This is a genomic window from Dyella sp. AtDHG13, assembly GCF_003201105.1.
Taxonomy (GTDB): domain Bacteria; phylum Pseudomonadota; class Gammaproteobacteria; order Xanthomonadales; family Rhodanobacteraceae; genus Dyella; species Dyella jiangningensis_B.
In genome coordinates this window covers 399,793-455,670 of sequence record NZ_QICJ01000002.1, presented here as the reverse complement: position 1 = coordinate 455,670, position 55,878 = coordinate 399,793, and the positions used below count along the sequence as shown (strand labels likewise).

The 55,878-nt window shown below is 64.5% G+C and carries 56 protein-coding genes, 1 other RNA gene and 1 riboswitch (2 of these 58 cut by a window edge); of the genes, 44 read left to right on the top strand and 13 right to left on the bottom strand.

What is annotated here, in order from left to right; translation table 11 throughout:
* The 21 genes from BDW41_RS04850 to BDW41_RS04750 form a co-directional block, all read left to right on the top strand.
* Positions 1-378, top strand: the 3' portion of a protein-coding gene (locus tag BDW41_RS04850) for a phage portal protein (protein WP_074546903.1). The gene continues 1,191 nt to the left of window position 1, outside the view; 378 of the gene's 1,569 nt are visible here — the last part of the coding sequence; its start codon lies beyond the left edge, outside the window; it ends in the stop codon at positions 376-378.
* Positions 375-1,253: a S49 family peptidase gene (locus tag BDW41_RS04845; protein ID WP_074546902.1), complete on the top strand. Its 879-nt coding sequence runs from the start codon at positions 375-377 to the stop codon at positions 1,251-1,253. Before BDW41_RS04850 ends, BDW41_RS04845 begins: the two co-directional genes overlap by 4 nt.
* A gap of 80 nt (positions 1,254-1,333) precedes the next feature.
* The gene (locus BDW41_RS04840; protein ID WP_199535275.1) at positions 1,334-2,671 is read left to right on the top strand and encodes a phage major capsid protein; all 1,338 of its coding nucleotides are present in this window, start codon (positions 1,334-1,336) and stop codon (positions 2,669-2,671) included.
* A gap of 86 nt (positions 2,672-2,757) precedes the next feature.
* Positions 2,758-3,195, top strand: a complete 438-nt coding sequence (locus BDW41_RS04835; protein ID WP_199535274.1) for a hypothetical protein — start codon at positions 2,758-2,760, stop codon at positions 3,193-3,195.
* Between the two features lie 46 nt (positions 3,196-3,241).
* On the top strand, positions 3,242-4,090 hold the full coding sequence (locus BDW41_RS04830; protein ID WP_074546899.1) for a head-tail connector protein: 849 nt from the start codon (positions 3,242-3,244) through the stop codon (positions 4,088-4,090).
* A 1-nt stretch (position 4,091) separates the two neighbouring features.
* Positions 4,092-4,454, top strand: a complete 363-nt coding sequence (locus BDW41_RS04825) for a phage head closure protein (RefSeq protein ID WP_158536978.1) — start codon at positions 4,092-4,094, stop codon at positions 4,452-4,454.
* Positions 4,447-4,848 (top strand): HK97-gp10 family putative phage morphogenesis protein, encoded by a 402-nt coding sequence (locus BDW41_RS04820; protein ID WP_074546898.1) that lies wholly within the window; start codon positions 4,447-4,449, stop codon positions 4,846-4,848. The genes BDW41_RS04825 and BDW41_RS04820 overlap by 8 nt, the downstream gene beginning before the upstream one ends.
* The gene (locus BDW41_RS04815; protein WP_074546897.1) at positions 4,845-5,180 is read left to right on the top strand and encodes a DUF3168 domain-containing protein; all 336 of its coding nucleotides are present in this window, start codon (positions 4,845-4,847) and stop codon (positions 5,178-5,180) included. Before BDW41_RS04820 ends, BDW41_RS04815 begins: the two co-directional genes overlap by 4 nt.
* A gap of 78 nt (positions 5,181-5,258) precedes the next feature.
* Positions 5,259-5,663, top strand: coding sequence for a phage tail tube protein (locus BDW41_RS04810; protein WP_074546896.1), 405 nt, complete (start codon positions 5,259-5,261; stop codon positions 5,661-5,663).
* The gene (locus BDW41_RS04805; protein WP_074546895.1) at positions 5,663-6,079 is read left to right on the top strand and encodes a hypothetical protein; all 417 of its coding nucleotides are present in this window, start codon (positions 5,663-5,665) and stop codon (positions 6,077-6,079) included. Before BDW41_RS04810 ends, BDW41_RS04805 begins: the two co-directional genes overlap by 1 nt.
* Before the next feature lie 35 nt (positions 6,080-6,114).
* Positions 6,115-6,258 carry a hypothetical protein gene (locus BDW41_RS23325; protein ID WP_158536977.1) on the top strand — a complete coding sequence of 48 codons (144 nt, stop codon included), beginning with the start codon at positions 6,115-6,117 and terminating at the stop codon, positions 6,256-6,258.
* 9 nt (positions 6,259-6,267) lie between these two features.
* Positions 6,268-6,606, top strand: a complete 339-nt coding sequence (locus BDW41_RS04795; protein WP_074546893.1) for a hypothetical protein — start codon at positions 6,268-6,270, stop codon at positions 6,604-6,606.
* Between the two features lie 3 nt (positions 6,607-6,609).
* The gene (locus BDW41_RS04790) at positions 6,610-10,146 is read left to right on the top strand and encodes a phage tail tape measure protein (protein ID WP_074546892.1); all 3,537 of its coding nucleotides are present in this window, start codon (positions 6,610-6,612) and stop codon (positions 10,144-10,146) included.
* The gene (locus BDW41_RS04785; RefSeq protein WP_074546891.1) at positions 10,146-10,478 is read left to right on the top strand and encodes a phage tail protein; all 333 of its coding nucleotides are present in this window, start codon (positions 10,146-10,148) and stop codon (positions 10,476-10,478) included. Before BDW41_RS04790 ends, BDW41_RS04785 begins: the two co-directional genes overlap by 1 nt.
* Positions 10,475-11,170: a phage minor tail protein L gene (locus BDW41_RS04780; RefSeq protein WP_074546890.1), complete on the top strand. Its 696-nt coding sequence runs from the start codon at positions 10,475-10,477 to the stop codon at positions 11,168-11,170. The genes BDW41_RS04785 and BDW41_RS04780 overlap by 4 nt, the downstream gene beginning before the upstream one ends.
* Positions 11,167-11,940, top strand: a complete 774-nt coding sequence (locus tag BDW41_RS04775; protein WP_074546889.1) for a C40 family peptidase — start codon at positions 11,167-11,169, stop codon at positions 11,938-11,940. Before BDW41_RS04780 ends, BDW41_RS04775 begins: the two co-directional genes overlap by 4 nt.
* The gene (locus BDW41_RS22935; protein ID WP_074546888.1) at positions 11,937-12,359 is read left to right on the top strand and encodes a hypothetical protein; all 423 of its coding nucleotides are present in this window, start codon (positions 11,937-11,939) and stop codon (positions 12,357-12,359) included. The genes BDW41_RS04775 and BDW41_RS22935 overlap by 4 nt, the downstream gene beginning before the upstream one ends.
* 63 nt (positions 12,360-12,422) lie before the next feature.
* Positions 12,423-13,103: a DUF308 domain-containing protein gene (locus BDW41_RS04765; protein ID WP_074546887.1), complete on the top strand. Its 681-nt coding sequence runs from the start codon at positions 12,423-12,425 to the stop codon at positions 13,101-13,103.
* Positions 13,100-17,806 (top strand): phage tail protein, encoded by a 4,707-nt coding sequence (locus tag BDW41_RS04760; RefSeq protein ID WP_074546886.1) that lies wholly within the window; start codon positions 13,100-13,102, stop codon positions 17,804-17,806. The genes BDW41_RS04765 and BDW41_RS04760 overlap by 4 nt, the downstream gene beginning before the upstream one ends.
* Positions 17,803-18,234 carry a hypothetical protein gene (locus BDW41_RS04755; RefSeq protein WP_074546885.1) on the top strand — a complete coding sequence of 144 codons (432 nt, stop codon included), beginning with the start codon at positions 17,803-17,805 and terminating at the stop codon, positions 18,232-18,234. The genes BDW41_RS04760 and BDW41_RS04755 overlap by 4 nt, the downstream gene beginning before the upstream one ends.
* 78 nt (positions 18,235-18,312) lie before the next feature.
* Positions 18,313-18,567, top strand: coding sequence for a hypothetical protein (locus tag BDW41_RS04750; RefSeq protein ID WP_074546884.1), 255 nt, complete (start codon positions 18,313-18,315; stop codon positions 18,565-18,567).
* 215 nt (positions 18,568-18,782) lie between these two features.
* Here BDW41_RS04750 and BDW41_RS04745 read toward each other — a convergent pair whose 3' ends face one another.
* The 4 genes from BDW41_RS04745 to ssrA all read right to left on the bottom strand — a co-directional run bounded on the left by BDW41_RS04745 (position 18,783) and on the right by ssrA (position 21,678).
* A complete protein-coding gene (locus tag BDW41_RS04745) occupies positions 18,783-19,847 on the bottom strand; it encodes an MBL fold metallo-hydrolase (protein ID WP_074546883.1) in 1,065 nt (354 codons plus the stop codon).
* The gene (locus BDW41_RS22930) at positions 19,844-20,404 is read right to left on the bottom strand and encodes a hypothetical protein (RefSeq protein WP_146217302.1); all 561 of its coding nucleotides are present in this window, start codon (positions 20,402-20,404) and stop codon (positions 19,844-19,846) included. Before BDW41_RS22930 ends, BDW41_RS04745 begins: the two co-directional genes overlap by 4 nt.
* 10 nt (positions 20,405-20,414) lie before the next feature.
* Positions 20,415-21,119 (bottom strand): hypothetical protein, encoded by a 705-nt coding sequence (locus tag BDW41_RS04735; RefSeq protein ID WP_074546881.1) that lies wholly within the window; start codon positions 21,117-21,119, stop codon positions 20,415-20,417.
* A gap of 207 nt (positions 21,120-21,326) precedes the next feature.
* Positions 21,327-21,678: a transfer-messenger RNA gene (gene ssrA / locus BDW41_RS04730) on the bottom strand.
* Between the two features lie 114 nt (positions 21,679-21,792).
* Between ssrA and BDW41_RS04725 the strand changes: the two genes are divergently transcribed.
* Positions 21,793-22,305, top strand: a complete 513-nt coding sequence (locus BDW41_RS04725) for a GNAT family N-acetyltransferase (protein WP_074546880.1) — start codon at positions 21,793-21,795, stop codon at positions 22,303-22,305.
* Between the two features lie 3 nt (positions 22,306-22,308).
* On the opposite strand, the gene smpB is transcribed toward BDW41_RS04725, so the two are convergent.
* Positions 22,309-22,800 (bottom strand): SsrA-binding protein SmpB, encoded by a 492-nt coding sequence (gene smpB / locus BDW41_RS04720; protein ID WP_074546879.1) that lies wholly within the window; start codon positions 22,798-22,800, stop codon positions 22,309-22,311.
* 81 nt (positions 22,801-22,881) lie between these two features.
* On the opposite strand from smpB, the gene BDW41_RS04715 reads away from it, so the two are divergent.
* Together BDW41_RS04715 and BDW41_RS04710 are read left to right on the top strand one after the other, a co-directional pair.
* Positions 22,882-23,313 (top strand): type II toxin-antitoxin system RatA family toxin, encoded by a 432-nt coding sequence (locus BDW41_RS04715; RefSeq protein ID WP_074546878.1) that lies wholly within the window; start codon positions 22,882-22,884, stop codon positions 23,311-23,313.
* On the top strand, positions 23,306-23,587 hold the full coding sequence (locus BDW41_RS04710; protein ID WP_074546877.1) for an RnfH family protein: 282 nt from the start codon (positions 23,306-23,308) through the stop codon (positions 23,585-23,587). Before BDW41_RS04715 ends, BDW41_RS04710 begins: the two co-directional genes overlap by 8 nt.
* A 16-nt stretch (positions 23,588-23,603) precedes the next feature.
* Here BDW41_RS04710 and bamE read toward each other — a convergent pair whose 3' ends face one another.
* Positions 23,604-24,065, bottom strand: coding sequence for an outer membrane protein assembly factor BamE (bamE, locus tag BDW41_RS04705; protein WP_074546876.1), 462 nt, complete (start codon positions 24,063-24,065; stop codon positions 23,604-23,606).
* 76 nt (positions 24,066-24,141) lie between these two features.
* Between bamE and fur the strand changes: the two genes are divergently transcribed.
* Complete coding sequence (fur, locus tag BDW41_RS04700; protein ID WP_074546875.1) at positions 24,142-24,558, top strand: ferric iron uptake transcriptional regulator; 417 nt, start codon at positions 24,142-24,144, stop codon at positions 24,556-24,558.
* 520 nt (positions 24,559-25,078) lie between these two features.
* Here the strand turns inward: fur and BDW41_RS04695 are convergent.
* Complete coding sequence (locus BDW41_RS04695; protein ID WP_074546874.1) at positions 25,079-26,674, bottom strand: MASE1 domain-containing protein; 1,596 nt, start codon at positions 26,672-26,674, stop codon at positions 25,079-25,081.
* 126 nt (positions 26,675-26,800) lie between these two features.
* Between BDW41_RS04695 and BDW41_RS04690 the strand changes: the two genes are divergently transcribed.
* Positions 26,801-27,436, top strand: a complete 636-nt coding sequence (locus BDW41_RS04690) for a response regulator transcription factor (protein ID WP_074546873.1) — start codon at positions 26,801-26,803, stop codon at positions 27,434-27,436.
* Between the two features lie 222 nt (positions 27,437-27,658).
* Here BDW41_RS04690 and recN read toward each other — a convergent pair whose 3' ends face one another.
* Positions 27,659-29,329 (bottom strand): DNA repair protein RecN, encoded by a 1,671-nt coding sequence (gene recN, locus BDW41_RS04685; RefSeq protein WP_074546872.1) that lies wholly within the window; start codon positions 29,327-29,329, stop codon positions 27,659-27,661.
* A 193-nt stretch (positions 29,330-29,522) separates the two neighbouring features.
* Here recN and hrcA point away from each other — a divergent pair, with 193 nt between their 5' ends.
* The 6 genes from hrcA (at position 29,523) to BDW41_RS04655 (ending at position 36,959) form a co-directional block, all read left to right on the top strand.
* Positions 29,523-30,575: a heat-inducible transcriptional repressor HrcA gene (hrcA, locus tag BDW41_RS04680; protein ID WP_074546871.1), complete on the top strand. Its 1,053-nt coding sequence runs from the start codon at positions 29,523-29,525 to the stop codon at positions 30,573-30,575.
* Between the two features lie 85 nt (positions 30,576-30,660).
* Positions 30,661-31,194 carry a nucleotide exchange factor GrpE gene (gene grpE / locus BDW41_RS04675; RefSeq protein ID WP_074546870.1) on the top strand — a complete coding sequence of 178 codons (534 nt, stop codon included), beginning with the start codon at positions 30,661-30,663 and terminating at the stop codon, positions 31,192-31,194.
* A 162-nt stretch (positions 31,195-31,356) separates the two neighbouring features.
* Positions 31,357-33,285, top strand: coding sequence for a molecular chaperone DnaK (gene dnaK, locus BDW41_RS04670; protein WP_074546869.1), 1,929 nt, complete (start codon positions 31,357-31,359; stop codon positions 33,283-33,285).
* 130 nt (positions 33,286-33,415) lie between these two features.
* Positions 33,416-34,540, top strand: coding sequence for a molecular chaperone DnaJ (gene dnaJ, locus BDW41_RS04665; protein WP_074546868.1), 1,125 nt, complete (start codon positions 33,416-33,418; stop codon positions 34,538-34,540).
* A gap of 153 nt (positions 34,541-34,693) precedes the next feature.
* Entirely contained in the window at positions 34,694-35,497 is an 804-nt protein-coding gene (gene dapB, locus BDW41_RS04660; protein ID WP_074546867.1) for a 4-hydroxy-tetrahydrodipicolinate reductase, read from the top strand.
* Positions 35,498-35,716: 219 nt separating this feature from the next.
* Positions 35,717-35,884: riboswitch (yybP-ykoY riboswitch) on the top strand.
* 67 nt (positions 35,885-35,951) lie between these two features.
* Entirely contained in the window at positions 35,952-36,959 is a 1,008-nt protein-coding gene (locus BDW41_RS04655; RefSeq protein ID WP_074546866.1) for a sodium:calcium antiporter, read from the top strand.
* A 34-nt stretch (positions 36,960-36,993) separates the two neighbouring features.
* Here the strand turns inward: BDW41_RS04655 and BDW41_RS04650 are convergent, their stop codons facing one another.
* Positions 36,994-37,689, bottom strand: coding sequence for a 2OG-Fe(II) oxygenase (locus BDW41_RS04650; RefSeq protein ID WP_074546865.1), 696 nt, complete (start codon positions 37,687-37,689; stop codon positions 36,994-36,996).
* Positions 37,690-37,904: 215 nt separating this feature from the next.
* On the opposite strand from BDW41_RS04650, the gene carA reads away from it, so the two are divergent.
* The 3 genes from carA to greA are packed head-to-tail and all read left to right on the top strand — an operon-like array spanning position 37,905 to position 42,735.
* Positions 37,905-39,032, top strand: a complete 1,128-nt coding sequence (gene carA, locus BDW41_RS04645) for a glutamine-hydrolyzing carbamoyl-phosphate synthase small subunit (protein WP_074546864.1) — start codon at positions 37,905-37,907, stop codon at positions 39,030-39,032.
* Complete coding sequence (gene carB, locus BDW41_RS04640) at positions 39,032-42,259, top strand: carbamoyl-phosphate synthase large subunit (RefSeq protein ID WP_074546863.1); 3,228 nt, start codon at positions 39,032-39,034, stop codon at positions 42,257-42,259. The genes carA and carB overlap by 1 nt, the downstream gene beginning before the upstream one ends.
* Positions 42,256-42,735 carry a transcription elongation factor GreA gene (gene greA, locus BDW41_RS04635; protein WP_074546862.1) on the top strand — a complete coding sequence of 160 codons (480 nt, stop codon included), beginning with the start codon at positions 42,256-42,258 and terminating at the stop codon, positions 42,733-42,735. The genes carB and greA overlap by 4 nt, the downstream gene beginning before the upstream one ends.
* Before the next feature lie 183 nt (positions 42,736-42,918).
* Here the strand turns inward: greA and ykgO are convergent, their stop codons facing one another.
* The 4 genes from ykgO to BDW41_RS04615 form a co-directional block, all read right to left on the bottom strand.
* Complete coding sequence (ykgO, locus tag BDW41_RS04630; protein ID WP_008215056.1) at positions 42,919-43,044, bottom strand: type B 50S ribosomal protein L36; 126 nt, start codon at positions 43,042-43,044, stop codon at positions 42,919-42,921.
* Positions 43,045-43,168: 124 nt separating this feature from the next.
* On the bottom strand, positions 43,169-44,065 hold the full coding sequence (locus BDW41_RS04625; RefSeq protein ID WP_074546861.1) for a LysR substrate-binding domain-containing protein: 897 nt from the start codon (positions 44,063-44,065) through the stop codon (positions 43,169-43,171).
* 308 nt (positions 44,066-44,373) lie between these two features.
* Positions 44,374-46,392: an NADPH-dependent 2,4-dienoyl-CoA reductase gene (locus tag BDW41_RS04620; RefSeq protein WP_074546860.1), complete on the bottom strand. Its 2,019-nt coding sequence runs from the start codon at positions 46,390-46,392 to the stop codon at positions 44,374-44,376.
* Between the two features lie 170 nt (positions 46,393-46,562).
* Positions 46,563-46,820, bottom strand: coding sequence for an acyl-CoA-binding protein (locus tag BDW41_RS04615; RefSeq protein ID WP_074546859.1), 258 nt, complete (start codon positions 46,818-46,820; stop codon positions 46,563-46,565).
* A 115-nt stretch (positions 46,821-46,935) separates the two neighbouring features.
* Here BDW41_RS04615 and cmk point away from each other — a divergent pair, with 115 nt between their 5' ends.
* From cmk to BDW41_RS04570, 9 genes are all read left to right on the top strand, one after another.
* Positions 46,936-47,616 (top strand): (d)CMP kinase, encoded by a 681-nt coding sequence (gene cmk, locus BDW41_RS04610; RefSeq protein WP_074546858.1) that lies wholly within the window; start codon positions 46,936-46,938, stop codon positions 47,614-47,616.
* A gap of 182 nt (positions 47,617-47,798) precedes the next feature.
* Positions 47,799-49,472: a 30S ribosomal protein S1 gene (gene rpsA / locus BDW41_RS04605; RefSeq protein WP_074546857.1), complete on the top strand. Its 1,674-nt coding sequence runs from the start codon at positions 47,799-47,801 to the stop codon at positions 49,470-49,472.
* Positions 49,473-49,541: 69 nt separating this feature from the next.
* Positions 49,542-49,829 (top strand): integration host factor subunit beta, encoded by a 288-nt coding sequence (locus BDW41_RS04600; protein ID WP_074546856.1) that lies wholly within the window; start codon positions 49,542-49,544, stop codon positions 49,827-49,829.
* Between the two features lie 198 nt (positions 49,830-50,027).
* On the top strand, positions 50,028-50,297 hold the full coding sequence (locus BDW41_RS04595; RefSeq protein WP_074546855.1) for a LapA family protein: 270 nt from the start codon (positions 50,028-50,030) through the stop codon (positions 50,295-50,297).
* Positions 50,294-51,469, top strand: a complete 1,176-nt coding sequence (lapB, locus tag BDW41_RS04590; protein ID WP_074546854.1) for a lipopolysaccharide assembly protein LapB — start codon at positions 50,294-50,296, stop codon at positions 51,467-51,469. Before BDW41_RS04595 ends, lapB begins: the two co-directional genes overlap by 4 nt.
* A 34-nt stretch (positions 51,470-51,503) precedes the next feature.
* On the top strand, positions 51,504-52,508 hold the full coding sequence (locus BDW41_RS04585) for a glycosyltransferase family 4 protein (RefSeq protein ID WP_233496774.1): 1,005 nt from the start codon (positions 51,504-51,506) through the stop codon (positions 52,506-52,508).
* Positions 52,495-54,390 (top strand): nucleoside-diphosphate sugar epimerase/dehydratase, encoded by a 1,896-nt coding sequence (locus BDW41_RS04580; RefSeq protein WP_074546852.1) that lies wholly within the window; start codon positions 52,495-52,497, stop codon positions 54,388-54,390. The genes BDW41_RS04585 and BDW41_RS04580 overlap by 14 nt, the downstream gene beginning before the upstream one ends.
* Complete coding sequence (galU, locus tag BDW41_RS04575) at positions 54,391-55,263, top strand: UTP--glucose-1-phosphate uridylyltransferase GalU (RefSeq protein ID WP_074546851.1); 873 nt, start codon at positions 54,391-54,393, stop codon at positions 55,261-55,263. It abuts the gene before it with no gap.
* A gap of 275 nt (positions 55,264-55,538) precedes the next feature.
* Positions 55,539-55,878: the beginning of an alpha-2-macroglobulin gene (locus BDW41_RS04570; protein ID WP_074546850.1), read on the top strand. The gene runs 5,696 nt beyond the window's last position; only the first 340 of its 6,036 coding nucleotides appear in the window; the start codon lies at positions 55,539-55,541; its stop codon lies off the right edge, out of view.

The following is a 55,878-nucleotide window of genomic DNA, read 5'->3' as shown; positions in this document are numbered from 1 at the left end:
GCGGAGCAGCAGGGCGCGGGAAGTGCGCCTGCCAAGCCGAATCAGCTGCCCGGCAGCGACGACACCAACCCGGATGCGCCGGACGATCAGGGTAATGACGCGCGAATGATCGCGCTTGCCCAGGCGGCGGCAGCGCGCGTCGCACGGAAGGAAGTGCAGATGGCGAAGCTTGCCTGGCGAGACGGCCAAGAGGCCGTTGTTGCCGCGTATGCAAAGCACGCTGTGTTCGTTGCCGGTGCGCTCGGTGTAGGCCGGGAGGTGGCTGTCGCCTACTGCGCGCAGCAGCAGGCCGACCTCGCGGCGGATACCGCCCTCGATGACTTCGAGAATTTGGCGCTTTGCCGCCTGGAACGACTTGCCCTGAAGGGGACGCTATGAAGCACGAACGATTTATCTCCTGGTGCCTGTCCACCCCGTGGGCACTGATGCCCGAGCGCATGGCCGCGTATGCCGTGGTGCTGGCCAACGCCGCCGCCGGCAACGCCGCGGAACCGCAGGCGGCGCGCCCGGCGCGCACTGGTGGCGCGCGCAGTGGCGCCATCGCTGTCATTCCGGTCTACGGACCCATCTTCGAGCGCTCCAGCCAGATCGGCATGTGCGAGGAAGGGACGAGCGCCCAGGCCATCCACAACGCCTTGGCCGATGCCAATGCTGACGACAGCGTGTCGCAGATCCTCATGGATTTCTCGACGCCCGGCGGCTCGGTCTACGGCGTGCAGGAGGTGAGTGCGGAGATTGCGCGCTCCAAGAAGCCCGTCATCGGCATCGCCAACAGCTTGGCGGCCTCGGCCGGCTACTGGATGTTGTCTCAGTGCTCGGAGGCCTATATCACGCCCGGCGGCGAGGTCGGCTCCATCGGTGTGTGGACCGCGCACCAGGACGTCAGCAAGGCGCTGGAAGATGCTGGCATCAAGATCACCCTGATCTCCGCTGGCGAGTTCAAGGTAGAGGGCAACCCCTATGCGCCACTTGGCGAGCAGGCCCAGGCCTTCATGCAGTCCCGCATCGACGACTACTACGGTGCCTTCACCCGCGCCGTGGCGCGCGGCCGCAAGGTCTCCGTGGACCAGGTGCGCAGCGATATGGGCAAGGGCCGCGTCTTCGGCGCCGACCAGGCCAAGGCCTCGGGCATGGTGGATGGCATCGCCACGTTCGACCAGGTCGTGGCCAACATGCAGAAGAGCATCAAAGCGTCGACGCCGCGCGCGAGCCGTCTGGCCAGCGCGCAGCGCGACATCGCAATCATGGGCTGAGTGACAGCCCAACCCCGGCGCGTCCATCGACGCGACGGATGCAACCCATAGGTTGCGCCGGCACAACCAACCAGCCGCCCATGAGGCGGCTTTTTCATACCCAGTCTTTGGAGCTACCCATGAGTAAGAAACTCCGCGAGCTGCAGGCTCGCAAGGCCAAGCACGTCGCGGCCATGCGTGCGATTACCGACAAGGCTGCCACCGAGGCACGTGACCTGACCGACGACGAGGCCTCTGCGTTCGACACCGAGAAGGCCGCTCTGGCCAGCGTCAATCGCGCGATTGAGCGCGAAGAGGAACTGATCGAGGCCGAGCGCTCGGCCGGTGTTAGCTTCGAAAGCAACGCGCCGATGTCGGCGCTTACCGACCGCCGTGAGGCGGATCCACGCCGTGGCTTTGCCAGCTTCGGCGAGTTTGCCCAGTCGGTGCGGGCGGGCAGCCTGCGCAACGGCGCCCTGGATGAGCGCCTGACCATCAGCGCAGCCGCGCCCGGGGCAGGCAGCTATGCCAACGAGGCCAGCGGTCAGGACGGCGGTTTCCTCATTCCGCCGGAGTTCGCGGCCGAGATCTTTTCGCTGTCGCTGGAGGAAGACGCGCTCCTGCCGATGACGGATGGCATCGACGTCAGCCGCAACGGCATGACTTTCCCCAAAGATGAAACCACGCCGTGGGGCACCGACGGTGTGCGCGCGTTCTGGCAGTCGGAGGCCTCTACCGCCAACGCAACCAAGCCGAAGCTCGGCGCGGCTCAGCTGCGTCTGCACAAGCTGATGGCGCTGACGCCGGTGACGGATGAACTGCTCGAGGATGGCGTTGCGCTGGCTTCGTATCTGCCCGGCCTCGTTGGCCGCTCGATCCGCTGGAAGACGGACGAAGCCATCCTCTTTGGCGACGGCGCTGGCAAGCCGCTGGGTGCGTTCCAGGGCGGTGCGGCGGTCGTGGTGGCGAAGGACAACGGTCAGGCTACGAAGACCATTTCCCTCGGCAACATCAGCAACATGGTGGCGCGCCTGCCCCCCGGCAGCTTCCCGCGTGCACGCTGGCTGATCACGCCCGACGCACTCCCGTCGCTGTTCGGCCTGACCCTTGGCAACTATCCGATTTACCTGCCGATCTCGGAAGGCGCGAAGGGATCGCCGTACGGCACGCTGATGGGCCGTCCGATCTTCGTCTCCCAGCACGCATCGGCTTTCAGCTCGCAGGGTGACCTGTCGCTGATCGACCTGCAGTACTACCGCTCGATCACGAAGTCCGGGGGCATCCAGACGGCGACGTCGATGCATCTGTACTTCGATGCGGATGCGACCGCTTTCCGTGCGACGTTCCGCGTCGACGGCCAGCCGAAGATCGTTCAGCCGATCCAGCAGGCGAAGGGCGCCAACACCCTGTCACCGTTCATCCAGCTCGGCGCGCGCTGATTTCGGTAGCCGGCCTCATGGCGAGGCCGGCTCCCTGACCAGTTCCTCCTTACCCCTTTCCTACGAAGGTAACCACCATGTACGGAATGAACATCAAGGCCTCCGAACAAACGGGCGTCCTTGGCGCAATCAACCCCTCCAGCCAGGCGGTTGGCACGCTGACCACGGGATGGATCAGCGCCGCCAACTATCAGAAATTCCTCGCCATCGTCCAGACGGGCGTGCTCGGCGCAGCGGCCACCGTCGACTGCAACATCCAGCAGGCGCTCGACGGCGCCGGCACGGGTGCCAAGGCGATCGCTGGCGCGGCGATCGCTCAGCTGTCCGGCGCCGGCGGCGCGAACGTGCAGGCTGAAATCAATCTCGACGCCCAGCAGTTGGACGTCGAAGGCGGTTTCGGCTTCATCAACGTCAGCGTCATCGTCGGCGCCGCGGCCAGCCAGACGTCCGCGCTTCTGCTCGGCTTCGCACCGCGCTTTGCACCGGTGACCAACGCGGCCACGGTTGCCCAGGTCGTCGGCTGATCCACTGACTGAAAAGGAGAGGGGCCCATGACGGGCCCCTTTTTCTATGGCCCTCCAGCTCATCACGCCACCGACCGCTGAACCCATCGACCTTGCCGAGGCGAAGGCGCACTCGCGCGTCGATATCCCTGACGATGACATGCTCATCGGTGCGCTGATTTCGGCTGCGCGCGACTTCGCGGAGAACCTGACCGGCAAGCAGCTGGTAACCGCGCGCTGGAAGCTCGTGCTGGATTGCTTCCCGGGTGGAGAGCGACCGGAGGCGCCGTACCGGCAGGCCTTTTCGCTGCCCGGTAATGCCATCCTCCTGAGCAAGTTCCCGGTCATCCAGGTGGTGTCGATCCAGTACCTGGATCTGCAGGGCACCATCCAGACCGTCGACCCCACGACCTACGTCGTCGATTATTCCACCGAGCCCGTGCGCATCACGCCCGTGTTCGGCCAGATCTGGCCCATTCCCGTGCCGCAGATCGGCTCGGTGTGGGTGACCTTCGATGCCGGCTACGCCGCGCCGTTGAGCGCGAACGGCAACGACATCACCGTGCAGGGCTGGGCGCCGCTCGCCGTCGGCAGTGTTGTCCGGCTGTCGAACAGCGGCGGTGCGCTGCCCAAGCCGCTGCAGCCGAAGACCGACTATTTCGTGCAGAGTGTGGTGTCGCCCGGCATCTATACGCTGGCGGCGACCCCGGGTGGCGCGGCCATCGCGCTGCAGGACGCCGGCAGCGGTACCAGCTACCTCGGAGCTGTACCTGACGGCATCAAGGCGTGGCTCAAGATCCGCCTGTCCACCATCTACGAGAACCGCGAAGAGGTGGCGATCATGACGCGCGGCAAGATCGACGTGCTGCCGTATGTGGATCGCCTGCTCGACGGTTTCCGGAACCCGGAGTTCTGATGTGGGCATCAACAGCTACGTCATCCGCAGTGGCGACCTGCGTGATCGGGTCACGCTCCAGAACAAGGTGATCGGCCAGAGCCCCACGGGCCAGCCCACCGAGACCTGGGTGGACGCGTTCAGCGCCTGGGCCGATATGGATCCGCTGACCGGCCGCGAGTTGATCGCCGCACAGCAGGTGCAGTCCTCGGTCACACACAACTGCACCATGCGGTATCGAAAGGAGTTCGCGAACCCGAAGGCCGTGACCAACATGCGCCTGGTGTACGAAGGGCGGTTCTTCAACATCCATGCCTGCATGGACCAGGACTCGCGCAAGCGAGCGGTGGTGCTGCAGATCGAGGAAGGCCTCAACAATGGATGATTTCGAGTTCAAGGTCGACGGGCTGGACAAGCTCAACGCCGCGCTGCTCGAGCTCGGCACGAACGGCGCGCGCCGCGTGGGTAAACGCGCCCTTCGTCAGGGCACCAATGTGGTGCTGTTCGCCACCCGTGACGCCGCGCCGGAGAAGTCCGGCAACCTGAAGAACAAGGGCCTGTACACGCACGACCGGGGCATCCAGGGCGACGTGATCAGCTTCTCCGTCGACCTGAAGCAGAACGCCTTCTACGGCAAGTTCGATGAATACGGAACCTCGCACCAGCGCGCGCATCCGTTCATGCGGCCGGCGGCCGAGAACAGCGCCGCCGAGGCCGTCTCCGTGACTGCTTTGAACCTCGGCGCTGGCATCGAGGCCGAGTGGGCCAAGCTGGTATGAGCGTGGAGGCTCAGGTCTTTGCTGCGCTACAGGGCGTGGCGCCCACATACCCCCTGATCGCGCCACAGGGCGCCGGTACGCCGCGAATCACCTACCTGCGCGTGTCCGGTCGGCAGTTCGAGACGTTGGCCAACGGCGGCGGGGCGCCGCGCGTGCGCATGCAGGTCGATGTGTGGTCGGACAGCTACGACCAGGCCGAGGCGCTGGCCATGCAGGCCAAGGACGCCCTGCGCGCGCAGCTGAAGGTGGGCGAGATCACAGACAACCCTGACGAGTTTGAATCCGACACGCGCCTGTACCGCGCGAGTTTCGACGCTGCCATCTGGCCGTAGCGTCAACCGACATACCCGCCATGCGGGACCACTGACAACCGCCCCCTGGGCGGTTTTTTTACGCCCGGAGAAAAGACCATGAACAACGCGATTAGCGCCCAGGGCTCGACCCTTGGCGTCAGCACCACGCCCAACAACTACATCCTCATCAACCAGCTGGCGGACTTCACCGCTGGCGCGGGCAAGGCCTCGAAGCTGGATGCCTCGAACCTTTCCAGCACCCAGAAGGAATGGATCGCCGGCCTGATCGACCGCGGTGAGCTGACCATCAAGGGACAGCGCGTGCACACCGACGCCGGCCAGAACCTGCTGAAGTCCAACCAGGGCAACGGCGTGAACCTGTACTTCCAGGCCACGCTGCCCAGCGGTGACCAGTGCACGTTCATCGCGCAGGTCGCCGAGTTCTCCGTCGCGGCCAGCACCGACAAGGTGCTCGAGTTCACCGCGGTGGTGTGGCCCACGAACCTGGTGTGGGTGGCGTAATGGGGCTGCTGACCAAGGACGCCATCCTCGCGGCGGAAGACAAGAAGTTCGAGGACGTCGACGTGCCCGAGTGGGGCGGGAGCGTGCGCGTGCGCATGATGTCCGCCTCCGAGCGCGACCAGTGGGAGAACGAGACCTACGGCACCGGCCAGGTGAACACGGTCGACTTCCGCGCCCGCTTCGTGGCGCTCTGCGCGATCGATGAAGCGGGCAACCTGCTGTTCACGCCCGACGACATCGACGCGCTCGGCTCCAAGTCGGCCGCCGCCGTGCAGCGCGTGTTCAACGCGGCGCAGAAGCTCAACGCGCTGAGCGCCAAGGATATCCAGGAACTGGAAAAAAACTCCGGCGCCGCCCCGAGCGGCGGCTCCAGTTCGAACTCGCCTGGCGACTCGGCTTCCCCCACCCCGACCTGATGCTCCGCCAGCTGGACTCGCGCCAGCTGGCGGAAATGTACGCCTTCTACCGCATCGAGCAGGTCCCGGTGACCGAAGAGGACAAGGCAAAGCAGCGATCCGCGCAGCTGCGCGCCATGTTCGACGAGGCCGCCGCAGCCAACGAGCGGCGTCAGAAACATCGCCATACCAAACGCTGAGGTATTCCCATGCAAACCCTCTTGGCAGTCCAGAAACCGGGGCAGGTTGCTGCCGCGGTCAACTATCAGGCCGTGGATGCCGTGAACGGCAACACGTTCCCCAACAACGGCAACACGCTGGCCCTCGTGAAGAACGGCAGCGCGGCGGCCATCACCGCGACGTTCAGCAGCGTCCCGGACCCGTATGGCCGCATCGGCGACCTGATCGTCAACGTGCCCGCCGGCGGCGAGGTGGTGGTGGGGCCGTTCCCGCCGCCGCTCTTCAACCAGTCGACCGGCAACGTGGGCAACATCAACTGCACGTTCTCGGCGGGCGCCACCGTCAGCATGGCGCTGGTGGGCTTCTAAGCCATGGCAACTGTCGCCGTTCTGCAGACGGACCTGCTCCTGAACTCGGCTGCGTTCCGCACCGGCATGGTGCAGGCCGCGCAGACGGCGACGGAACAGCTTGGCGCCATCCAGGCCGAGGCGCAGCGCACCGCCGCCTCTATCGACATGATGCGCAAGGCGGTGGAGGGCTTCGTCGGGTTCGAGGTGCTGAAGAACAGCCTTGGCGCGCTGGTCGACACCCAGGTGCAGATGCAGCAGATCCACTACACGCTGGTGTCCGCCACTGGATCGGCCGCCGCCGCCGGCGAGCAGTTCGACTTCCTGAAGCAGAAGGCCGAAGAGCTCGGCCTGAACCTGCCGGTGGCCGCCCAGGCCTTCGGTCAGCTCGCCGCGGCGGCCAGCGCCTCGAACATCCCGATGGACCAGACGCAGAAGCTCTTCACTGCGTTCGGCGAGGCATCCACGACCTTGCACCTGTCCAGCGAGCAGTCCCAGCACGCGTTGCTGGCGCTCACGGAAATGATGTCGCGCGGCACTATCCAGGCGCGGCAGCTCAACCAGCAGCTGGGTTTCGCCATCCCCGGCTCGGCGGCGCGCTTCAAGAACGCCGTCATGGACGCCATCCAGGGCACGGACCTGGCCGGCAAATCGTTCGAAGAGCTGGAGAAGGCCGGCGACCTGGTGACCTCGCGGTTCATGCCGCAGCTCATCCAGGCGCTGGAGCAGTCGGGCCGCGGCTGGGAAGAGGCGGCCGGTGGCCTCAACGCCCAGATCAACCGCCTGCACACTGCCTGGTTCGACCTCAAGAACGACATTTCCAGCGGCTTGTTCAACGATGCGGCCACCTCGGGCATCAAGTTTGTGGCCGACAACCTCGACCACATCGCGGCGACGGTCGAAATCCTGGGCGGCTTGGCGGCGGCCCGGCTGATCAGCATCCCGATCACCAGCGTCTACACGGGCGTCACCTCGTCGCTCGCACAGCGGCAGGCGGCGGCCGATCAGGCCGCCGCCGATCTTGCTGTCGCTGACGCCCAGGTCCAGCAGACGGCGGCGCAGATCAAGGCGAACGAGGCGGCCCTCACCGGCATCGGCATCGCGCGCGACCAGGCCCTGGCAGCCCGCACCCAGGCCGAGGCCACCTACCAGGCAGCCCTGGCCGAGAACGAGGCCGCGCAGGCTACGCTGGCGCACCAGGCCAGCGCCGCCACGCTGTCGGCCAACATCCGCGCCCAGGCAGCCGCCACCGCGCAGGCCGAAGCCGCCCAGCTTGCGCTCAACAAGGCCGAGCAGCAGTACGACGCTGCCATCGTCGCCTCGAACACCTTCAAAGAGCAGCAGATCGCCATTGAAGCGCGGCTGCTCGAACTGCGCGCCGCGAACACCACCGCGATCGAGGCGCAGACCGCCGCCACCGCCGCGCAGGAGGCCGCCTCGGTCGCCGGCTACGGCGCGAGCATGCTGTCCAAGGTGGGCACGTCGCTGGTAGGCCTTGTCGGCGGTCCCATTGGCCTCGCCATCATCGCGCTGGGCACCATCGCCTACGCCTTCGCCGAGGCGGCGGAGAAGGGCTCGCAGGCCGAACAGGAATACCAGGCGCAGTCCAAAGCGCTCGTTGACCTGAAGCAGCATCTGGACGACGTCAACGAGGCCTACAAGAACATCGCCAGCCGGCCCACGCCGACGGCGATGGCGGACGAGTTCAAGGCGGCCAGCAAGCAGGTGTCGGCCACCCAGCAGGAGATCGACAGCCTCAAGGCCAAGATCGCCGACCTGCAGGCACCCAACCCCTTCGGCGAGACCGCCGGATCGATCAACAACCACAAGCAGCTCATCGACGAGCTGCAGGCGCGCATCGATCAGCTGCAAAAGTCGGTGGATGGCGAACAGGGGGCCATGCACACCCTGTCGGACAACATCGTCAATGAGGCCGACCCGGCGCATCGCGCACTGATTGAGACCGTGCGCGAGCTGCACGCCACGTTTGGCGATGCCAGCTGGTTGAAGTCGGCGGACGATGCGATCGACCAGTACCTCAGCAAGGTTTCGGCGGCGGACGCCGGGCTGCAGACCGAGACGGCCAAGCTTGGCGAGGAAAAGAAGAAGCTCGACCAGAAGATTGCCGAGTTCGGCATGACGGCCAGCCAGAAAACGCTCTACGAGCATTCGCAGAGCATGGGGCAGAACAGCATGGCCGGGGCCGACCAGAAGGCCGCGGCGGATGCTGCCGCGCAGGCGGTCGCCGCCGACCAGGACCGCCTGGACGCCATGAAGGCGGCGCAGGAAGCCGCCAAGAAAGCCGCCACGCAGGCCGCGGAAGAGGCGCGCAAGGAGCAGAACGCCTACGAGTCGCTGGTGCGCTCGATGAAGGAGAAGATCGAGGCGGACCAGCAGCAGCTCAGCGGTGGACAGAAGCTGACCGACGCCGACAAGAACCTCATCAAGGTCCGCGAGGACCTGCTCACCAATCTGAAGAACCTGTCGCCGGAGCGGAAGCAGGAGTTGCTCGACCAAGCTCAGCTGCTGGTGAACCTCACCAACGAGGTGGACGCGCGCCAGCGGGCCAACGCGGAGCGCGAGCGCCAGGCCGTGCTGCAGGACAAGCTGGATCGCCAGCGCGAGCTGCAGGATCAGACCAACGCCCGCCAGCTGGAAGGCGTCGGCCACGGCTCGCAGTGGAACACCCAGCAGAAAGAGTTCGAGAAGCTGCAGGACCAGTACAACAAGGATATGGATGCCCAGGGCAAGCTGTTTGACCAGGGTAAGATCGGCGCCGACGAATACACCCGGTCCATCGGCCAGATCCAGTCGGCGTACACCACCGCCGTCGTGGCGCAGCGCAAGTTCTACGACGACCAGCAGGCCGAGCTTGCCGATTGGAAGAACGGCGGGCAGGCGGCCATGGAGAACTTCGTCACGTCGGCGTCGAATGTCGCCGGCCAAACCGAATCCCTGTTCACGACCGCATTCAACGGCATGGCCGATGCCATGGCCACCTTCGCCACCACCGGCAAGACGAACTTCTCGTCTCTGGTCTCGTCCATCCTCACCGACCTCGCCAAGATGGAGCTGCGCGTGCTGGAGTCGCAGATCCTGCAAAGCATCCTCGGCGCCTTCCTGCCCAGCGGCAGTACCGGCGCGGGAGACGCTCTCAACGGCGGATCGAACTACACCGGCGCAGGCTCGTTCTCGACGACCTGGGCTGGCGCGCCTGGTCGCGCCAGCGGCGGCCCGGTGAATGCGGGGTCGCTCTACCAGGTCAACGAGGACGGCCCCGAGCTGCTCACCACCGGCGGCAACACCTACCTGATGATGGGCGGCCAGGGCGGCTCGGTGACGCCTTACGGCGGTTCGGGTAGCAGCGCGGGAGCCGGCGGCGTGAATGCCACCATCAGCGTGGTGGTGCAGCAGGGCGGCCAGTCCTCGTCGAGCGTCGATAGCACCGGCGAAAACGCTGCGCTCGGCCGGCAGGTCGGTGAGCAGTTCAAAGCCATGGTCCACGAGATGGTCTACCGGATGACGCAGCCCGGCGGCATCCTCTACGCGGGCGCTCACTGATGACCGACACGTTTAACTGGGTTCCCCTCATCGAGCCCCAGGGAAAAGCCACGCTGCGCACGCGCCGCGCTCAGTTCGGCGATGGCTATGCCCAGAAGACGCAAGACGGGCTGAATGCCGTGGTGCAGTCGTGGCCGCTTTCGTTTATCGGCCACGGTGCTGCCATCGCACCCATCCGCGACTTTCTCAAGGCACACATCGGCGTTTCGTTCTTCTGGACGCCGCCGCTCGACGTGCAGGGCTACTACTCCTGCATCGAATACGACCTCATCCCGCACGGGGGCGATGTGTACACGCTGACCGCAACGTTCCAACAGGAATACAAACCGTGAGTCTGTTCGCTGATGTCCAGCAACTTGAACCTGGCGCGGAGATTTGGCTCGTCGAGTGCGACTCCACCGCCATTGGCGGCGACCTGCTGCGGTTTCACGGCTACTGCCAGGTTGGCACCATCACATGGCAGGGCAACCAATACTCGCCTTGGCCGCTCGACATGGAAGGATTCGAGCGCACCAGCGCTCAGCAGCCCACGCCGAAACTGACCGTCGGCAACATCGACGCGACAATCTCCGCGCTGTGCCTGCTGTGCCAGGACATGGTTGGCGCCAAGATCACCGTGCACTTGACGACGGGCAAGTACCTGGACGCGGTGAACTTCCCGGGCGGCAACCCGACTGCCGATCCGACGCAGGAGGCGGTCGACGTCTGGCTCATTGAGCGCAAGGCGTCGGAAGACAATGAGAAGGTGCAGTTCGAGCTTTCGAGCCCGCTCAACTTCCAGGGCATGCAGCTGCCTGCGCGCGATATCGTGGCCGACGTGTGCCCTTGGGTCGCCATCGGCGGCTACCGCGGGGTGTATTGCGGCTACACCGGTGGACCGGTGGCCGACATCAACGATCAGCCCACCAGCGACCCGACGAAGGATGCCTGCAGCGGTACGCTGGCAGCCTGCAAGATGCGCTTCGGCGCGAGCAACCCGCTCCCGTTCGGTGGTTTTCCGGCTGCAGGCCTGCTGCGCACATGACACCAGAAACCCTAGACGCCATCCGTGCGCACGCCGTCGCGGATTATCCACGCGAGGCATGTGGACTCGTTTGCATCGTGAAGGGCAGGGAGCGGTACATCCCTTGCCGGAACCTTGCCTCGTCCGCTGATGAGCAGTTCGTTCTTCCGAAAGAGGACTATGCCGATGCTGAAGATCAGGGCGAGATTATCGCGCTCGTCCATTCGCATCCTGACATGTCGGCTCGCCCTAGCGAGGCTGACCTCGTGGTTTGCGAGGAATCGGGCCTCGTCTGGCTGATCGTCAGCGTGTGCCGCGACCTGGATGGCCCCCCGGTGGCTGGCGAGATCCACCAAATCCGCCCGTGCGGGTATCAGGCGCCCTTGGTGGGCCGCTCGTTCCACCACGGCGTGCTGGACTGCTACACGCTGGTGCGGGACTTCTACGCGCGCGAGCTGGGGATCGAACTGCCCGATTTCGCCAGGCCGGACGGCTGGTGGGATGACGGCCACTCCCGCCTGTACATGGACAATTTCCGGGCCGCCGGCTTCGAACCGGTGCCGGAGGGGGCGCTGCTCGAGCGCGGCGACATCATCCTGATGGCCATCAGGAGCGGGAACGACACCCCAAACCACGCCGGGGTGTACCTGGGCGACAGCCAGATGCTTCACCACATGTACGGGCGGCTTTCCAGCCGTGACGTCTACGGTGGCTGGTACCGCGAATGCACACGCCTGGTCGTGCGCCGGGTGGTAGGCTTGGCCCCTCACGAACACGGGGAAAAGCCATGAAGCACATACTCGCGGCGCTATCCTGCTGTCTGGTTGCCGCATGCGCTACGAAGCCTGTGGCTGTGTCGGCAGCGCACGATGTTCCAGCGGACCGAGCCATCGCATTCACGTCACCGGCTGATGGGTCGGGTACGGTAACGGTGGTGCGCGATGAAGGCATGACCCTTAGTGGCTGTTATCTGGGGGTCTTCATCAACCACCAGCTGGCCGCAAAGGTTGGCACCGGGGAGAAGGTAACGATGTACGTTCCGGCCGGTCGCTGGGTGATGTCGGCCAAGAGCGTAGGAGCCGGGCTGTGTGGCACAGGGCTGGCTGATCGCGCGGAGCGCTCGGTGGCGCTGGTTGTTGAACGTGGCGACGCGCAGACGTATCGCCTGGGTGCAGACGGTCAGGGAACCATAAACCTCGGCCCAAACTGAGAATCGAAATTCGCTCACCACAAAACCCCGCTCCGGCGGGGTTTTTTTATGCCCGGAGAAACCATGGAGACCACCCTTCGCACTGTTCGGCTGTATGGCAAGTTGGGTCAGCGCTTTGGCCGAGTGCATCGTTTCGCGCTCGATACGAACTCGGTAAGCGAGGCCATCCAGGCGCTGTCGAGCCAATGCAGAGGCTTTCAGGAATGGCTCGTCGGGGCTAAGGACCGAGGCATCGCATTCGTCGTATTCGCCGGCAAACGAAGCGTCACTGAGGAAGAGCTTCCCAATCCGGTGGGCGCAACCGATATCCGTATCGCACCCGTTCTAATCGGTTCGAAGAGCGGTGGCATCGGCAGCATCATTCTGGGTGCGGTGCTCGTCGTGGCTGGCGCGGTCCTCAGCTTCACACCGGCCGCGGCTCTGTCGCCATACCTGTACAGCGCCGGCATTTCCATGATCGCCGGCGGCGTAGTGCAGATGCTGTCGCCCCAGGCGAAGGGGCTCCATTCGAAGGACAGCAGCGCGAACCAGCCCAGCTATGCCTTCAACGGCCCCGTGAACACCGAGGCCCAGGGCAACCCGGTGCCGCTCTTCTACGGTGGCCCGCTCAAGATCGGCAGCGCTGTGATCAGCGCAGGTATCACGACGCAGGACATGGCCGCCGCCTATCAGGCGCCCGCGCAGGTGAGCGGCTGGATGGGACATGGCGGTGACCTGTTCGCCTCGAGGATCGCCCAGCCGTGACCGTGATCAAGGGGTACAAGGGCGGCAGCGGCAGCTCGCACACGCCCGTTGAAACACCGGATAGCCTGCACTCGATCGCCTACGCCCAGATCCTCGACCTGGTGAGTGAAGGGCAGATTCAGGGCTTCACGCACGGCGCGGCCAACTGCCTTCAGGACATCTACCTGGACGAGACGCCGGTGGCGAACAGCGACGGATCGCTGAACTTCCAGAACGTCAAGATCGACAGCCGCAACGGCACGCAGGACCAACTCGTAATGTCCGGCTTCCAGGACGTCGAGAACGAGACCGCGGTCAACCTGGAGCTGAAGAGCACCACTCCGTGGACCCAGTCGCTGACCAACCTGGCGCTGTCGGCTGTGCGCATCACGCTGTCGGTGCCGGCGCTCCAGAAGAGCAACACTTCCAACGGCGATATCCAGGGCTATTCGATCGCCTACGCGATCGACATCCAGACCGACAGTGGTAGCTTCTACCAGGTGATCTCTTCGGCCTTCACGGGCAAGACCACCAGCAAGTACCAGCGCAACCACCGCATCGACCTCCCGCCGGCCGCCCACGGCTGGACCATTCGCGTCCGCCGACTGACACCCAACCAGAACCTCGCCACGATCCAGGACGTGGTGATGGTCGATTCGTACACGCAGATCGTCGACGCACTGCTGCGCTACCCCAACAGCGCATATGTCGGTGTGATCGTCGACGCCTCCCAGTTCAGCGCCATCCCGGCACGCGCGTACGATCTGATGGGCCGCATCATCCAGGTGCCCTCGAACTACGACCCGGTGGCGCGGACCTATACCGGGGCATGGGATGGCACGTTCAAACAGGCCTGGACCAACAACCCGGCCTGGATCTTCTACGACCTCGCCACGCACCCGCGTTATGGCCTCGGCCAGTACGTCACGCCGGCGCAGATCAACAAATGGACCTTGTACGGCATCGCCCAGTATTGCGATGGCATGGTGCCCAACGGCTTCGGCGGTACTGAGCCGCGCTTCACGTGCACGGTGTTCCTGCAGAAGAAGGGAGACGCCTACAAGGTGCTCCAGGATCTGGCGAGCGTCTTCCGCGGCATTTCCTACTGGGGCGCCGGAGCCATCCAGGCCTCGGCCGACATGCCCGCGGACCCGACCTACACCTACACCGCCGCCAACGTCATCGATGGCAAGTTCACGTACCAGGGATCGAGCAAGTCCACGCGCTACACCGTCGCGCTGGTCTCTTGGAATGACCCGAATGACTTTGGCCGCGCCAAGGTCAAGTATGTGCCTGATCCCGCCGGTATCGCGCGCTACGGCGTGCGCGTCACCCAGGTCACGGGCGTGGGCTGTACCTCGGAAGGGCAGGCCCAGCGCGTCGGTCTATGGACGCTGCTGACGTCGCGCCTCGAAACGGAAACGGTGACGTTCAAGGTCGGCCTCGATGCCACGCTTACCGCGCCCGGCCAGGTCATCCGCGTCGCCGACCCCGCGCGCGCCGGCAGGCGCCAAGCTGGCCGAGTCCATGCGGTCACGGCCACCAGCATCACCGTCGACAGCATGCCCACCGTGGCCGTCGGCGACAACCTGACCGTCACCCTGCCGAGCGGTGTCACGGAGACCCACGCGGTGACCGGTATCGCCGGCAACACCATCAGCGTGGCGGCTCCCGGGTTCTCCGCGCTTCCCGTGGCCGAATCGGTATGGGTGTGCGAAAGCGCATCGCTCCAGGCCGCGCAGTACCGGGTCATTTCGGTGCTGAAGGGGAACACTGCCGGTGCGATCGAGTACACGATCACGGCTCTGCTGCACAACGCCAGCAAGTTCGCCGCCATCGATACCGGCGCGCCGATCACCGTGCCGCCGATTTCGGTGGTTCCTCCGAGCGCGCAGGCGACGCCCACCAACGTCATCCTCGAGGCGTTCCCTACCGCCGGCGCCGTCCTGGCCTCCACGCTGCTGATTATCCAATGGGACGACACGCCCAACGCCGTCTCCTACGACGTGAAGTGGCGCAAGGACAACGGCAGCTGGCAGCCCATGGGCACCCAGTATGGCCTGACCGTTGATCTTCCGAACGCGGCGCCGGGCGTGTATCAAGCGATGGTCACGGCCGTGAACGCCAATGGCGTCTCGTCGCTGGCGGCTATCTCCGCACCGTACACCGTCAACGACCAGACCACCCAGCCCGGTTTTGCTCAGACGCTGGCCAACGAGGTGGCCGCGGCCCAGAACAGCGCCAACAGCGCCAACGCGGAGCTGGCAAACATAGCCAGCGATGGAATCGTGTCGGCCGCCGAGAAGCCCACCGTCATTCGCGACTGGGCGGTGATCACGGCCGAGCAAGCCGGCATTGATGCCCAGGCCGTTTCGTTCCTCGGCGCCGGCTCCGCCCAGCAGGTGGCATACGACAACGCCATCACCGCGCTGGCCAATTACCTCGGCGGCCTGACGACGCCGAAGATGTGGAACGACAAGAGCGGCGACACGTATGTGGTCGGCGCTACCTTCCGGGCGAACTTCAACAGCGTCTACGTGACGCGGCAGACCCTACTCAACGCCATCTACGCCAAGGCGCAGAATCTCGCCAACAACGCTCAATCGACGGCTAACTCGGCGCAAGGTCTCGCCAACAGCGTACCGGTCATAAATCCGCAGTTCCAAGGGAACCTAACCGGCTGGGCCGCTAACTATGGTTGGTATGAAGAGGCGGCCGGTTCTTCTCGCCAACCCGACCCGATAGTACCGACATACGCGGTGCATGCTGGATCGACAACGTTATCTGGCTCGTTACAAACGGATGCGATGGTCAATGCAGGCCACTTGCCCGTAGTTCCAGGCCAAACCGTTACGTTGACGTGTTGCGTGCGAGCTCTTTCGGTTAACGCGGGAGCGCTGGCCTATACGAGAATTAGTTGGCGTGACAGCAATAACAACGAGATCAGCACATCAGCTCCTTCCGGTTCAGCCGCGTATCCGACGTGCGGTGCGATTGGCACCGGTACATACACGCAATGTGTGACCAAGGTAACAGCCATCGCTCCGGCTGGTTCAGCGTACGCGGTCGCCGAGCCAACAGTGATTAGCCATACGGTCGGCTATTTCACATTCTGCAATGTTTGTATGGCTGTTCAGCCATCCACCGTCGACGAAGTTCCCGACGGATCATCGTACGCTCGCACCACGGCCGCCTCACTTCAGAATGGCGTGCCGCTCCAATTTTCTGGTGGAAAGAATGTCCTTCCAAACGGCTCGCTTTCGGTCAATACAACTGGAACGCCTACCGGAGTAGCGCGTACGGTAGGGCAATCTGTGTCTGACGGTTGGAGCGTAGGTAACCTCTCAACTAGCCACCTCATCATCTACGAACGTCCAAGCAGCGGAGCTGATGTACTGATTCGACTTGCGGGCGGATCATCGATCCCCGCAAACGGCTCGATTAGCTCACAAGTTTCAACGGTAGCGAACTATGCAGTTACGCCTGGCACGGCCTTCGCATTAACCGTTAATCGGTCGACTGCATCCAACGTCGGACTGCCTGCTGGAATAACCGTAACAAACCGTACTTATATCGCATGGCTCAGGGCCGACGGCACCGTGTCTGCGGCGAGCATTTGTGACGCAGCAGGTAACTCGGTAGCGCAGGGATCAGCAACCATCACCGGTGTCACCCCTGCTGATGCGGTTGCTGCAGCGGTTATCCTTCAAGCCATCTGCTCGAACAGCAATAGTTCGCCGACGACGGTGGGCAGCGTTGGTCAGCTGCCGGCCGACATGCGGTGGTTCAACATCAGCCTAGTGCTGGCGTCGAATATTGATAGCGAGGTAAGTGACGGCACAACTTACGGCCGAACATCCCAGAACGATCTCTATTTCTCTGGTGGTGTGAATCGCATTGGACTGCGAGTGGCTGGAAGTGGCCATCAGATTGGCGACCAGCGCAACCTGAAACAGCGCACAGTAACCAACATTCCAGCCAAAGTGCCAACGACGATTAGTTATAGCGCCTCGTCCGGATCACCAGCGACAGCTACGATCACTGTGGGTGCCTTTACCGTTCTCAACGGAAGCGTGACCACCAGCTACAACGCTAGCAGCGCGAGCGTGACCGGAACCAATGGCGCAAATGTTACGTTCTATCTTTACATGAACGACCCGAACTTTGCTGGAGGCGCTCAGGCGCTCATCGCGTCAACGAACCCAAATGACGTCTACGGCGGGGATGGTTTCGTGTATATCGGTGCGGTCGCCGTGGCCTTTCCAAGCAGCGGCAGCGGTTCGGGTGGCGGCGGAGGCGGCGGCTCGGGCGCTTGTGTATGCGCCGACATGTGGCTCGACGACGATACCCAGGCTCGCGAAGCGGAGATCGGCTATCTGGCCGACTGCCTCGATATTCCTACGCAGGGTCTGCGCAAGTTCCGAAGGCGCATGGCAGGCATGGAGATGTCCATGCAGCCCTGCGTTCGCCTGACGACCGAAGGTGGCGCGGTTCTGGAGTGCAGTGCATCTACGCCGTTCGATCTTCCCAGCGGTGGCATGACCTACGCCCCCGACATGGAAGGCATGCAGGTCGTGACCGACTGCGGCATCGAGATAGTCACTAGCGTCATAGAGATCGGCGAGAAGCTGGTTTGCCACCAACACTATGGTGGTTGCAGCTATGCCGCAGGCCTCGATCCCGACCACCGCGTCTATTCTCATAACTCGATCGCGAAACCATGACCATGGCCTATACGAAGCCCGACCAGACACCCTTCACGAAGCTGCAGCCCAATGAGTTCGTGGTCAATCTGACCGACACCGGCCAGAACGTGGCCGTATCGGTCGTGGTGTGGACCGAGGACACCAGCGCCAACGCTTCTCTGCGGGCGACCGCCCGCGTCGTGCAGAGCGATGGAAGCAACCAGGTTGACGCCAATGGGGACGCCATTGTGTCCGCGTTCGCGCACACCACCAATGTGGTGGAGCTGGCCCAGGCTGGCGGTATGCCGGCGCTACAGAAGCAGATGCTGCTGGCAGTGCTGGGCGAGGCAACCACCCTGTGGAGCGATCCCATCCACACGACCGATATGCAGAACGCCAGTATCCGGGCGAGCATCGCCACCGCGGGGCATGCTGGCCCCGTCGCTGACCCTGGAAGCCTCCTGTAGCGTCTTCGGTGTTGAGACGCGGCCGGCATAATCTGGGTCATGTCCGAGCCTCCACGTGTCCATTGGGAACAGGTATTCATGAGCGGCCAGCCGCTCGATCATTGGCTGGCCACGCTGCCCGGCTCGGTCTGCTTCGCCTCCGTGAATATGCGGATCGACGGCACCTGGAAAGTGAACCTCATGCCGAAGGGCGACGGCCTGAACGTCATCCCGATCTACTCCCAGCCCTACCGGACCCGCGAGAAGGCCATGGCGCACGTCGAGCGGTGGGCGCATTACCACTGGCGAAAGGTGCCCCCGGCGGTGCCGAAACCCCGGATGATGGACCGGTAAAGCCAGGGTCCGCAGGTGCATTACGGCGAATGCACGAGCGCTAAAACGGTCATTATTTTTACGTGCATTTTTACGTGTACCCCTAAATCGGGGCAAAGAAAAAGGGCTTGCATCGCTGCAAGCCCTTGATCTATGGCGGAGAGGGTGGGATTCGAACCCACGGTACGCTTACACGTACGCCTGATTTCGAGTCAGGTAAATGCCGATGGGCGGCATTACAGCGGCTGAGCGGCGCCAAAACATTCAACGGTCCAATCGGCGCCAACGCTACGCCTCAGTCTCACGCAGCCAAAGCCCGAATTCACTGGAACTATATTGGTTGCGATATCGCTAAGGCGCTTTAGTTCTGTCGCTCCGAGTTTCGCGCGGCGTGAGCTGCCAGAAGAAATATATGCCTTGGATGTCTGCCCCTTGATGCGAGTGATGTCTTGGTCGGTCGGAAGCTTTGACCCTTTGTTGTAAGGCGTCATGGCCCCAATGGGCGCGTGATGTAGCAGGGTAGTCCACACCAGCGGGTGATCTCCGGTTTTAGAACCATGATGCGCAATTTTGATCGCGCTGGCCTTTTTACGGTTTCGTACCCACTGGTCACCAACCACAGCCGTCCAACCAAAAGAGGCGTGGTCTTCCAGATCGGAGCCGAGAACAACAGCGTCGTCACCAAAATCAATGTGTATGGCGACTGCTTCCATATTCGGCTTCAGGGAAACCACGTTCTTGATGGGCTCGCCGCCCGAACGTGGGACAAACTGAGCCAAGCCTGCGACGAACTGTTGATATGCCGCAGGAACAGGGGACAAGGCCGTCGCGCGAACGCGCTGACTTCCTATTGCCTGATCGAATACGTCTGAGCGCATTCCCACGTAGTACACAGCGCCATTCCTGTCATTGAGCACGGTATAAAGCTCATTGGTGCCCCGGCTTAGAGACGTCGCAACAGTACCGCTGTGGGCAGCCAATAGCGCGACGGCTTCATCCCGGTTGAAGCAGTCGGATAGATGGAACTCTGCGGCAGGAAAGGCGCGAGCAAGGGTTGAAATTCCTCTGACGTGGTCATCATGCCAATGGGACGCAAGAATTACCTTCACGTTCTCGGGCAATACTCCAATTGCGTCTAGGTAATGCTTGGCTGCAGGCTGCTTAGTCCATGGTTCAAGGCATGAATCAACCAGCATCCACGCGCCATCTCCGAAATGAACGGCGATGGCTTCCCCAAAACCAGGACCAAACACCGAAACCTCGATCTCGTTGCGAGCTGGAGCGATGCCGTAGTTGATCAAGGTGCCTCGGGCTTTTTCATTGCGCTTCCACGCAGCCGAGCGACCTCATGATTGATGCGCGCGATGTCACGTCGCGTCCATGCAGGTAACCGTCGGAACCGAAGCTCCTCCGAATTGACCTTTGCGCCATTGGGCTTTGTAGCCTTATAGAGGCTTAGATAAAACACAGCGCCAGGAGACACTAAATCTCGGTCTTGCTCGCTAACCCACTCGAGCCCTATATCAGCATAGTGATCGGGCACGTCTCCAAGCTTGGCCCTCAGGACTGCCCGCAGCGCTTTTTGATCCGGAAGTACTTCTTCAACTGTACCTTCCCAGATCTGGATCAATGCAGCGGCTTCACTTTCGCTGAACTTTGCCTTGGCGTTACCGGCATATTGCGTCGGCATCGCGGCATCAGGTTCAGCGGCGAGATCCAGCAGCGTTTGTTCTTTCTCTTGAAGCTGAAGGACGCTTCTATTCTGCGCTCGGGCCCTTGCCCTAGGACGAGAATAACTTGGCTCATCCAGCTCAAAGGCCGTGCCTACATCATTGTCAGCGAATGTTGTGGTGAACATTCCGATGCCCTTAAGAAGCAATGACGTTATTGAGTAATTCCTCAAACTTCTGGCTGGCCAGCTCCCAACTCCTCTCCCAATCTTTGGCAATGACCTGGGCGGCACGCTCCGCTGCGGTACTGCCATTGTCTTCAGAAGCAAAGCTGCCCCGATGGTCATTCAGCATTATGTAAACGCCGTTCTCAAGGCGATTTGAAGGTTGCACCTGAAGATTCAAGTGATCAGGCGGCCCCTTCTTTGCATCCGCTGCAGTACCGGCCGAAACACGGACCTGAATATTAGTGAGCCCAGCAAAGTATTCGGAACTGTCAAAGAGACTAGACCAAATGGCCTTGGGAGCGAGCACGTCGCCGACTTTTTGCCAGTCTGATTCGCTAGTCATCTGGTAGTGAGCGTGAAAATTTAGGCCCACAGCGGTGACAGGGGTATGCGGCAGCAGTAACAGTATGCCTTCCGCTAGATCCTTCAGTGCCGGCGTCAGGGCGCCCGAACTGGCAAGGACAAGCTGCTTTCCCACGACTTGAAACTTGAACCAACTGGTTTCGCACACGGTGACATCGTGCGTTATTAGCGTGTTTGGTGAATCAATGGCCTCTTGCCTATCTCCGTCCCCGATCAGCTGATTGCGGTGCAGCCAATCAGCAGTGAAGATCGCCGGGTTGAAGTCTCCGAGCACCATGATCGTCGAGCCGAACGTCTCGGGTTTTAGCGGCATCAGCGTCCCGTCCAGGCAAGTCGGTCAATCCCGGAAGTATACATACTAGTTAGTGACGAATATTTATCCGCTACCCGTGGTTCCGTTCGGCGCAAATGCCACGCACGGCGCCGACCAAAAACTGACCAAACCACGACCAAAAACGACCAATACAGACCAACATACAAGAAGGCCACCTAAGCAAATCAATAACTTAGGTGGCCATATTGGTGGAGGTGGCGGGAGTCGAACCCGCGTCCGAAGGCGTTTGACGCCCGGTACTACATGCTTAGCTCGCCGTTAGATCTCGTCCCGCGACAGCACAGCGTGCAAAGCGCATCGAAGGACCAGCCTGCTTGATTTAGCCGTGGCCGACAGGCGGCAGCTTCGGGCGATCTCGTGATAATGACCCTACATCCACGAGCACGAGCACAAGTGGGTTCGGGGCTAGGCCTTAAGCGGCCAGAGCGTAGTTGTCGTCGTTGGCAACTATGAGTTTGCGGCTGGATTAACGAGGAAAGCTGCCCCCTCGGCATGCACCAAGCTATCTCACTACCCCCGTCGAAGCCATGACACCCCCGGGGAAACTGATGGTGAAGCTGGTCAGTCAGTATATGTAGGCAGCGGGGCTTTCTACAAGGCGGCCTGGCGACGCTATTGTTTGTCCGAACCCACCAACCCATAGGGAACGACCATGGTGCGGATACGTCAGGCAGGGCTGCACGATGCAGGTGTGTTGACGGATTTGCGTTGCGCGTTTCTGGAAGAGGAGTTGAAGCAGCAGCTGCCGGAGGGTTTTGCCGACCAGCTGCGCGGCTGGATCGAGGAGGCCATGCCGGAGGGGCGTCTGCTGGCCTGGCTGGCCGAGGTGGAAGGGCGTGTGGCGGGGTGCGTGATGGTGCACCCGTACACGCACCTGCCTTCGGCCTATTTCCGCCGTGGCGTGGGCTGGTACGTGCTCAACATGTATGTGAAGCAGGCCTATCGCCGGCAGGGCGCGGCGGGTGCGTTGCTGGCCGCGCTGGGCGCGGCGGCCAGGGAGCAGGAGGTGGATTCGCTCAACCTGCATTCCACCGCCGCCGGCCACAAGCTGTACGAGCGTTTCGGCTTCGGCACCTCGGTGGACGCCATGAACATGACGCTGCACGAGGGCGTGGTCGGCCTGTCGGAGGGCGAACCCGGCTCCTGGCGACGGGTGGCGGGCTGAGCCTCAGGCGTGCTTGTTGTGGGCGCGCATGGTGCGCTGCTTTTCGCGCTGCCAGTCGCGTTCCTTCTCGGTGTCGCGCTTGTCGTGCGCCTGCTTGCCCTTGGCCAGGCCAATTTCCACCTTCACTTTGTTGGCCTTCCAGTAGAGCGCCATGGGGATGAGGGTATAGCCCTTGCGCTCGACGGCGCCGATGAGCGTGTCGATTTCCGCGCGGTGCAGCAGCAGCTTGCGCGTGCGGCGATCGTTGGCCACCACGTGGGTGGAGGCGCTGATCAGCGGCGGAATGGAGCTGCCGACCAGGAAGATCTCGCCCTTGATCACCATGGCGTAGCTGTCGCCGAAGTTGATGCGCCCGGCGCGCAGCGACTTCACTTCCCAGCCTTGCAGCTCAAGGCCGGCTTCGAAGCGCTGGTCGATGTGGTACTCGTGGCGCGCGCGCTTGTTGAGCGCAATGGTGCCGCCTGTGTTTTTGTCTTTGTCCTTAGGCTTGGCCATGTCCGTTAAACTTCGGGCTTATGCCCTGATGACGGTCCCGTCCGTGGAGGGACCCAAGATGACGCTCATGAAGAGGCTGAAGTGATCGAGATCCGCCGCAGCGCCCTGGTGCGCTATTCGCCTGCCCAGATGTTCGATCTGGTCAACGACGTCGAAGCATACCCAAAGCGCTTCCCGTGGTGTGTCGGCGCGCAGGTGCTGGAACGGACAGGAGATGTGCTGGTGGCGAGGCTGGATCTCAAGTATGCCGGTTTCCGCCAGAGCTTTACCACGCGCAACACCACCACGCCGCCCAGCCGCCTGCACATGAGCCTGGTGGATGGCCCGTTCCGCAGCCTGGATGGCGTGTGGGATTTCATCGCGCTGGGCGACGCGGGCTGCAAGGTGTCGTTCGTGCTGGATTTCGATTACGCCAGCAAGCTGATGGGCTCGGCGCTCAAGCTGGGCTTCCAGGGCCTGGCCAGCCGCATGGTGGAAGACTTCTGCAAGGAGGCGGAGCGCACCTATGGCTGAGCCGGTCACCGTGGAGGTGGTCTATGCCGAACCGTCGCGTCGCTGGCTGCGGAAGGTGACGCTGCCCGCGGGAAGTACCGTGGCCCAGGCCATCGAGGCTTCAGGCGTGGCCCGCGAGGTGCCGGGGCTGGTGGTGGATGCGGCGCGGCTGGGCATTTTTTCCCGCAAGGTGACGCCGGACCACGTGGTGGGCGAAGGCGACCGGGTGGAGATCTACCGGCCGCTCACGCTCGATCCCAAGGAGGCTCGCCGGCGCCGCGCCCACGAGGGCTGACGCCGGCTTTCAGGGCTTAGTGGCCGTCGTTGCCGCCGCTGTCGCCACCCTTGTCGCCGCCCTTGTCACCGCCGGAACCGGTGTTCTTGTCACCCTTGGTTTCGTCGACCGGGTAGCTGGCGTGGTACTTCTTGGTGTCGTTGACCAGCTTCTGCGCGTCTTCGGCGAAGAAATCGCCCTCGGTGCGCACCAGCACGTCGTTGTTGAAGGTGAGCTTGAGCGTACGCACCTTGATGTCGCCGCCACGGTGCTGCTGGGTGGAGACGTAGTCCCATTCGTTCTGGTTGAAGGGCGAATTCACCGACGGCGAGCCCATCAGCACCAGCACCTGGCGCTTGGTCATGCCCGGCTGCAGCTGATCCACGGTTTTCTTGTCGAGCAGGTTGCCCTGCGACACGTCTGGGGTATAGATGAGACGGCAGCTGGCCAGCGACAAGGCCAGCATGGCGAAACCCAGCGTGCGAATCAGCTTGTGCATGCGTGTTGCGTCCGGATCGTAAAGGTGTCGGATGATACACTAACGGCCTTGTGGCGCCGCGTGCGTGGAGTTTGTTATGGAACAGGAAACCAAAGAACTGCGCAAAGCCGGGCTGAAGGTTACCCACCCCCGCATGCGCATCCTGCAGATCTTCGAGGACGAGGAGGCCCACCACCTCACCGCCGAAGACATCTACAAGCGCCTGCTGTCGCACCAGGAGGACATCGGGCTGGCCACCGTCTACCGGGTGCTGACCCAGTTCGAGGCGGCCGGCATCGTGGTCAAGCACAACTTCGAGGGCGGCCAGGCCGTCTACGAGCTGGACCGCGGCAAGCACCATGACCACATGATCGATGTGGACAGCGGAAAGGTCATCGAGTTCGTCAGCGAGGAGATCGAGCGCCTCCAGCACGAAATCGCGGCCCGCCACGGCTACGTCATCGAGGACCACAGCCTGGTGCTGTACGTGCGGCCCAAGAAGTCCCACAAGTAAGCCTGGGCAGGAACGAGACGGGGCCGGTGACGTTGACGTCGCCGGCCTTTTGTTTGGGGTGTTGACGGCATTTGGCCGGGAAAGTCACTGGATCCCCGCTTTCGCGGGGATGACGAGCAAAAGCGGCGATGTCGCCTGGCGCAACCTTCCTATCCGTCATCCCCGCGAAGGCGGGGATCCAGCGACTTTGCTATGGCGGGCGAATACCCTGTGACATACGGGCCGCGTGAGCCCCTGCCCAACGCATCCCCAAAAACCGCCCATAAAAAAAGCCGCGGGAGGACTCCTGTCCGCCCTGCGGCTTGATCCGTTACCGGATGGCTCCTCGGAAGGCGAGTTGCTCGCGCAGCCTGGTCGTGCCACCGATTCCGGCGGAACGGCATCCTGCCGTTCTTCATGCCCACCGTCCCCACGGTTGGCATGGCTCACCATCTTGCGATGGTGGCTCCCCCACATCGATGGATCCAGCGTAACGAAGCCTTCACACCACGGGTATCGGAAAATTTCCTATGTAACGGTCCTAAGTGCGCGCCACGTCACTAGTTTGCGTGCTGCTACGCAGCAATATCCGCAGGTGGACGCCCTGTGACTCGGGGCGAACCCTGAACAGGCCGCCGAGGGACGTCACGCGATCGCGCATGCCCTGCATGCCGCGCCCCCCGCGGGGAACCCGGGCGGGCAGGCCGATGCCGTTGTCGCGGATATCCAGCAGGGCCAGCGCCACGCCCTGGCGCTCGCCAATGCGCAGGCGCAGCTGGAAGGTGTCGGCGTGGGCGTGCTTCACGGCGTTGGTGGCGCTTTCCTGCACCAGGCGATAGATCACCGTCCGCGTGTCGTCGTCGAGCAGGCGCGGGTCGCCGTGCAGGTCGGTGCGGTAGGCCACGCCCGCGGCGGTGAGCAGATCGCGGATCGGGCCTTCGTCCAGGGCGCGCAGCAGGCCGAATTCGTCGAGCACGGCGGGGCGCAGGTCGTCCAGCAGGCGGTGCAGGGCGCGACGCATGTGGCCCAGGATGGCGTTGATCGATACGCCGATGTCATCCATGCCGGCCTGGGCCAGTCGCGATTGGGCGAGCTTTAGGTGGGTCTGAATGGCGGTGAGGTTCTGGCCGAGTTCGTCGTGCAGTTCGGCGGCCATGTGGCGGCGCTGGTTTTCCTCGGTTTGCAGATTGCCGCGCGCGGCGTCGCGCAGCTGGCGGGCGAGGTGGTCCAGGCGACGGTTGACGGCGGCAAGGTAGACGTTCTGCTCCGCCACGCGCTCGCTGCTGCGGCGCAGGGCGTCCGTGGCCGAGCCCAGCATCAGCGCGCCGGTGCCAGCCACGGCAAGGAACAGCTCGCCCGCGGCGCCGGGCACGCCGTGGCCGGAAAGATGATCCACCAGGGTCATGCCCAGGCTGGAAATCAGCATGGAAAGGCTGGCGCCCCGCCAGCCGTGGCGGAAGGCGAAGAACAGTACCGGCGCCAGCGACAGCACACGCGCGAACTGCGGCTGTGGCGCCTCATGGGAGGACAGCACCAGCAAGATCGCCAGCGACGGCAGCAGCACCAGCAGGCCATCCATCACCAGGCGGCCGAGTCCGCGCTTGTCCAGCCGCGCCCGCAGCAGCATCACCAGCAACGGCACCACCAGCAGCACGCCCACGTAGTTGCCCAGCAGATCCTGGCCCAGGGCCTGCATCATCAGGTCGGCGCTGGGGCTGACATGGATCAGCGCCAGCAGCACGGCGTCCGTGGCCGTGGTGGCCGCCACGGTGAAGGCGGCGGACAGCAGCAGGCGGGCCACGTCCTCGGGGTCGCGCAGGCTGGCATGCAGGTTGGCGCGGCGCATCAGCCACAGGCAGATCGCTACCACGATGGGCTCGGGCAGCGCAGCCAGCAGGAAGCCGCGCCAGCCCATCGGCAACGGGTGCACCCAGGCGATCAGGCCGCTGGCCGCCAGCTCGGCGCCGATGAGCCACGGCCACATGCGCAGCGGGGCGAGCAGTAGCGCGCCGAAGCGCAGACCGTAGGGCAGCATCCAGTACGGTTGCTCGGTGGGCCACAGCAGCAGCCAGAGTAGGAAATAGCCAATACCAAGGAGCAGGTCGGAACCCGGCAGTGCAGAGGATTTCGGTCGCATGCGGCCGATGGTACATGGCGCCGGCCGGGGAGCCGACGGCCGTCCGGATGGCTGTTCCCGCGGCCCGCGCGGCCAGGGCGCGGAGGGGAGATCGTCAAGCGGCTCGCGGGCTGCTATACATGGGACATGTACAGCATTGTCCTGGTCGACGACCACGCCATTGTACGAGAGGGGTTCAAGCGGCTGATCGAGATGGAGCCGGATCTGGAGGTGGTTGCGGAGTGCCGCAGCGCCGACGATGCGGTGGAAGCGGTTGGCACGCGTCGTCCCGATCTCGTCGCGCTCGATCTCTCGTTGCCCGATGGCAGCGGGTTGCCTCTTATCGAGCATCTGCGCAGCGTGGCGTCGGAGACGCGCATCGTGGTGCTGAGCATGCACGACGGCGAGCCCTACGTATCCGAAGCCCTGCGCCGCGGCGCCAGCGGCTACGTCACCAAGGGCGTGGCGCCGGAAGAACTGGTGGCCGGCCTGCGCGCGGTGATGCAGGGCGAATGCTTCCTCAGCTCCGACCTGCGCAAGCGACGGGCCGAGCGCCCCAGCGAATCGCGCGACCCCATCCAGCGGCTCACTGCGCGCGAGCGCGAAGTGTTCCTGCTGCTGGCGGCGGGCAGGGCGCCCAAGCAGGTGGCCGGCGAGCTGGGCATCGGCCAGAAGACGGTGTACATCCATCGCGCCAGCCTGATGGGCAAGTTGGGTGCGGGCTCGGAACTCGATCTCTATCGCATGGCGGCTGAGCGCGGGTTGTTGCCGCGCAAGAATTGATGGCGAGATCGGCAGCGCATACCTGCCGAACTGATGGATTCGGCTATTGCCCTCACCGTCATTCCGGCGAAAGCCGGAATCCAGTGCCTTTCTTCATTGAAGCGAAACACTCGAAAGCAAAAAGACGCTGGATTCCGGCTTTCGCCGGAATGACGGTGAGGGACACGTCAGTGGCGCTGGAATACATGTGAGCGAGCAGCGGTTGGCTGCGCGCGTGCAGGTTTAAACCTGCGCCCGCTCCAGCATCTGCTTCGCATGCGCCCGCGTTTCGCGGGTGATCTCCACGCCGCCCAGCATGCGCGCCAGTTCATCGCGTCGGCCGCTGGCGTCGAGCTTCTCGATGCGCGTGCGGGTGGATTCGCCATCGCTGGCCTTGCTCACGCGCAGATGCGCGTGTCCTTGCGCCGCCACCTGCGGCAGGTGGGTGACGCACAGCACCTGGCGCTGTGCGCCGAGCGCGCGCAGTTTCTGTCCGACCACTTCGGCCACGGCGCCGCCGATGCCGGTATCCACTTCGTCGAACACCATGGTGCCGATGGTGTCCTTGCCGAGCGTGGCGACTTCGATGGCCAGACTGATGCGCGCCAGTTCGCCGCCGGAGGCCACCTTGCGCAGGGCGCGCGGCGGTTGGCCGGGGTTGGCGCTGACCAGCAGTTCGCAGCGCTCGCGGCCCTGCGGGTCGGGTTCGTTGTCATTGGTGGCTTCGAGTTCGACGACCAGGCGGCCGCCGCTCATGCCCAGTTCGCCCATCAGGCCGCTGACTTCGCCGCCGAGACGTTCGGCCGCCTGCTGGCGCGCGGTACTGAGCGTGGCCGCGTGTTCGTCGTACTGCTGCTGCAGGCGCGTGCGCTGGCTGGCGAGTTTCTCCAGGGCATCGCCCGCACCTTCCAGTTCGTCCAGTTCCTGGCGCAGCGTGGCGGCCTTGTCGTGGAGTTCGGCGACCGGTACGCGGTGGCGGCGCGAAAGCTCGTGCAGGCGGGTGAGGTGCGTGTCGACCTCGGTATAGCGCTCCGGGTCCAGGTCCACATCGAGGGCATAGCGGCCGAGTCCGTCGGCGGCTTCGCTGAGCTGGATGGATGCGTTGTCCAGCAGCTCCAGCAGCGGCGCGAGGCGGTCATCCAGCGCGGCGAGCTTGCTCATTTCCAGCTGCGCGCGACCCAGTGCGCGGCGCAGCGCGAATTCGCTCTCGCCGTCGAGCAGTTCCACTACGCCGCCGGCGCCTTCCGCCAGCCGGCCCGCGTTGGCCAGGCGCTTGTGGCTGGCTTCCAGTTCAGTGAGCTCAGCGGCGGGCAGGGCCCACTTTTCCAGTTCGCCCAGTTCGTGGCTCAGCAGTTCGATGCGCTGTTCGCGGTCGTCGCCGCCGCTGAGCTTGCGGATGCGATTGCCCAGTTCGCGCCACTGCTGGGCCAGTTCGCGTACCTGTGCCACCAGGGCTTCGTTACCGGCGTAGGCGTCGAGCAGTTCCATCTGGTGCGCACGCGAAAGCAGGGCCTGGTGCTCGTGCTGGCCATGGATTTCCACCAGCAGCGTGGCCAGTTCGCCAAGCTGGCTGGCGTTGGCGGGGCGGCCGTTGATCCAGGCGCGCGAGCTGCCCTCGGCACGGATGACGCGGCGCAGCTGGCAGGCGTCGTCCTCGTCCAGTTCCTCGCGGCGCAGCCATGCGCGGGCTTCGGGCAGTTCGCTCAGGTCGAACTCGGCGATGAGTTCGGCGCGGTCGCTGCCGGCGCGCACCATGCCGCTGTCCGCGCGGGCGCCCGCCAGCAGCATCAGGGCATCCACCAGCAGCGACTTGCCGGCGCCCGTCTCGCCGCTGACCGCAGTGAGACCGGGGCCGAAGGCGATCTCGGCTTCTTCGACGACGGCGAAATGACGAACGTAGAGCGAGGTGAGCATGGGTGGCGGCGTGGTGAAGTCGGGGGATTGTAAGGGGCAGGGGATGGGGCACGGCTAGAGGGGCGCAGGCCCGGGCGACGGCATGCCGCTGTCGCGCGCGTTTTCGCGGCCCCTGCCTCCCTAGCCCCGCCCCCTTTCTTGCAAACTTTGCCGCCAGACCTTATTTCTTTTGCGTCTCACGGATTGCTACAGCATGCCTGCCGCCCAACTCGATGCCCGCGCACGCCGCCTGTTGCGCACATTGATTGCCCAATACCTCGCCGACGGTGAGCCGGTGGGGTCGCGCACGCTGTCGCGTTCGTCCGGCCTGGACGTGAGCCCGGCCACCATCCGCAACATCATGGCCGACCTGGAAGACGCGGGCCTGGTGGCCTCGCCGCATACCTCGGCCGGCCGCGTGCCGACGCCGCGCGGCCTGCGCCTGTTCGTGGACAGCCTGATCGAGCTGCAGCCGCTGCCGAAGGACGAGATGGCGCGCCTGCGCCGCGAGCTGCCCCCCGGCATGACCACCACGCGCGACCTGCTCGGCAACGTCTCGACCCTGCTGTCGGCGATGACCCAGTTCGCCGGCGTGGTCACGGTGCCGCGGCAGGCGGATTTCCCGCTGCGCCATATCGATTTCGTGGCCCTGCCCGAGGCCCGCGTGCTGGTGATCCTGGTGTTTTCGGACAACCAGGTGCAGAACCGCATCGTGCAGCTGGCCAAGCCGCTGGAGGCTCGCGAACTGGAGCAGGCGGCCAACTACCTCAACGCCCAGTTTGCCGGCCTGCGCCTGGACGACATCCGCGCCCACCTGCTGCGCGAACTGCGCGAGGCCAGCGGCGAACTCAACCGCTTGCTGTCCAGCGCGGTGGAACTGGCGGCCGCCTCGTTCGCCCCGCAGGGCGAGAGCGACGACGTGCTGGTCAGCGGCCAGACCAACCTGATGGGTTACTCGGAACTGGCCAACCTGGAGCGCTTGCGCGAGCTGTTCGAGGCGTTCCAGAAGAAGAACGAGCTGCTGCAGCTCATGGAAGTGTGCGCCAAGGCCCCTGGCGTGCGCCTGTTCATCGGCGAAGAATCGGGGTTCGCGGCGCTCGATGGCTGCAGCGTGGTCACGGCCAGCTACGGCGCCCAGGGGCGCGTGCTGGGTGCGGTCGGCGTGATCGGCCCCACCCGCATGGCCTACGAACGGGTGATCCCCGTGGTGCAGGCGACGGCCGGTTTGCTCAGCGACGCCTTGAATCGCGTCGCGACGACCTTATAACGCGCTCGGGAGGCGGGGTTTTACCCGCAAGTGATTGACGGTTGGTGCCTGGCGCACCGGCCACGGATAAGGCTTGGAGTGATTCATGCAAAGCAACGATCCAACGGCGTCCAGTGGGACGCAGACCCCTGGCGGGCAGGGTGAGGCGGTCGGCAGCGAGGTGGAAGCGCTGAAGGCGCGCATCGCCGAGCTCGAGGCGAGCAACGTCGAGCTGCGCGATACCGTGCTGCGCGAAAAGGCGGAAATCGAGAACCAGCGCCGTCGCCTGCATCGCGACGTGGAGCAGGCTCGCCGCTTCGCCAACGAGAAACTGCTGAACGAGCTGCTCCCCGTCTACGATGGCCTGGAGCGCGGCCTGCAGGTGGAAGGCGGCGACGTGGCCAGCATGCGCGAGGGCATCGCGCTGACGCTGAAGTCGCTGCTAAAAATTGCCGAGAACAATGGCCTGGTGCAGGTCGACCCGGTGGGCCAGCCGCTGGATCCGGACAAGCATCACGCCGTGAGCATGGTGGAGGCCCCGGGCGCGGCCCCCAACACGGTCGTCAGCGTGCTTCAGAAGGGCTACGTGCTGAACGACCGGCTTCTGCGCCCCGCGTTGGTGGCGGTCGCCAAGGAGTAACGCTCGGAGTCCGTGGCCGAGGACGCCTGAACGGCGTCCCCTGCGGGCCCTGGCGGTAAGGCATCTGGGGTCTTGACGGCATTGAGATGGTACGTGCCGAGCCCCATCTGACAAATCAGATCGCGGCCGAGGGGTCGCTTAAAGCATTCGGGAGTAGACAACATGGGTAAAATCATTGGTATCGACCTGGGCACGACCAACTCGTGCGTCGCCGTGATGGACGGCACCAGCGCCAAGGTCATCGAGAACTCGGAAGGCGACCGCACCACGCCGTCCATCGTCGCTTTCACCAAGGACGGCGAAGTCCTGGTGGGCGCGCCGGCCAAGCGCCAGAGCGTGACCAATCCCAAGAACACCTTCTACGCGGTGAAGCGCCTGATCGGCCGCAAGTTCACCGACGCGGAAGTGCAGAAAGACCTGCACATCGTCCCCTACGCCATCATCGCGCATGACAACGGCGACGCCTGGGTGGAGACCTCCGACGGCAAGAAGATGGCTCCGCAGGAGATCTCGGCCAAGGTCCTCATGAAGATGAAGAAGACCGCCGAAGACTATCTCGGCGAGACCATCACCGAGGCCGTGATCACGGTGCCGGCGTACTTCAACGACAGCCAGCGCCAGGCCACCAAGGACGCCGGCCGCATCGCGGGCCTGGACGTCAAGCGCATCATCAACGAGCCCACCGCGGCCGCGCTGGCCTACGGCCTGGACAAGAAGGGCGCCGACCGCAAGGTGGCCGTGTACGACCTCGGCGGCGGCACGTTCGACGTGTCCATCATTGAGATCGCCGAAGTCGACGGCGAGAAGCAGTTCGAAGTGCTGGCCACCAACGGCGACACCTTCCTGGGTGGCGAAGACTTCGACATGCGCGTCATCGACTACCTCGTCGAGGAGTTCAAGAAGGACACGGGCATGGACCTGCGCAAGGATCCGCTCGCGCTGCAGCGCCTGAAGGACGCCGCCGAGCGCGCGAAGATCGAGCTGTCGTCCAGCCACCAGACCGAAGTGAACCTGCCGTACATCACGGCCGACGCCTCCGGTCCGAAGCACCTCAACATCAAGCTGACCCGCGCCAAGCTGGAGTCGCTGGTGGAAGACCTGATCAAGCGCACCATCGATCCGTGCCGCACCGCGTTGAATGACGCCGGCCTGCGCGTGTCCGACATCAGCGAGGTGATCCTCGTCGGTGGCCAGACCCGCATGCCCAAGGTGCAGGAGTCGGTGAAGGACTTCTTCGGCAAGGAGCCGCGCAAGGACGTGAACCCGGACGAGGCCGTCGCCGTGGGCGCCGCCATCCAGGGCGGCGTGCTGGGCGGCACCGTCAAGGACGTGCTGCTGCTCGACGTCACCCCGCTGTCGCTCGGCATCGAGACGATGGGCGGCGTGATGACCAAGCTGATCGAGAAGAACACCACCGTGCCGACCAAGGCCTCGCAGGTGTTCTCCACCGCCGACGACAACCAGACCGCCGTGACCGTGCACGTGCTGCAGGGTGAGCGCGAGCGTGCCAGCGCCAACAAGTCGCTGGGCAAGTTCGACCTGCAGGGCATCGAGCCGGCGCCGCGCGGCATGCCGCAGATCGAAGTGACCTTCGACATCGACGCCAACGGCATCCTGCACGTGTCGGCCAAGGACAAGAAGACCGGCAAGGAACAGAAGATCGAGATCAAGGCCGGCTCGGGCCTGTCCGAGGAAGAGATCGCCCGCATGGTGGCCGACGCCGAGGCCAACAAGGAAGAAGACAAGAAGTTCCACGAGCTCGTCGCCACCCGCAACAAGGCCGACCAGCTGGTGCACGCCACCCGCAGCGCGCTCAAGGAGCACGGCGGCAAGGTGCCGGGCGAGCAGCTGAGCAGCATCGAGGGCGCGCTGTCCGACCTGGAGAAGGTCAAGGACGGCGACGACAAGGGCGCCATCGAGTCGAAGATCGAGAAGCTCGAGCAGGTGGCCCAGGCGCTCTACGCCGCGGCGCAGGGCGGTGCCCAGGCCGATGCCGGCGCTCATGCCGGACATCAGGCGGGCGGCTCCTCGGCCGGTCAGGACGATGTGGTCGATGCCGAGTTCACTGAAGTCAAGGACGACAAGAAGTAATATTGGCCGGTCGGCGCTGCCGATTTGACGCAGCCCGCGTCCGGACTTCCGTCTGGTCGCGGGCTGTTTGTTGAGGAGACATGGATCGCTCGATTCATGTGGAAGTGAGCGGTTCATGCCGGATGCAACGATGAGCAAGCGTGATTACTACGAAATCCTTGGGGTGGAACGCACCGTCACCGAGGTCGAACTGAAGAAGTCGTTCCGTCGACTGGCGATGAAGTACCACCCGGATCGTTGTCCGGACGATCCGCATGCGCAGGAGAAGTTCAAGGAGGCCAAGGAGGCCTACGAAGTGCTGTCCGACGCGCAGAAGCGCGCCATGTACGACCAGCACGGCCATGCCGCCTTCGAGCACGGCATGGGTGGCGGTCGCGGCGGCTTCGGCGACATGGGCGACATCTTCGGGGACATCTTCGGCGATATTTTCGGCATGGGCGGCGGTGCGCGCGGTCGTTCGCGTCGCGGCTCCGACCTGCGCTACATCATGGAGCTCGATCTGGAAGAGGCCGTGTTCGGCGTCGAGCGCAAGATCGAGATTCCCACCCAGGTCAATTGCCACCACTGCAACGGCACCGGCTCCGCCGACGGCAAGACGACCACCTGCAGGACCTGCGCAGGCCACGGCCGCGTACGCATGCAGAACGGCATCTTCTCCATCCAGCAAGCCTGCCCGCATTGCGGCGGCAGCGGCCAGGCGATCGAGAAGCCGTGCCGCGAGTGCGATGGCGAAGGGCGCCTGGAAGAGACGCGTGCGCTGTCGGTGAACATTCCCGCCGGCGTGGACAACGGCGATCGCATCCGCCTCACGGGGCAGGGCGAAGCCGGCCCGGCCGGCGGCGAAGCCGGCGACCTCTACGTGGAAGTGCGCGTGCGCGAGCACGCCATTTTCCAGCGCGAAGGCAACGACCTGCACTGCGAACTGCCGATCCGTTTCGCGCAGGCCGCGCTGGGCGCCGAGCTGCTGGTGCCGACGCTGGAAGGCGAGGTGCCGATCAATATTCCGCCGGAAACACAGACCGGCCAGATGTTCCGCTTGCGCGGGCGCGGAGTGAAATCCGTGCGCAGCAGCCGCACCGGCGACCTCATCTGCCGCGTGGTGGTGGAAACGCCGGTGCGCCTGACCAAGCAGCAGCGCGAGCTGCTGGAGCAACTCGAGTCGACCTTCGACGATGGCGAGGCCGAAAAGCACACGCCGCGCGCCAAGACCTGGGTGGACGGCGTCAAGCAGTTCTGGTCGCGCGTTACATCGTAAGAGCGAGGAGTGAGTAAAGAGGAGTGAGAAAACAGAGTGAGGCAGTGGCAAGCTGCGCGCTCTCTCTGTTTTCTCACTTCTCTTCACTCACTTCTCTGATTTTGCGTTTAGGCTTCGATTCCCCTCACTGTTAGCCCTGGCTGGAGTCCTCGCATGGCCCGTCCCGTTCGCCTCGCCATCAATGGCGCCACCGGTCGCATGGGGCAGGCGTTGCTCGGGCTGGTCAAGGACGATCCGCGTTTTGTGCTGGTTGCGGCCATTGCTTCTTCGACATCATCGAAGCTGGGGCAGCCTGTCGACGGCTGCGCTGGCGCGTTGGCCTACACGCACGAATGGCCGTCCGCGGGTTCGCTGGACGTGGTGGTGGATTTCAGCGGGCCGGCGGGCCTGGCCGAAGCGCTGACCTATTGCGAATCGCATGGCGTGGCCCTGGTTACCGGGACGACCGGGCTGGATGCCACCTTTGCCCAGCGCCTCAACGCGTCCGCCTCGCGCATCGCGCTGCTGCGCGCGGCCAACTTCAGCCTTGGCGTGGCCGTGCTGACGCGACTGCTGCGTCAGGCGGCGGCTTCGCTGCCGGACTGGGACCTGGACATCATCGAGGCGCATCACAACCGCAAGGAAGACGCACCCTCTGGCACGGCGCTGGCATTGGGCGAAGCCGCCGCGTCGGCGCGCGGCACATCGCTGCGCGAAAGCGCGGTCTATGCACGCGAGGGACGCGTCGGCCCGCGCCAGCACGGCACCATTGGTTTCGCGGTGGTGCGTGGCGGGGATGTGGTCGGTGAGCACGAAGTGCTGCTGATGGGGCAGGGCGAGCGCATCGAACTGACCCATCGCGCCACGGACCGTTCGATCTTCGCCCGCGGCGCGCTGGAGGCGGCGCATTGGCTCAGTGGCCGGCCGCCTGGCGATTACGACCTGGATGCCATGCTGGCCGACCGCGTGGCGCGATAAGAGCCTGTTCGAAATCTCGCAAGAGCACCCATATCCCTCACCGTCATTCCGGCGAAAGCCGGAATCCAGTGTCTTTTGGCCTTTTTGCAGTACGTAAAGTCGCTGGATTCCGGCTTTCGCCGGAATGACGGTGAGGAACTTTGATCCTGCCCGGGATTTGAACAGGCTCCAAGCCACCGCGCGGCTTGCCCACGCATGCCCCCAAACCCTAGAATTGCCCGCATTGTCATTGGGGAGTAGCCATCCTCACCCCCCTTGCGACCGCTTGGCGGTTGCGGCTTCAGAGGAATCCGCGTCAACAGACTTGAAGCCCCGGCTTCATGGCGTGGATGGCACCGGCGCCTTCAGGCACCGGTCGCCCGGCGAGACCTTTGGCCACGACGCGCTCACCTTAGCCGGGCGAGCTCGCGTCGGTGAGCCAATGGTTTTCCGCTCGCCCGGCCTTGGATAACGCATGCTCACTGCCCTGTTGTTCCTGCTTTCGGCCGGCGCGATCTATCTCGCGTGCGAATACTTCGTCAACGGCGTGGAGTGGTTCGGCCAGAAGCTCAACCTGGGCGCCACCGCGACGGGCACCATCCTGGCGGCCTTCGGTACGGCGCTCCCCGAGAGCGCGGTGACCTTCGTGGCGGTCGTGCTTGGCAAGACGCCCGAGCAGAAGGACATCGGCGTCGGTGCGGCGCTGGGCGGTCCGCTGGTGCTCGCCACCATTGCCTACGCTGTGGTGGGCGTGGCGCTATGGATGAATCGCCATCGCCTGCAGCGCGCGGACAACACGGTCCGCGTGGAGCATGGCCGACTGGCGCGCGACCAGTCGTGGTTCCTCGCCATCTTCGTGGTGAAGTGCGGGCTCGGCCTGATCGCGTTTGCCTTCAAGCCCTGGCTGGGCGTGCTCTTTCTGCTGGCGTACGGCCTTTATGTCTGGCGCGAGCTGAGGACTTCGGACACGGCGCCCGAAGAAGAGGAGATGGAGCCACTGAAGTTCCAGCCGAAGGCGGCCGATCCTTCGATGGTATGGGTGATCGCGCAGACCACGCTCGCGCTCGTCGTGATCGCGTTCGCCTCGCACATCTTCGTCAAGCAGATCGAAGCCATCGGCGTGGCGTTGCAGTTGTCGCCTCATCTGGTCGCGCTGGTGCTGAGTCCGGTCGCCACGGAACTGCCCGAGACCATGAATGCGCTGATCTGGGTGCGTCAGGGCAAGGAGCGACTCGCGTTGGCCAATATCTCCGGCGCCATGATGATCCAGGCCACCATTCCCAGTTCGCTGGCACTGTTCGCCACGCCCTGGTTGTTCGATGCGCCGCTGATGGTGGCGGGCGTGCTGACGGGTATCGCGGTGATCTATCTCTGGTGGCTGTTCCGCCGCGGTCGCGTGGACGCGCGTTGGCTGGTGCCGGTAGGGTTGCTCTATGGCGTGTTCGCGGTGTTCACGACGTGGTGGCTGGCCGGCAAGGGTTGAGGTGACGCCTCGGAAGGCCGCCGATACTCGACCTTCAATCCTTGTGCGCCGCGTTGCGGTCACGGTCGGCCCCCAGCTTGCGGTCGAGCGAGCCGAACAGTTTCTTGAAGGCGCGGGAGAACTTGCCGCGCTTGGTTTTGCGGGCCTTCTCCTCCTCGCTGGTGAGCCAGGCGACCTGGATCACCCGGCGCTCGCCCTCGTAGGGCAGGTGGCCGTGGAAGGAGTTCTCGCAGCGCTTGAACACCGCGAACTCGCCGTACAGGGGCTTGAGTTCCGGGGCGATCATGCTGTCGATGTCGTCGATGCTGCCCAGGAAGCGCAGGCAGCCGTCGCTGGTGTCTGGCCACAGGTTGTTGAGGTAGAGCAGGGCGGTGGCCACCTTGGACTTGCTGTCCGTGTGGATGGTGCCGTGGCGCCTGTTGAGCGAGCGGCACAGGGTGATCAGGGTGGGGTACTGGCCCAGGTTCTCGATGCCCAGGCGCTGGCCGATGGCGCTGGCGAACTCGGCCGAGCTGAGCCGCTCCACCAGGGCGTTGACCGAGGGGCCGCAGTCGCTGGCGTCATAGGGGAAGAAGCCGGCGCTGGTATAGCGGGGGAAATCCCGCTCCAGCTCCCCCCGCGCCTCGTCGGGCAGCTGCCCATGGGCGATCAGGAAGGGGAAGGGCTCCATCCGTACGTCCGTGTCCGGTCGGTCGAGGCGGGCAGGATCGAGCAACGCGGCTGAATTCATGGACGTCCGGTCTGTGGCGAGGCGGCGGTAGTGTAACGCTCCAGTGAAGGGCCCGGTTGGCCCTGTTTTCGTGCGGTGTTCAGCAGTTTCGGGTGGACACCGGAGGGCCTTGCACCTATCATTTCGACCCGCCCTGAAACATTCCTCGACTAAGGTCCACAAGCCTGCTTCGCTGCGGCTTGCGGACCTTGCTGCACCTAAAAGGCGGTCCTCCCATGCCTATCCCTGCTCTGCTCGCCCTCGAAGACGGCAGCGTGTTCCACGGCTACGCCGTTGGCGCGACTGGTGAAACCGTCGGCGAGGTGGTCTTCAACACCGCCATGACCGGCTACCAGGAGATCCTCACCGATCCCTCGTACGCCAAACAGATCGTCACCCTTACTTATCCGCACATCGGCAATACCGGCGTGAACGTCGAGGACGAGGAGTCCGACACGGTCCATGCCGCCGGCCTGATCGTGCGCGACGTGCCGCGCCGACACAGCAACTGGCGCAGCACCGAGAGCCTGCCCGATTACCTCGAGCGCCACGGCATCGTGGCCATTGCCGGCATCGATACGCGCCGCCTCACCCGCATCCTGCGCGACAAGGGCGCCTTGAACGGCTGCATCGTCGCGGCCGAGCAGATCGACGAGGCCGCCGCGCTCGCCAAGGCGCGAGCCTTCCCCGGCCTCAACGGCATGGACCTGGCCAAGGAAGTGAGCGTCGGCGAGTCGTACGCGTGGAACGAGGGCGTCTACGACCTCGACAACACCCGCTTCAACCAGCCGGCCAAGCGCTTCAAGGTCGTGGCCTACGATTTCGGCGTGAAGTACAACATCCTGCGCCTGCTGGCCGAGCAGGGCTGCGACATCACCGTCGTGCCCGCGCAGACGCCGGCCGCCGACGTGCTGGCGATGAAGCCCGACGGCGTGTTCCTCTCCAACGGCCCGGGCGACCCGGCGGCCTGCGGCTATGCGATCGAGGCGACCCGTCAGTTCCTCGATACGAAGATCCCGCTGTTCGGCATCTGCCTGGGCCACCAGATCATGGGCCTGGCGCTGGGCGCCAAGACGCTGAAGATGAAGTTCGGCCATCACGGCGCGAACCATCCGGTGAAGGACCTGGACGACGGCCGCGTGCTGATCACCTCGCAGAACCACGGCTTCGCAGTCGACCCCGCCACGCTGCCGGCGAACGTGCGCGTCACGCATTCCTCGCTGTTCGATGGTTCGCTGCAGGGCTTCGCGCTCACCGACCGTCCGGCGTTCTGCTTCCAGGGCCACCCGGAAGCCAGCCCCGGCCCGCACGACATCGGTTACCTGTTTGATCGTTTTGCCGCACTGATGAAGGAGGCCCGCTGATGGCCAAGCGCACCGATATCAAGAGCATCCTCATCATCGGCGCCGGCCCGATCGTCATCGGCCAAGCCTGCGAGTTCGACTACTCCGGCGCACAGGCCTGCAAGGCGCTGAAGGAAGAGGGCTACCGCGTCATCCTGGTGAACTCCAACCCCGCCACGATCATGACCGATCCGGAGACGGCCGACGCCGTCTACATCGAGCCGATCAACTGGCAGACGGTTGAGCGCATCATCGCCAAGGAGCGTCCGGACGCCGTGCTGCCCACCATGGGCGGCCAGACCGGCCTCAACTGCGCGCTGGACCTCGCAGACAATGGCGTGCTGGAGAAGTACAACGTCGAGCTGATCGGCGCCTCGCGCGAAGCCATTCGCATGGCCGAAGACCGCGAGCTGTTCCGCGTCGCCATGAAGGAGATCGGGCTGGAATGCCCGAAGGCCGAAGTGGCCAAGACCTTCGAGCAGGCACTGGAAATCCAGGCCAAGGTGGGCTTTCCGACCATCATCCGTCCGAGCTTCACGCTGGGCGGTTCGGGCGGCGGCATCGCCTACAACAAGGAAGAATTCGAAGAAATCGCCAAGCGCGGCCTCGACCTCTCGCCCGTGCATGAAATCCTCGTCGAGGAATCGGTGCTGGGCTGGAAGGAGTTCGAGATGGAAGTGGTCCGCGACAAGGCGGACAACTGCATCATCGTGTGCTCCATCGAAAACCTCGACCCGATGGGCGTGCACACCGGCGACTCGATCACCGTCGCGCCGGCGCAGACGCTCACCGACAAGGAATACCAGCGCCTGCGCGATGCCTCCATCGCGGTGCTGCGCAAGATCGGCGTGGACACCGGCGGCTCCAACGTGCAGTTCGGCATCAATGCCGAGAACGGCCGCGTAGTGGTCATCGAGATGAACCCGCGCGTGTCGCGTTCGTCCGCGCTCGCCTCCAAGGCCACCGGTTTCCCGATCGCCAAGATCGCCGCGAAGCTGGCCGTGGGCTACACGCTGGACGAACTGAAGAACGACATCACCGGCGGCCTGACCCCGGCCTCGTTCGAGCCGACCATCGACTACGTCGTCACTAAGATCCCGCGCTTCGCGTTCGAGAAGTTCCCCTCGGCTGATGCACGCCTCACCACGCAGATGAAGTCCGTGGGCGAGGTGATGGCGATGGGCCGCACCTTCCACGAATCGCTGCAAAAGGCGCTGCGTGGCCTGGAAATCGGCAAGACGGGCCTGAACCCGACGGGTCTGGACCTGAGCTCCGACGAAGGCATCAACGCGCTCAAGCGCGAGCTGCGCGAGCCGCGTCCGGATCGCGTGTTCCACCTCGCCGATGCGTTCCGCGCCGGCCTGTCGCTGGAAGACGTGTATGGCTTGAGCCGCGTCGATCCCTGGTTCCTGGCCGCTTTCGAAGACATCGTGCTCACCGAGAAGGACGTGCAGGCGCAGGGCATCGCCGCCATCGACGCTGCGCGCATGCGCGAACTCAAGCGCATGGGCTTCTCCGATGCGCGCCTCGCCGAGCTGCTGGACACCAACGAAGCGGCCATGCGCCACCTGCGCCGCACGCTGGGCGTGCGTCCGGTGTACAAGCGCGTGGACTCCTGCGCGGCCGAGTTCGCCACCACCACGGCGTACATGTACTCGACCTACGAGGAAGAGTGCGAAGCCAACCCGACCAGCCGCGACAAGATCATCGTGCTCGGCGGCGGCCCGAACCGCATCGGCCAGGGCATCGAGTTCGACTACTGCTGCGTGCACGCGGCACTCGCGCTGCGCGAGGATGGTTTTGAAACCATCATGGTTAACTGCAACCCGGAAACCGTCTCCACCGACTACGACACCTCCGACCGCCTGTACTTCGAGCCGCTGACGCTGGAAGACGTGCTGGAAATCGTGGACCTGGAGAAGCCCAAGGGCGTGATCGTGCAGTACGGCGGCCAGACGCCGCTCAAGCTGGCGCGCGCGCTGGAAGCCGCGGGCGCGCCGGTGATCGGCACCTCGCCGGACAGCATCGACCTGGCGGAAGACCGCGAACGCTTCCAGCAGATGATCGAGAAGATCGGCCTGAAGCAGCCGCCGAACCGCACCGCGCGCAACGCGGACGAGGCGCTCGCGATGGCCGGGCAGATCGGCTATCCGCTGGTGGTGCGTCCGAGCTACGTGCTGGGCGGCCGCGCGATGGAAATCGTCTACAGCGACGCCGACCTCTCGCGCTACATCCGCGAGGCGGTGCAGGTGTCGAACGAGTCGCCGGTGCTGCTGGACCGCTTCCTCGATCACGCCGTCGAAGTGGACGTGGACATCATCGCCGACGCCGAGGGCAACGTGCTGGTCGGCGGCATCATGGAGCACATCGAGGAAGCGGGCGTCCATTCGGGCGACTCCTCCTGCTCGCTGCCGCCGTATTCGCTGACCGCCGAGGTGCAGGACGAACTGCGCCGCCAGGTCACCGCGATGGCGAAGGAGCTGAAGGTCGTGGGCCTGATGAATACGCAGTTCGCCATCCAGGGCGACACCGTGTTCATCCTCGAGGTGAATCCGCGCGCTTCGCGCACCGTGCCGTTCGTGTCCAAGGCCACCGGCGTGCCGCTGGCCAAGATCGCCGCGCGCGCCATGGCGGGCCGTACGCTGAAGGCGCAGGGCACGACCAGGGAAGTGATTCCGGGCTACTACTCGGTGAAGGAAGCGATCTTCCCGTTCCTGAAGTTCCAGAACGTGGATCCCATCCTCGGTCCCGAAATGCGCTCTACCGGCGAGGTGATGGGCGTGGGCCGCAGCTTCGGCGCCGCCTTCGCGCGTGGCCATGATGCCGCCGGCATCAAGACGCCGCCGAAGGGCAAGGTGTTCGTGTCGGTGCGCGATGCCGACAAGGACCGCCTGTTGCCGGTCGCCCGCGAAGTGCTGGAAAAGGGCTTCAGCCTGGTCGCCACCGAAGGCACGGCGAAGTACCTGGCTGAGCACGGCGTGACCTGCGAGCGCATCAACAAGGTGATCGAAGGCCGTCCGCACATCGTCGACCTGATCAAGAACGGCGAGATCGTCTACATCGTCAACACCACCGAGGGCAAGGCGGCCATCGCCGACTCGTTCTCGATCCGGCGCGAGGCCCTGCAGCAGCGCGTCACGTACTCCACCACGGTGGCAGGCGCCCGCGCGCTGGTGCATTCGCTGGATTACCACGGCGACGGCGCGGTGCACAGCCTGCAGGAACTGCACAAGGAACTGAAAGCATGAGTCGTGCGCCCATTACCAAGGCCGGCGCGGAGCGTCTTCGCGGCGAGCTGGAAAAGCTGAAGTCCATCGATCGGCCGCACATCATCGCGGCCATCGCCGAAGCGCGTGCGCATGGCGACCTCAAGGAGAACGCCGAATACCACGCCGCGCGCGAGCAGCAGAGCTTCATCGAGGGCCGCATCGCGGCGCTGGAGGCCTTGCTGTCCACGGCCGAGGTGATCGACGTCAGCCGACTGGCCGCCGGCTCCCGCGTGGTGTTCGGCGCTACGGTGGATCTGGAAGACGAGGACAGCGGCGAAGCCGTGACCTATCAGATCGTGGGCGACCTGGAAGCGGACATCAAGCTGCGCCTTATCGCCGTGTCGTCGCCGATTGCGCGCGCGCTGATCGGCAAGAGCGAGGGCGACAGCTTCGAGTTCAATGCGCCCAACGGTGTGAAGCGTTACGAGATCACGGGCGTGCGTTACGACGCTTGAGTAAGCATGACGGGGCGTGCGTAGGCACGCTTCATCGGAACGGTGGTAACGAACAAGGGCCGCTGATGCGGCCCTTGTTCGTTTATCGAATGCGGAGCTATATCAGGCGCGGGCAGGCCGCACGCCGGGCAACAAAAAAGGGCCGCTTGCGCGGCCCTTTCTTCGACTCATCGCAGCTAGCAATTAGCGCTGACGAGCCTTGAAACGCGGGTTGCTCTTGCAGATCACGAACACCTTGCCGCGACGGCGCACAACCTTGCAGTCACGGTGCCGCTGCTTGGCGGACTTCAAAGAGGAAAGCACCTTCACGGCCAGCTCCTGAAACTATCGAAAGAAAAAATACAAGACAGCAATCATAAACAGTTTGTTGACTTCGTACAAGTCCTTGGATCGGCAGCCAAATGGTTTGTTCATGCGGCCATGAGATCCAGGATCAGTCCGGCTCGGTCATGGCGCTCAGGAAGCGGCGGACGACCGGGTTGGGGTCATCGATGCGGCTGGCCAGCGCGAGCAGCATGAAGGCGTCCGGGTCCTCCAACTGCAGGTACTTGACGCCCGGCAGGTTCACCGAGCGCATGGAGGCAGGAACCAGGGCCAGACCCATGCCGGCCGCCACTAACACCAGCAGGCCATTGATCTGCTGGGCATGCTGGCGGATCAGCGGATGAAAATTGGCCTTCGCGGCGATCTGGGCCAGTCGGTCGTACAGGGTGGCGGCCAGTTCGCGTGGCTGCACGATGAACGCCTCCATGGCGACCTCGCGCAGCCAGATGCTTTCGCGGTCGGCCATGGGGTGGTTGGCGGGCAGGGCGAGCAGCAGGGGCTCGCGGTCGATCACATCCAGCCGCAGCTGCTTGGCCATGCCAGGGTGTTCAGGCTCGTCGCGGACGAAGCCCACGTCCAGGTCGCCGGCCACCAGGGCGGCGTACTGCTGCTCGGTGTACATCTCGCTGAGCATCAGGCGCACCTGGGGCGCAAAGCTGCGATAGCGCAGCAGGGTCTGGGGCAGGGCGGGGTGAAAGGTCACCGACACGGTATAGGCCAGCCGCAGCTTGCCGCTGAAGCCGGTGGCGGCGTCCGCCATCTGGGCCCGGGCCTCCTCGGCCTTGTCCAGGATCTGCCGGGCCTGTTCCAGGAACAGCTTGCCCGGCTCGGTCAGCGAGACGTTGCGCTTGTTCCGCTCCAGCAGGCGCACCCCCAGGTCATTCTCAAGCGCCTGAATCTGCTGAGAAAGAGGCGGTTGCGAGATGTACAGGCGCTGGGCGGCTCGGGTGAAGCTGAGCTCCTCGGCGACTGTTACAAAGTAACGAAGCTGACGGAAGTCGAACATTTTGAGGCTTTAAGATGTTTTGCCTATAAGTGGTGGGGGAAAAATATATTGGTTTCTATAATGCGTCGATCATATTATTTCTTCCGTCCCGGCACCGTCCCCTCCCCCCAGGTGCCGGCGACCCTCGCCCCGCTGCGACGCTATCCCCGCGATATCTGGTCTTCCTCCCCCCTGACCCATATCGACGCGTCGCCCAGCGGGGCGCTTCCTTTTCCAGCACAACGCCCGGCCTAGCGCCGGGCGTTGTCGTTTGGGATCAGTGGCTTGCGTTGCGGGAGCGCAGGGCTTCGCTCCCGCCGCAACGGCCGTCAGAGGCTCGCGGCCAGGCGGGTACCCTGGTCGATGGCGCGCTTGGCGTCCAGCTCGGCCGCGACGTCGGCGCCCCCGATCACGTGGGTCTTGATGCCGGCCGCGGCCAATGCATCGGCAAGCGCGCGGTTCGGCTCCTGGCCGGCGCAGACGATCACGTTGTCCACCGGCAGTATTTGGGGCTTGCCGTCCACCGTGATGTGCAGTCCTTCGTCGTCGAAGCGCTCATAGCTGACGCCGCCGAGCATGGTGACGCGCTTGGCCTTGAGCGTGGCGCGGTGCACCCAGCCCGTGGTCTTGTTGAGCCTGGCGCCGGGACGGCCTTCCGAGCGCTGCAATAGCCAGACCTGGCGAGCAGGCGCTTCGGGTTTCGCCGTGGCAAGGCCGCCGCGCGTCGACAGTTGCATGTCCACGCCCCATTCGCGGGTCCAGCGGGACACGTCGAGCGTGGCCGACGGGGCGTGTTCGACCAGGAACTCCGCCACGTCGAAGCCGATGCCGCCCGCGCCGATGATCGCCACGCGCTGGCCCACCGGCTTGTCGTGGGCGAGCACGTCGAGGTAGCTGAGCACGCGCGCGTCATCGCTGCCGGGGAAGTGCACGCGACGCGGCGTGATGCCCGTGGCGACGACGACTTCGTCGTGGCCATCGGCCGCGAGCGTGGACGCATCGGCCACCTGTCCCAGCTTCAGCGTCACGCCCATGTCGTCAAGGCGATGACGGAAGTAGCGCAAGGTTTCGTGGAATTCCTCCTTGCCTGGAATGCGCTTGGCGTAGTTGAACTGGCCGCCGATCTCGCTGGCCTGGTCGATCAGGGTCACGGCGTGGCCGCGCTCGGCGAGCGTACTGGCGCAGGCGAGGCCTGCGGGACCTGCGCCGACCACGGCGATCTTCTTGCGCGACGGAGCGGCTTCGATGCGCAGCTCGGTTTCATGGCAGGCGCGCGGGTTGAGCAGGCAGCTCGCACGCTGGTTCTTGAATACATGGTCCAGGCACGCCTGGTTGCAGGCAATGCAGGTATTGATGCGCTCGCTGCGGCCCGCCTTGGCCTTGTTGGCCCATGCGGGATCGGCCAGCAGCGGGCGCGCCATCGACACCATGTCCGCTTCGCCGGTGGCGAGAATCTGCTCGGCCACCTCGGGCATGTTGATGCGATTGGTGGTGATCAGCGGGATCGACACCTCGCCCTTGAGCTTCTTCGTCACCCACGCGAAACCGGCGCGCGGCACGCTGGTGACGATGGTGGGAACCCGCGCCTCGTGCCAACCGATGCCGGTGTTGATGATGCTGGCGCCGGCTGCTTCGATGGCCTTGGCCAGTGCGACGATCTCGCTCCAGTCCTGGCCGTTCTCGACAAGGTCAAGCATCGACAGGCGGTAGATGATGATGAAATCGCGGCCCACCGCTTCGCGCGTGCGACGCACGATTTCCACGGGGAAACGCATGCGCTTCGCTGCGTCGCCGCCCCACGCGTCGCTGCGCTGGTTGGTGCGCGACGTCAGGAACTGATTGATCAGATAGCCTTCCGAACCCATCACCTCGATGCCGTCATAGCCGGCATCCTGCGCGAGCTTCGCGCAGCGGACGAAGTCGCGGATGGTGCGCTCGACGCCGCCGCTGGAAAGCGCGTGTGGCGTGAACGGCGTGATGGGCGACTTGATCTTCGACGGCGCGACGGAAAGCGGGTGATAGCCGTAGCGGCCCGCGTGCAGGATCTGCATGCACAGCTTGCCGCCTTCGGCATGCACGGCCCGGGTGAGCTTGCGGTGGCGCGCCACGTGCCAGGGCATCGAAAGCCGGCCGCCAAACGGTTTCAGCCATCCCTGGATGCTGGGCGCGATGCCGCCGGTGACCATCAGGCCCACGCCGCCGCGGGCGCGCTCGGCGAAGTAGGCGGCCAGTTTGTCGTAGTCGCTGGCCTTGTCCTCCAGCCCGGTGTGCATCGAGCCCATCAGGATGCGGTTGGGCAGGGTGGTGTGCCCCAGATCAAGCGGGGAGAACAGGTGGGGAAAGTTCATGCGGACCGTCGACCGGGTTCAAACGATCGTATGAATGTGCCTGCGGACGGCGTTTGAAAGCAAGAGGGCGCTTGCAGGCGCACGACATCGATGCCTCGGTTTCTAGCCGGGACGTTGGGATGGTGTCGGTTTTCCCCTTGGCGCCGCACCTGCGGCCGGCGCGGGCTGGCTCAGCTCAGCAGTTCGTGCACCAGCTCGATATAGCGCTGCATGGCATCGTCTTCCGACACGCCGCGCAATTGGGCCCAGGCTTCGTACTTGGCGGTGCCGACGAAATCGAAAAAGCCTGGTTGCTCGCCCTGCACGTCGCCCTCGGAACCCTGCTTGTAGAGGGCGTAGAGCTTGAGCAGGGTATCGTTGTCCGGTCGCTGGCCAAGCCGCTGGACATCTTCGGCGGCCTGTTCGAATTCGCGACGCAGATCGGTCATGGTAAGGACTTGCATGGTTCAGACGGACAATGAGTAGGGAGTGGACATCCCGCGTTCCGTGCGAGGACCAACGCGATAGCATATGCGTTTTCTTTCGCCGCCGTCAGGAGCCTCCATGTCCCCTTCCTCGTCCGTCCCCGTACTCACCATCGACGGACCCTCGGGGTCGGGCAAGGGCACCATCAGTCGCATGGTCGCTGAGAAACTAGGTTGGCGCCTGCTGGATTCGGGCGCGCTGTACCGGGCGGTGGGCTACGCGGCGGGCATGGAAGGCCTGGACCTTTCCGATGCCGAGGCCGTGACCCGCTGCGCCGAGACCACCAGGATCCGATTCCAGGCGGCCGCCGACGGCAACGACACCCGCGTGCTGGTGAACGGCCATGACGCCACCGACGAATTGCGCACCGAAACGGCGGGCGCGGCGGCCTCGGCCATTGCCTCGATTCCCTCGGTGCGTCAGGCACTTGTCGACATGCAGCTGGCTTTCCGCAAGGCCCCGGGCCTGGTGGCCGACGGCAGGGACATGGGTACCGTGATCTTCCCCGACGCGCCCTTCAAGGTGTTCCTGACCGCCAGTGCGGCCGAACGGGCGAAAAGGCGCTATAAGCAGTTGAAGGAAAAGGGACTGAGCGTTACACTTGCCACCCTTCAGCGCGAGATCGAAGCGCGCGACGCCCGTGATGCCTCACGAGCGGTCGCGCCGCTCAAGCCGGCCGCGGATGCGGTTTTCATCGACACCACCGGCATGGGCATCGACGACGTCGTCGCGAAAGTATTGGCTGTCGTGCAGCCCTGACCGGGTTGCCGACGGCTTTTGGCGCCCCTGCCCAGGCAGGGGATATTGGTCAACGGTGCCAAGGGCGTTGTTCCCGCAAGGGATGATCCCGCGACACCCATAACCGGTGGGCCGACCGTCCGTGCGCCATTCACACAGGTGCGCACAAGGACCTAAGGCCTTTTCTCATTTCTGGAATCAACATGACTGAAAGTTTTGCCGAGCTGTTTGAACAGAGCCAACAGGCTATCTCCAAGCTGAAGCCGGGCGCGATCGTCACCGGTATCGTTGTGGAAATCCGCAACGACGTCGTCGTGATCAACGCTGGCCTGAAGAGCGAAGGCATCGTCCCGATCGAGCAGTTCAAGGACGAGAACGGAGAGCTGGAAGTGCAGGTCGGCGACGAGGTGAAGGTTGCCCTCGACGCCCTGGAAGACGGCTTCGGCGAGACCAAGCTCTCCCGTGAGAAGGCCAAGCGTTCCATGGTGTGGGACGACCTCGAGCAGGCCTTCGACAAGGAAGAGACCATCACCGGCAAGATCTCCGGCAAGGTCAAGGGCGGCTTCACCGTCGACATCAAGGACGTCCGCGCGTTCCTGCCGGGCTCCCTGGTCGACGTGCGTCCGGTCCGCGATCCGGTCTACCTGGAAGGCAAGGACCTCGAGTTCAAGATCATCAAGCTCGACCGTAAGCGCAACAACGTGGTGGTCAGCCGCCGCGCCGTCGTCGAGACCGAGTTCTCCGAGGAGCGCGAGAAGCTGCTGGAACGCCTGACCGAAGGCGCGGTGGTCAAGGGCACGGTCAAGAACCTCACCGACTACGGCGCGTTCGTGGATCTGGGCGGCATCGACGGCCTGCTGCACATCACCGACATGGCGTGGAAGCGAGTGCGTCATCCGTCCGAAGTCGTCAACGTCGGCGACGAGCTGGACGTCCGCGTGCTGAAGTACGACCGCGAGCGCAACCGCGTGTCGCTGGGCCTCAAGCAGCTGGGTGACGATCCGTGGGTCGCCATCGCCCGCCGCTACCCGGTCGGCAGCCGCCTGTTCGGCAAGGTCTCCAACGTCACCGATTACGGCTGCTTCGTCGAGATCGAGCCGGGCGTGGAAGGCCTGGTCCACGTGTCCGAAATGGACTGGACCAACAAGAACGTCAACCCGGCCAAGGTCGTGCAGGTCGGTGACGAGACCGAAGTGATGGTGCTGGACGTGGATGAAGAGCGTCGCCGCATCTCGCTGGGTATCAAGCAGACCCGCTCGAACCCGTGGGAAGCCTTCGCCGCCATGCACAAGAAGGGCGACAAGGTATCCGGCCAGATCAAGTCGATCACCGACTTCGGCATCTTCATCGGCCTGGACGGCGGCATCGACGGCCTGGTCCACCTGTCCGACATCTCCTGGCAGGCCTCCGGCGAAGACCTCGTGCGCAACTTCAAGAAGGGCGACGAGATCGAAGCCGTGGTGCTGGCCGTGGATCCGGAGCGCGAGCGCATCTCCCTCGGCATCAAGCAGATGGAGCAGGATCCGTTCGGCCAGTTCATGGCCACCAACCCGCGCGGCACCATCGTCACCGGCACGGTGAAGGAAGTGGACGCCAAGGGTGCGGTGATCGACCTGGGCGAGGGCGTGGAGGGTTACCTGCGCGCCAACGACATCGCCAAGGAGCGCATCGACGATGCCACGCAGCATCTGAAGGTGGGCGACAAGGTCGAGGCCAAGTTCACCGGTATGGATCGCAAGGGCCGTCAGCTGCAGCTGTCGATCCGCGCGAAGGACGAAGAAGAACTGCACGACGCCATGGCCGAGTACTCGAACGCCTCCGGCGGCACGACGAAGCTCGGTGCGCTGCTCAAGGAGCAGCTCAACAAGGCTGACTAAAGTACTTGCTAGGAATGCGGGGCGGCGCTCGGCCGCCCCGCGGTTTCACGTCACGGACATTGGGGACCCATGACCAAATCCGAATTGATTGAGGCGCTGGCACGGCGTCAGACCCATCTCGCGTTTGCCGACGTGGAGCTGGCGGTCAAGAGCGTGATCGAACAGATGAGCCATGCCCTGTCCAATGGCGAGCGCATCGAGGTCCGCGGTTTCGGCAGCTTTGCGCTGCATTACCGTCCGCCGCGCATGGGTCGCAACCCCAAGACGGGCGACGCAGTAGCCCTGCCGGGCAAGCATGTCCCGCACTTCAAGCCGGGCAAGGAACTGCGCGAGCGCGTCAACATGAATCTGGAGTGATGCCCCGTCGCGGGCGTCCCTTTGGATCAGCTTGATGAAGGCAGGCGGCGACGAGCCGATCCTGCCTTCTTTTTTGCCTGAAGGCAGGTTCTTGCGCGCAGGGCAGATGAATCCGGAACTGCGTTGGCCGTCCGGTTTGTGAAGGGCGAGGCCGCCCACCGCCTGTGACGGCTTAAGGCAATCGGTTAAAGTCGCGACATGCGCCTGATCGTCATGCTGATCCTCCTGCTCTTCATCGCCGCCGGCATCGTGCTGGGGGCGCTGAATGCCGATCTGGTCGGCTATGACCTGGGCTTTGCGCAACTTTCGGTACCCAAGGGAGCAGCCTTGCTGCTGGCATTGGTGATCGGCTGGCTGCTGGGCGGGCTCACGGCCTGGCTGGGCGTCAGCGCCAGGCAGCAGCGCCTGCGCCGCAAAGCGGCGGGGCAGTCGGGCGGCAAGGCCAAAACCTCACCGGCCGGTGCATGAGCGCGCTTCTGTACGTATTGATCCTGCTGGTACCGGCAGCATTTGCAAGTGGCTGGTGGACGGCGCGCCGAGCGGGCGTGCGGCGTTCCGGCGCGCAGGTCAGCGAGCTGTCCTCGGACTACTTCCGCGGCCTGAACTACCTGCTCAACGAGGAGCAGGACAAGGCCATCGAGGTGTTCCTCAAGCTGGCCGAATACAACCGCGACACGGTGGAAACCCATCTTGCGCTGGGCAACCTGTTCCGCCGTCGCGGCGAGGTGGATCGCGCGATCCGCCTGCATCAGCACCTGGTGTCCCGTCCCGGGCTTTCCGATGCCATGAAGACGGTCGCCCTGCTGGAGCTGGGCGAGGATTACATGCGCGCGGGCCTGCTGGATCGCGCCGAAACCCTGTTTTCCGACCTGGTGGCGATGGACGCCCACGCGCCTTCGGCCCTGCGTCATCTCATCGCCATCTATCAGCACGAGCGCGATTGGCACAAGGCCATCGAGCATGCGCGCCGACTGGAAGCCATGACCGGCGAGGACGAGGCCGGTATGATCGCCCAGTTCTACTGCGAACTGGCCGAGCAGTCGCGCCAGCACGGCGCACGGCAGGATGCGCGCGAATACCTGCGGCAGGCCTTTGCCTGCCAGCCCGATTGCGTGCGCGCCTTCATGTTGACCGGGCGTCTGTATGCCGAGGAAGGGCAGCATGCGGAAGCGGCGAAGGCCTATGAGCATGCGGTGGAGGCGGACATCGCCTTCGTTCCCGAGATATTGCCGCCCTTGCTCAACAGCTACGCGCGTTCGCAGCAGATGGAGCATGCCGAGCATTTCCTGCGCGACATCCTGGAGCGTTACCACGGCATTTCGCCGGTATTGGCGCTGACGCGCCTTTACCAGCAGCGCGACGGCGAGCGCACGGCGGTGGAGTTCCTGACCTCGCAGCTTCGCCAGCGCCCGTCGGTGCGCGGCCTGATGGCGCTGATCGACGCCACCATGGACAAGATGGAAGGCGAGGCGCGGGAGAACTTCCTGATCCTGCGCGATCTGACCAAAAAGCTGCTGGAAGGCCAGGCCATGTATCGCTGCAGCCGATGCGGTTTCGGCGCCAAGGCGCACCATTGGCAATGCCCCAGTTGCAAGAGCTGGAGCACCATCCGCCCGATTCATGGCGTGGCCAACGAATGAGGCGCGGATGAATTTTGGCCCGCTGGCGATAGGGATGGTGCTGGCCGCCTGGGTGATAGCGATGGTGGTGGTGCGGGGCGCCATCGCTTACGCGCATCGCCGCGGCATGATGGACCTGCCCGGACAACGCCGCTCGCACACGCTTCCCACGCCTCGCGGCGGCGGCATCGGCATCGTCGTGGCGGTGCTGTTGACCGTGCCGGCGAGCCTTTGGGCGCTTCCGGGAGCGTTGCCCCCGATGGTGGTGGTGGCCCTGGCGACCGGCACGGCCCTGGTCGCGGCGGTGGGTTGGTGGGACGACCATGCCTCCCTACCGGTGCTGCCCCGGTTCGGCATCCAACTGCTGTCGGCCGGCCTGCTTGCCGCGGCGCTGGCCGGTTCCGGCATGTCCTGGTGGTGGGTGCCCGTGCTGATGCTGGCCGGCGGCTGGAGCATCAATCTGCACAACTTCATGGACGGCATCGACGGCCTGCTGGCCCAGCAGGTGATCTTCGTCGGCGTGGGCCTGGGGCTGCTCGCGTGGTCGGCGGCGCAGCCTGCCATGACCACGGCCTGCGCCTGCCTGGCAGCCGCCGCCCTGGGTTTCTGGTACTTCAACCGGCCCAGGGCCCGCATTTTCATGGGTGACGTGGGCAGCGGCACCATGGGGCTGCTGATTTTCGCCTTCACGGCCCTGCTGTGGCGCCAGCACAGCCAGCTCGTCTGGCCGGCCCTGATCCTCAGTTCATCTTTTGTAGCGGACGCTACCCTTACGCTTCTCAGCCGTATGGTGAGTGGCCGTCGTTGGTACACTGCGCATCGCGAACATCTGTACCAGTGGATGGTCCGCAGTGGATTCACGCATGCCACGGGGGGGGCGTGCTATCTGGGCTGGAACATGCTGGTGGCGGCACCGCTCGCTTACCTCGCATGGGCCAGGCCCGCATGGTCGGTGCCGGTATGTGTCGGCACCTATCTGATAGCGACCGCCGTTTGGATTGTCATGAAGCGCCGATGCCTTTGGCGCGCAGGGAACAAGGGTCGACATGTCGCTACGTAAATGGGTCGGTGTCATTCATCCGCGAACGGCCGTGGTGCTCCACGACCTGCTGATGGCTGCCCTGGCCTGGTGGGTGGCCAAGGCCCTGCGCTACGCCATGATCGACAACGCCGCGATCAGCTTCCATGCGCTGGAGTTTCCGCTGGTGCTGCTGGTGCAGGGGGCCGTGCTGAGCTGGACGGGCCTGTACAAGGGCGTCTGGCGTTTTGCCAGCCTTCCCGACCTGTGGAACATCCTGCGTGCGGCCGTCATCGGCGCGCTGGCCATCGCGGCGGTGCTGATCCTCTACAACCGCCTGGCCGACGTTCCCCGCTCCGTGCTGCTGCTGTATCCCGTGGTGCTGTCGGTGCTGCTGGGCGCGCCCCGGCTCGCCTACCGGTTCTGGAAGGACAGCCGCGTCGACCTGTTTCAGGCCAAGCCGGCTCAGCGCGTTCTCATCGTGGGCGCCGATCGCGCCGGCGAGGCGTTGTCTCGTGATCTTCACCGCGACCACGGCTTCTCCGTCGTCGGCTTCGTCGACGACAAGGAAAGCCTGCGCGGCGCCAGCATCAACGGCAAGCCCGTGCTGGGTCGCATCGACCAGATTCCGGAGCTTGCCCGCGAAGTGGCGGTGCAGATGCTGCTCATCGCCATGCCGGGCGCATCCACGCAGGAAATGCGCCGCGTGGTCGAACTGTGCGACCTCAGTGGCCTGCCGTACCGCACCATCCCGAAGCTGGAGGACGTGGTCTCCGGGCGCGCGCACTTCAACGAGATCAAGGAAGTCGCCATCGAGGACCTGCTGGGCCGCGACACCGTCGAGCTCGACTGGACGGCCATTCGCGTGACGCTGACCGGGCGCCGCGTGCTGGTGACGGGCGGCGGCGGTTCCATCGGCTCGGAACTTTGCCGGCAGGTGGCGCGCCTGGGCGCGCAGTCGCTGTGCGTGGTCGACAACTGCGAGTTCAACCTGTACCGGATCTCGCAGGAATTGCGCGCCGAGTATCCGGAGCTGATCTACGAAGGCGTGCTGGCCGACTGTGGCGATTCCGCCGCCATGCGCAAGCTGTTCTCCGAATACAAGCCGCAGGTGGTTTTCCATGCGGCGGCCTACAAGCACGTGCCCATGCTGCAGGCGCAACTGCGCGCGGCGTTCCGCAACAACGTGCTGGCGACGCGCAACGTGGCCGACCTGGCGGATCGCCACCATGTCGAGTGCTTCGTGCTCATTTCCACCGACAAGGCGGTCAACCCCACGAGCGTGATGGGTGCCTGCAAGCGCCTGGCGGAAATCTGGTGCCAGAACCTCAACGAGCATTCCAATACGCACTTCATCACGGTGCGATTCGGCAACGTGCTCGATTCGGCGGGTTCCGTGGTGCCCCTGTTCCGCGAGCAGATCCGCAACGGCGGCCCGGTGACCATCACGCACCCGGAGATCTCCCGCTACTTCATGACCATTCCCGAGGCCTGCCAGCTCATCCTGCAGGCGGCCAGCATCGGCAAGGGCGGCGAGATCTTCGCGCTGGACATGGGGGAGCCGATCAAGATCCGCGACCTGGCCGAACAGATGATCCGCCTCGCCGGCCGCAAGCCTGGCACCGAGATTCCCATCGTCTACACCGGCCTGCGCTCTGGCGAGAAGCTGTTCGAGGAATTGTTCCACCCGCTGGAGAACTACATCGAGACCACGCACGCCAAGATCTTCCTGGCGCAGTACCGTCCGGTGAAGTGGGATCTGCTCAATGCGCAGATGGCCAGGGCGGCCGATGCCGTCGTGGCCTATGACGAGGAAACGTTGCGCCAGTGTGTCTCCAACCTGCTGCCGTCGTTCCGCTGGAGCGACACGGTGCAGGCGGACAACGTGGTGGAGCTGCGTCGTAATGAATCAGGAGAAAAGTGAGTGAGCAAGCCGTTGCGCAAGGTCGTGTTTCCCGTGGCCGGTCTCGGTACGCGTTTCCTTCCCGCGACCAAGGTGGTCGCCAAGGAAATGCTGCCGGTGCTGGATCGTCCGTTGATCCAGTACGCCGTGGACGAAGCGGTGGACGCGGGCGCCGACACGCTGATTTTCGTCACCAACCGCTACAAGCACGCCATTGCCGACTACTTCGACAAGGCGTACGAGCTGGAAGCCAAGCTGCAGGAAAAGGGCAAGGACGAACTGCTCGCGCTGGTGCAGGGCACGCTGCCCAAGCACGTGCGCGCGATCTTCGTCACCCAGCCCGAGGCGCTAGGCCTTGGCCACGCGGTGCTGTGCGCCAAGCCGGTGGTGGGCGACGAGCCGTTCGGCGTGGTGCTGCCCGACGACCTGATCTGGAACAAGGGCAAGGGCGCTCTGCGCCAGATGGCCGAGCTGGCGCAGTCGCAGAGCGCCGGCGTCATCGCGGTGGAGGAAGTGCCGCCCAGCGACACCGATAAGTACGGCATCGTCGATGCCACGCCGGTCGATGACCGCAGTGCGCAGATCCGCCACATGGTGGAAAAGCCCAAGCCGGCGGATGCGCCGTCGAACCTTGCGGTGGTGGGTCGCTACGTCCTGCCGGGCCGCATCTTCGAGCTGCTCGAGCAGACCACGCCGGGTGCCGGCGGCGAGATCCAGTTGACCGACGCCATCGACGCCTTGCTGAAGGAACAGGGCAAGGTGCTTGCCTATCGTTTCGAGGGCACGCGCTTCGACTGCGGCAACAAGGCCGGCCTGGTGCGCGCCACCATGCACATGGCCATGCAGGATCCCAAGCTTGCGCCGGTCGTGCGCGAGATCATGGCGACGCTCTGAGTGTCATTCGACGCCGGCCCGCAAGGGGCCGGCGTTCTCGCGGCGGACCTCCCGTCGTGATGTCAGGTTTTTCCTATACCGCCCGCGTCCGCATGCGTTGCTGACGCGGGCATGTCAGAATCCCTGCCGCATTTCGCCATGTCTGGCGAGCATGCTATTGACAGGGTAAGCCGGTGTGGTCGGGTCCGCTTCGCGAGAGGCGGGCGTTTTGGCGCACCTGGCTTCGCCTGGCCGGCGTGGCGCCGTGTTCATTGGATGAAAACCGGGAAGGCATCATGGATCTGCTGCGATTTCTGCTCTTGTTGCCCTTGCGTCTGTTGCGCGGGCTTTTCGCTGGCATAGGCCTGATACTGCGCCCCCTGGTGGGGCAGGTCAGCTGGTCCGTGCCTGCCTGGCTTCCCGCCACGGGCGGCTGGGTCCGGCGCCGCCCGGTGCATGCCGCAGGCACCTTGTTGGCCGCGCTGGTGGTACTGGGCGGCGGCTGGTTTGGCTGGCAGTGGTACAAGAATCGCCCCCAGCCGGTGGAGCCCTCCCGCATCACGCTGAGCGCGTCCGCGCCCGCCATCACGGACTACGCCCACCAGCCCATCGTCATCCATCCGCTGATGGTGACCT

What these genes read in the sequence shown, in the direction of transcription:
- dnaK (WP_074546869.1), top strand. Translation starts at nt 31,357, where the DNA reads ATGGGTAAAATCATTGGTATCGACCTGGGCACGACCAACTCGTGCGTC.
- dapB (WP_074546867.1), top strand. Translation starts at nt 34,694, where the DNA reads ATGGCCCGTCCCGTTCGCCTCGCCATCAATGGCGCCACCGGTCGCATG.
- fur (WP_074546875.1), top strand. Translation starts at nt 24,142, where the DNA reads ATGGAACAGGAAACCAAAGAACTGCGCAAAGCCGGGCTGAAGGTTACC.
- BDW41_RS04810 (WP_074546896.1), top strand. Translation starts at nt 5,259, where the DNA reads ATGAACAACGCGATTAGCGCCCAGGGCTCGACCCTTGGCGTCAGCACC.
- recN (WP_074546872.1), bottom strand. Translation starts at nt 29,329, where the DNA reads ATGCTCACCTCGCTCTACGTTCGTCATTTCGCCGTCGTCGAAGAAGCC.
- BDW41_RS04725 (WP_074546880.1), top strand. Translation starts at nt 21,793, where the DNA reads ATGGTGCGGATACGTCAGGCAGGGCTGCACGATGCAGGTGTGTTGACG.
- BDW41_RS04620 (WP_074546860.1), bottom strand. Translation starts at nt 46,392, where the DNA reads ATGAACTTTCCCCACCTGTTCTCCCCGCTTGATCTGGGGCACACCACC.
- lapB (WP_074546854.1), top strand. Translation starts at nt 50,294, where the DNA reads ATGAGCGCGCTTCTGTACGTATTGATCCTGCTGGTACCGGCAGCATTT.
- BDW41_RS22930 (WP_146217302.1), bottom strand. Translation starts at nt 20,404, where the DNA reads ATGTTCACCACAACATTCGCTGACAATGATGTAGGCACGGCCTTTGAG.
- BDW41_RS04775 (WP_074546889.1), top strand. Translation starts at nt 11,167, where the DNA reads ATGACACCAGAAACCCTAGACGCCATCCGTGCGCACGCCGTCGCGGAT.
- BDW41_RS04790 (WP_074546892.1), top strand. Translation starts at nt 6,610, where the DNA reads ATGGCAACTGTCGCCGTTCTGCAGACGGACCTGCTCCTGAACTCGGCT.
- BDW41_RS04615 (WP_074546859.1), bottom strand. Translation starts at nt 46,820, where the DNA reads ATGACCGATCTGCGTCGCGAATTCGAACAGGCCGCCGAAGATGTCCAG.
- rpsA (WP_074546857.1), top strand. Translation starts at nt 47,799, where the DNA reads ATGACTGAAAGTTTTGCCGAGCTGTTTGAACAGAGCCAACAGGCTATC.
- BDW41_RS04585 (WP_233496774.1), top strand. Translation starts at nt 51,504, where the DNA reads ATGGTGCTGGCCGCCTGGGTGATAGCGATGGTGGTGGTGCGGGGCGCC.
- BDW41_RS23325 (WP_158536977.1), top strand. Translation starts at nt 6,115, where the DNA reads ATGTACGCCTTCTACCGCATCGAGCAGGTCCCGGTGACCGAAGAGGAC.
- BDW41_RS04735 (WP_074546881.1), bottom strand. Translation starts at nt 21,119, where the DNA reads ATGCCGCTAAAACCCGAGACGTTCGGCTCGACGATCATGGTGCTCGGA.
- BDW41_RS04595 (WP_074546855.1), top strand. Translation starts at nt 50,028, where the DNA reads ATGCGCCTGATCGTCATGCTGATCCTCCTGCTCTTCATCGCCGCCGGC.
- BDW41_RS04835 (WP_199535274.1), top strand. Translation starts at nt 2,758, where the DNA reads ATGAACATCAAGGCCTCCGAACAAACGGGCGTCCTTGGCGCAATCAAC.
- carB (WP_074546863.1), top strand. Translation starts at nt 39,032, where the DNA reads ATGGCCAAGCGCACCGATATCAAGAGCATCCTCATCATCGGCGCCGGC.
- BDW41_RS04650 (WP_074546865.1), bottom strand. Translation starts at nt 37,689, where the DNA reads ATGAATTCAGCCGCGTTGCTCGATCCTGCCCGCCTCGACCGACCGGAC.
- hrcA (WP_074546871.1), top strand. Translation starts at nt 29,523, where the DNA reads ATGCCTGCCGCCCAACTCGATGCCCGCGCACGCCGCCTGTTGCGCACA.
- BDW41_RS04690 (WP_074546873.1), top strand. Translation starts at nt 26,801, where the DNA reads ATGTACAGCATTGTCCTGGTCGACGACCACGCCATTGTACGAGAGGGG.
- BDW41_RS04840 (WP_199535275.1), top strand. Translation starts at nt 1,334, where the DNA reads ATGAGGCGGCTTTTTCATACCCAGTCTTTGGAGCTACCCATGAGTAAG.
- BDW41_RS04750 (WP_074546884.1), top strand. Translation starts at nt 18,313, where the DNA reads ATGAGCGGCCAGCCGCTCGATCATTGGCTGGCCACGCTGCCCGGCTCG.
- BDW41_RS04805 (WP_074546895.1), top strand. Translation starts at nt 5,663, where the DNA reads ATGGGGCTGCTGACCAAGGACGCCATCCTCGCGGCGGAAGACAAGAAG.
- smpB (WP_074546879.1), bottom strand. Translation starts at nt 22,800, where the DNA reads ATGGCCAAGCCTAAGGACAAAGACAAAAACACAGGCGGCACCATTGCG.
- BDW41_RS04845 (WP_074546902.1), top strand. Translation starts at nt 375, where the DNA reads ATGAAGCACGAACGATTTATCTCCTGGTGCCTGTCCACCCCGTGGGCA.
- BDW41_RS04755 (WP_074546885.1), top strand. Translation starts at nt 17,803, where the DNA reads ATGACCATGGCCTATACGAAGCCCGACCAGACACCCTTCACGAAGCTG.
- BDW41_RS04625 (WP_074546861.1), bottom strand. Translation starts at nt 44,065, where the DNA reads ATGTTCGACTTCCGTCAGCTTCGTTACTTTGTAACAGTCGCCGAGGAG.
- grpE (WP_074546870.1), top strand. Translation starts at nt 30,661, where the DNA reads ATGCAAAGCAACGATCCAACGGCGTCCAGTGGGACGCAGACCCCTGGC.
- BDW41_RS04765 (WP_074546887.1), top strand. Translation starts at nt 12,423, where the DNA reads ATGGAGACCACCCTTCGCACTGTTCGGCTGTATGGCAAGTTGGGTCAG.
- greA (WP_074546862.1), top strand. Translation starts at nt 42,256, where the DNA reads ATGAGTCGTGCGCCCATTACCAAGGCCGGCGCGGAGCGTCTTCGCGGC.
- BDW41_RS04795 (WP_074546893.1), top strand. Translation starts at nt 6,268, where the DNA reads ATGCAAACCCTCTTGGCAGTCCAGAAACCGGGGCAGGTTGCTGCCGCG.
- BDW41_RS04710 (WP_074546877.1), top strand. Translation starts at nt 23,306, where the DNA reads ATGGCTGAGCCGGTCACCGTGGAGGTGGTCTATGCCGAACCGTCGCGT.
- BDW41_RS04785 (WP_074546891.1), top strand. Translation starts at nt 10,146, where the DNA reads ATGACCGACACGTTTAACTGGGTTCCCCTCATCGAGCCCCAGGGAAAA.
- BDW41_RS04815 (WP_074546897.1), top strand. Translation starts at nt 4,845, where the DNA reads ATGAGCGTGGAGGCTCAGGTCTTTGCTGCGCTACAGGGCGTGGCGCCC.
- cmk (WP_074546858.1), top strand. Translation starts at nt 46,936, where the DNA reads ATGTCCCCTTCCTCGTCCGTCCCCGTACTCACCATCGACGGACCCTCG.
- BDW41_RS04580 (WP_074546852.1), top strand. Translation starts at nt 52,495, where the DNA reads ATGTCGCTACGTAAATGGGTCGGTGTCATTCATCCGCGAACGGCCGTG.
- bamE (WP_074546876.1), bottom strand. Translation starts at nt 24,065, where the DNA reads ATGCACAAGCTGATTCGCACGCTGGGTTTCGCCATGCTGGCCTTGTCG.
- carA (WP_074546864.1), top strand. Translation starts at nt 37,905, where the DNA reads ATGCCTATCCCTGCTCTGCTCGCCCTCGAAGACGGCAGCGTGTTCCAC.
- BDW41_RS04600 (WP_074546856.1), top strand. Translation starts at nt 49,542, where the DNA reads ATGACCAAATCCGAATTGATTGAGGCGCTGGCACGGCGTCAGACCCAT.
- BDW41_RS04830 (WP_074546899.1), top strand. Translation starts at nt 3,242, where the DNA reads ATGGCCCTCCAGCTCATCACGCCACCGACCGCTGAACCCATCGACCTT.
- dnaJ (WP_074546868.1), top strand. Translation starts at nt 33,416, where the DNA reads ATGAGCAAGCGTGATTACTACGAAATCCTTGGGGTGGAACGCACCGTC.
- BDW41_RS22935 (WP_074546888.1), top strand. Translation starts at nt 11,937, where the DNA reads ATGAAGCACATACTCGCGGCGCTATCCTGCTGTCTGGTTGCCGCATGC.
- BDW41_RS04655 (WP_074546866.1), top strand. Translation starts at nt 35,952, where the DNA reads ATGCTCACTGCCCTGTTGTTCCTGCTTTCGGCCGGCGCGATCTATCTC.
- BDW41_RS04695 (WP_074546874.1), bottom strand. Translation starts at nt 26,674, where the DNA reads ATGCGACCGAAATCCTCTGCACTGCCGGGTTCCGACCTGCTCCTTGGT.
- BDW41_RS04820 (WP_074546898.1), top strand. Translation starts at nt 4,447, where the DNA reads ATGGATGATTTCGAGTTCAAGGTCGACGGGCTGGACAAGCTCAACGCC.